The following is a 57,671-nucleotide window of genomic DNA, read 5'->3' as shown; positions in this document are numbered from 1 at the left end:
CTACATGTCACTACCAAATGGGTGGTGTACCTTGTAACGTTAATGGTCAGGCACTTGAATTCAACCCTGCAACTGGCGAAGACAGCGTAGTCGAAGGTTTATTTGCCGTAGGTGAGATTGCTAACGTATCAGTACACGGTGCAAACCGTCTAGGTGGTAACTCACTACTTGACCTTGTTGTATTTGGTCGTGCTGCTGGTAACTTCCTTGGTAAATACCTTGCAGAGACTGAGTCAGGTCGTGATGCAAGTGATGCAAACCTTGAACAAGCACTTGCTCGTTACAACCGTTGGGAAAACTCAACTGGTGGTGAAGATCCAGTACAAATTCGTAAAGACCTACAGCAATGTATGCAGCTTAACTTCTCGGTATTCCGTGAAGGTGAAGCCATGGCTCAAGGTATGAAAGAGTTGGCTGAAATCCGTGAACGTTTACAAAACGCTCACCTTGCAGACAAGTCTTCAGAATTCAACACACAACGTATTGAGTGTTTAGAATTAGATAACTTGATGGAAACCGCATACTGTACAGCAAAAGCAGCGAATTTCCGTACCGAATCTCGTGGCGCTCACTCTCGTGAAGATTTCCTAGATCGTGATGACGAGAACTGGTTATGCCACTCTATCTACACGCCTGACAACGAAGAGATGTCTAAGCGTGACGTTAACATGAAACCTGTACACCGCGATGCTTTCCCACCGAAAGCACGTACATACTAAGGAGCATTAGGATGAAACAGAAGTTTTCGATTTATCGTTATAATCCAGACGTAGACAATGCGCCTTACATGAAAGATTATGAGCTGGAGATTACAGAAGGCTCAGACATGATGGTATTGGATGCATTAATGCTTCTAAAAGAGCAAGATCCAACGCTTTCATTCCGCCGCTCATGTCGTGAAGGTGTATGTGGTTCTGACGGTCTGAACATGAACGGTAAGAACGGCTTGGCGTGTATCACGCCATTATCAGAGCTTAAAGGTAGCAAGATCATTCTTCGTCCACTACCTGGTTTGCCAGTCGTTCGTGACCTTATCATTGATATGAGTCAGTTCTATACGCAATACGAAAAGATCAAACCATACTTGATCAACGACGGTAAAGACCAACCAGCACGTGAGCATCTTCAGTCAATTGAAGAGCGTGATAAATTGGATGGTTTATACGAATGTATTTTATGTGCATGTTGTTCTACATCATGTCCATCGTTCTGGTGGAACCCTGACAAATTTATTGGCCCAGCGGGTTTGCTACACGCATATCGTTTCCTTATCGATAGCCGTGATACGGCAACCGATGAGCGTTTAAACGACCTACAAGATGCATACAGCGTATTCCGTTGTCACGGCATCATGAACTGTGTCGATGTTTGTCCTAAGGGCTTAAACCCGACAAAAGCCATCGGTTCTATTAAATCGATGTTGTTACAACGAGCGGTATAACCAGACCACTCAAGCTGCAAGCTGAGCTTGTGGATGACGGTATATCGCCGGGCCCATGAAAATGGGCCTGGCATTTTAGTTTTACAGAGTTGACTAATAACATTTTCTTATAAAGTTATTTACGTAAGATATATGTTTCTCTCAATTCGTTTAAACAAATGGCCAATGACTAATCACTTGATTAGACGTTGGCGTTGTTGGTCGTAACCAATACATAGGATTAGGCAATGCCAGAAGGTGTAATGAAGACTTGGTTAGAGTCTTCCCATTTAAGTGGTAATAACACTGCTTATATTGAAGAGCTTTATGAAATGTATCTTGAAAACGCTCACTCGGTATCTGACGAGTGGCGCAAGATTTTCGATGAGCTTCCGAAATTAGATGGTGTTGAGGTTGAAACCAATCACTCGGTGATCCAAGACGAGTTTCGTCAATTAGCAAAACAAAACGTAAAACATGTTGCTGTTAGCTCTGAAGCTGATGCCAAGCAAGTTCGCGTATTGCAATTGATTAACTCATATCGTTTTCGTGGACACCAAAATGCGCGCTTAGACCCATTAAATATATGGGAACGTGAGCGCGTTCGTGATTTGGAACTATCGCATCACGATCTGTCAAAATCTGAATTTGAAAAAGAATTTAACGTTGGTTCTTTGGCGGTAGGTCAAGAATCAATGAAGTTGGGTGATATTTATAAAACACTAACAGAAACCTACTGTGGTTCTATTGGTGCTGAGTATATGCATATCACATCAACCACTGAGAAACGCTGGTTACAGCAACGCTTAGAGTCTGTTCGCTCTCAAGCTGATTTCTCAAAAGATTTGAAAAAAGAAATCTTAAAAGACCTTATCGCAGCCGATGGCCTTGAAAAATACTTGGGTGCAAAATTCCCAGGTGCCAAGCGCTTCTCTCTTGAAGGCGGTGACAGCTTAATTCCGATGTTGAAGCACATCGTTACCCGTGCGGGTGAACACGGTACCAAAGAAGTGGTATTGGGTATGGCGCACCGTGGTCGTTTGAATGTATTGATCAATGTTATGGGTAAAAACCCAACTAAATTATTTGATGAATTCGCTGGTAAGGTTGATCAAATTGGTTCTGGTGACGTTAAGTATCACCAAGGTTATTCATCAGATTTCGTTACCCCAGGTGGTAATGTGCACATGGCGTTAGCATTTAACCCATCGCACCTAGAAATTGTTAACCCGGTTGTCATCGGTTCGGTCCGAGCTCGCCTTGATCGTCGTGATTGCGACAAAGGTGACTTGGTGATGCCAATTACCATTCACGGTGATTCTGCTGTAGCTGGACAAGGTGTTGTTCAAGAAACCTTCAATATGTCGCAAGCGCGCGCATACAAGGTTGGTGGTACGATTCGTATCGTTGTCAACAACCAAGTTGGTTTCACTACCTCGAAACCAGAAGATACTCGTTCGACAGAATACTGTACCGATATCGCTAAAATGGTACAGGCACCAATCTTCCACGTTAATGCTGATGACCCTGAAGCGGTTATTCTTGCATCACAAATTGCCGTTGATTTCCGCAATAAGTTTAAACGTGATGTGGTTATCGACCTTGTTTGTTATCGCCGTCATGGCCACAACGAAGCTGATGAGCCAAGTGCAACACAGCCGCTGATGTATAAAACAATCAAGAAGCACCCAACGCCACGTCAGCTATATGCTGAGCAACTTGCTGGCGAAGGTGTCGTATCTGACGGCGAAAATAAAGAACTTGTGAGCTACTATCGTAAATTACTTGATGAAGGTCAGTGTACGGTAGAACAGTGGCGTCCAATGACAGAGCATTCTGTTGACTGGACACCATATTTAGGTCACGACTGGGACGATGAGTACGAGCACAATATTGATCTAGACAAATTGAAAGGTCTAGCCCATGCGATTACTGACTACCCAGAAGAGCACAAATTACAATCACGTGTTAAAAAGATTTACGACGATCGCAAGAAGATGGCGAACGGCGAAAAAATGCTTGATTGGGGTTTTGCAGAAAACCTAGCTTATGCAACCATTGTTGACCGTGGCGAACGTGTTCGTATTACCGGTCAAGACGCAGGTCGCGGTACTTTCTTCCATCGTCATGCGGTTTTGCATGGCCAAGAAGATGCCAGCACCTTTATGCCGTTGCAGCACATCCGCAAAGATCAAGGCCCGTTCGAAGTTTACGACTCGGTATTATCTGAAGTCGCAGTATTGGCATTTGAATACGGTTACGCAACCGCTGAGCCGACAGGTTTAACCATTTGGGAAGCTCAATTTGGTGACTTTGCGAATGGTGCACAAGTGGTATTTGATCAATTCTTATCGTCTGGTGAACAAAAGTGGGGTCGTTTGTGTGGCTTGACTGTGTTGTTACCGCACGGTTACGAAGGCCAGGGCCCAGAGCACTCGTCAGCGCGCCTTGAACGTTTCTTGCAGTTGTGTGCTGATCACAATATGCAAGTGTGTGTGCCATCGACACCTGCGCAAGTATTTAACATGCTGCGTCGACAAGTGGTGCGTCCTATGCGTCGTCCACTTATCGTCATGTCACCAAAATCATTACTTCGCCATCCATTGGCCGTATCTTCACTAGAAGATTTGGCGGAAGGCAGTTACCACAATGTTATCGGTGAGATTGATGAAATCAATCCGAAAGATGTTGAACGCGTTGTTATGTGTTCGGGTAAAGTTTACTACGAATTACTAGATCAACGTCGTAAGAACGAACAGAAGAATGTGGCCATTGTTCGCGTTGAACAATTATACCCATTCCCTGAAGCAGAATTAAAAGACGTTATCGCTCAATATCCAAACGTAAAAGACTTCGTTTGGTGTCAAGAAGAGCCGCAAAACCAAGGCGCATGGTACTGTTCACAGCATCATTTCCGTCATGTAATTGGTAACACTGCTCCTCTTATTTATGCCGGCCGTAAGGCTTCTGCTGCTCCGGCATGTGGTTACGCGTCTTTGCACGTAAAAGAACAGCAAGCATTAGTCCATGATGCGTTAACGCTTTAAAAAAGATTTTTGTTAAGGAATAAAAATGACAACTGAAATTAAGGTTCCAGTTTTACCAGAGTCAGTAGCAGACGCGACCGTTGCAACTTGGCATGTACAAGTAGGCGACAAAGTAGAGCGCGATCAAGTATTGGTTGATATTGAAACTGATAAAGTGGTTCTAGAAGTACCTGCACCAACGGATGGCGTTATCGCTGCCATCAACGAAGATGAAGGTACTACCGTACTGGGTGAGCAAGTTATTGGTATGTTATCAGCAGGCGACGCGGCGGCTGAAGCACCAGCAGCAAAAGCTGACGCAGCACCAGCAGCGGCGACCGCTGCTGCTAAAGTAATCGACATCATTGTTCCAGTGCTTCCTGAGTCAGTTGCAGACGCAACTATCTCAACTTGGCATGTGTCTGAAGGTGAAGCGGTTACTCGTGATCAAAACCTTGTTGATATTGAAACAGACAAAGTGGTACTTGAAGTACCTGCACAAGAAGATGGTGTCATCGGCAAAATTATTGCTGCTGAAGGCGAAACTGTTCTTGGTGAACAGGTTATTGGTCAATTAAGTGCTGGCGCCGTATCTGCACCAGTTGCTGCACCAAGTGCAAGTGAAGATGAATCAGGTGATGAAATTGCTTCACCATCTGTGCGTCGTTTACTGACCGAAAATGGTTTATCAGCGAGCCAAGTAAAAGGTTCTGGCAAAGGTGGTCGTATCACCAAAGAAGACGTTGAAGCGCATCTTGCGGCGGCGAAAGCGCCAAAAGCAGCACCAGCGAAAGCACCTGCTGCAGCAGCGACAGCACCTGTTGTTGGTGCCGGCGATCGTAGCCAGAAACGTGTACCAATGACACGTCTTCGTAAGACCATTGCTAACCGTCTATTGGAAGCGAAAAACTCAACCGCTATGTTAACGACGTTTAACGAAGTTGATATGAAGCCGGTTATGGATCTTCGTAAGCAGTATAAAGACTTGTTTGAGAAAACTCACAACACGCGTTTAGGTTTCATGTCTTTCTACGTGAAAGCGGTAACAGAAGCATTGAAGCGTTACCCATCTGTAAACGCATCTCTTGATGGTGATGACATCGTTTATCACAACTTCTTTGATATCTCTATTGCTGTATCAACACCACGTGGCTTGGTAACACCGGTACTACGTGATGCAGATACATTGAGCATGGCTGGAATTGAGAATGGCATCAGAGATCTTGCTATTAAAGGTCGTGATGGCAAGCTAACCATGGATGAAATGCAAGGTGGTAACTTCACTATCACTAACGGTGGTGTATTCGGTTCACTTATCTCTACGCCGATTTTGAACCTTCCACAAACTGCAATTCTTGGTATGCATAAGATTCAAGACCGCCCAGTTGCCATTGACGGTAAAGTTGAAATCCGTCCAATGATGTACTTAGCATTATCTTATGATCACCGCCTAATTGACGGTAAAGAGTCTGTTGGTTTCCTAGTAACGATTAAAGAGCTACTAGAAGATCCTGCACGTCTATTATTGGATGTCTAATCTAGATTAATCATCTAATTTTGAAAACGCGCTTCTGGTTAATCCGAAGCGCGTTTTTTTATGTCGTTGATTAACGTTTTATCGGCAAATTTAAATTAACGGATTAATTGCTTGTTATTTAATTGATACATTTGTAAAGTAAATGTAAGCGCTTACATTGTTGTTTGTCTCGATAACAAGTAAGTGATGACAGCATATTCTGGGGAGAGTATGAATGCTGCCGTTATTTGGCAGAGAAAAATCATCTGGGAACTAACCGTGAAAACAAAAATAACATCAAGTTTATCCGTTTTTTTGATCAGTATTATGCTGTCAGCCTGTGGCGGCAGTGGCTCATCATCTTCATCCGAGCCGCAAGAAAAAAATCAAGACACAGCCGATACGACGGCACCGGTGATCAGCATTGTTGGTAGCACCGAGGTGCAGCATGAGCAGGGCACAGACTATGTCGATTCTGGCGCCAGCGCCAGTGACACAGTCGATGGCGATGTCGAGGTTACCGTTGACGGCAGTGTTGATGATGCTGCAGGTGTCTACACCATCACCTATCACGCTAAAGATGCCGCAGGTAACGAGGCAAGTGCAACACGCACGGTAACTGTCAAAGATACCCTGGCACCGCAAATCACGTTAAACGGTGAGCAATCTTATAGCATCAATCAAGGTGAGCAATTTAATGAACCAGGTGCATCCGCTGTTGATTTGGTTGACGGTGACGTTAGCGTGCAAATAACAGGTAGCGTTGCTGCGGATATCGGTACTTATACCTTGACATATAGCGCAACCGATAGCGTCGGAAACACAGCTCAAGTAAGCCGAACAGTGAGTGTCGTAGGCGCTGCAGAAGAAAGCGATTTGATGGTGTTTTCAGATGGCGTTGTTAACAGCATTTGGGATCGCGGCATTAATGCGTTTGACGAGGCCATCGGCTGGGGTGAGTGCAGTAATGACCAAGGCGCAGGTTGCCCAAGTATTGCTTGGCAAATTGTTAATGACAGTGAGCGCGAAAATGTACTGCAAGTTACCCATGCCAATTCTGATACCTTAGCAGGATTGTTTATTGCTATTGACGGTACCATCGATTTAAGCGCTTACAGCAATGGCAGCGTAAGTTTTGATATCAAAGTTGTTAGTGGTGACAGCAATATCACCATGAAACTTGATTGTTTATATCCGTGCTCGTCTGGTGATCAACCGATTGGCAGTAAGGGCAGTGCCGGCTGGGAAACCGTTGAGGTTTCTATGGCGACATTAACCGGCGCGGGTTTGGATATTAAACAAGTAAATACCGGTATTGTGATTTGGGCAAGCCAAGCAAAAAACACCGTATTTTTGTTAGACAACATTCGCTTTACCGGTATCACCGAAGGTGAAGAGCCACCAGAAGAAGGCAACGGTTCAAACCCACCGAATGTAGAATACAATATTACCGCTTATGGTGCTGGCAGCGTATCAGACACCATAAACCCGGCAAGCTACCGTTGTGTATATGACTACGGTAATTGGATTTACAATGCCGGTGTCGTCGAGCCAGGTATTAGTGGTTGTGATACCGCAACCGGCACACCCGTTGGCCAGCCAACCAAAATGGCACCACAACTCACCGGAAGCGCAGTTAATAAACCGGTTCCAACCCATAAATGGTGGGGTTCGATTCCATTTATGGGTGAAATGACCATAGGCGATCCAAACAAAGCGTCTTATATTACCCCGGATCCAATGATTGCTCGGGTTAGCAATCGAGGTATTCGTATAATGGGGATTGGCAATGGCTTATCTGCCCATAGCACGGGGTTTGGTTACACCATCCCAGACCCATTTAGTGAAGTGTTTGATGGCATAGCGATTGCCAATTCTGACTACAGTGACCTAGATGCCTTTTTAAAAGACCACAGTGACGGCAGTGTTACCGTGCAGTGGCAAAGTGGTGCCACCGCGGTAATGGACGCGACGTTAGTACATGGCTCGCCTTATGTATATTTTAATGTCTATGAAGGCGAAGCCATCATTAAAACTAAGGCGGTAGATAGCGGCGAGAAAGGCATTTTCTATAACCAAGATAATACCCTAGGCGTTTGGACAAGCGTAGCCGGTAACCACAACAACTTTTTAATCACCGGTGATGCAGATACCAGTTTTACCAATGCCGATGGTGATGCCATCACAATAAGTAATGATGCTAATGCCTTCACTTTAACCTACTTACCGGATGTGGATGCCAGTGTCAGCAGCAGTATGATTGAATACTTTAATCAATATGCCCGCAATGTTGTTGCCAAAGTTGCAATTGATTACAGCGTTGATCGCAGTGACAACCAAGTGACGGTGACACACAAGTATTTGGATACGGCAGGTGAGAATATTGATACCATCATTGGTCTGCATCCGTTGCATTGGAAACATTCAGAGCAAACCACATCAAGTTATAAAATCAGAAGTGCTCGTGGGGTGATTAAATTCGCGCAAAGCGATAGCTTTGATTACACCTTGCCGTTTCTTGGTGTTTTGCCATCGCTACCGTCAATTGACGATACTTTTGATAAATCCACTCTCGAGCAATTAGTGAGAGACTTTACTAGCACGGATAGCTCTCAATGGAATACCCATACCGACGCCTATTGGTCTGGCAAGAATTACGGTAAGGTGGCCGAGCTGATCGCCATAGCCGACAGTATTGATATGCAAACCGAAGCCACTGCCTTGCGTGATTGGCTTAAACAAGAATTGTCAGACTGGTTTAGTGCAGAGACAAATGACTCACTCGATGAAGTGAAGTATTTTGTTTACGATGAACAGTGGACAACGTTATTGGCCTTGGAAGAATCTTTTGCCTCTCATCAGCAATTAAATGATCACCATTTTCATTATGGTTATATGATCCGCGCTGCTGCAGAAATTTGTCGCACCGATGCCAATTGGTGTAGCGCGGAACAATACGGTCCGATGATTGAATTGTTGATCCGTGACTATGCCGGTGGCAAGGATGACGATATGTTTCCATACTTGCGTAACTTTGATCCAGCCAATGGTTTTTCTTGGGCATCGGGTAATATGAATTTCGCCCGCGGTAACAACAATGAATCAACCTCGGAAGCGGCCAATGCCTATGGCGCCATCGTCTTATATGGTTTGATCACCGGTAACGATACGCTCACAGAGCGGGGTATGTACTTACATGCGTCAACGGCTGCAAGTTATTGGCAATATTGGAACAATATTGATGGTTACCGTAACACCGGCAGTGATGACAATAACTTCCCAGCAGGCTTTGATAAAATCACCACCTCAATCATTTGGGGCGAAGGCTCGGCGTTTTCGACCTGGTTTAGTGGAGCCTACGCGCACATTTTGGGTATTCAAGGCTTGCCAATCAATCCGCTTATTTTACACGTTGGTTTGCACGCTGATTACATGCAAGATTACGTTGAGTTAGGATTGACCGAATCGTCTAATGGCAAGCCGTCTGGTTTAATTGAAGACCAGTGGCGTGATATCTGGTGGAACTTGTGGGCAATGACGGATGCAGATGCCGCTATTACCGATTATAAGTCGATGAGCAATTATAATACCGAAGCCGGAGAGAGCAAAGCGCATACCTATCATTGGATTTATACTTTGCAAGAGTTAGGGCAACTTACCTCTGATGCCAATGCCATCACCGCTAATTATCCGAGTGCGATAGCCTTCAGTAACGATGGGGTGATAACTTACGTGGTTTATAACTACGGCGATACAAGTGTCACGGTGACCTTTAGTGATGGTAAAGAGGTGATTGCTGCAGCCAATAGCTTTACCTTGGTCAACTAATCTGAGATCTTGGCTAACATGTGTCGTCTTAGTTCAGTATAATTAAGCTATTCGTTTACCGTGCGCAGCAACAATGCGCCGAGAGAAAGTGCAAAGATACAATGAACCGCAAGAAGAAAATAAAGTCGACCTTGTTAGCCAAGCAAAAAAAAGCCAACGCCAAGCTGCATAAAGTCAATAAGCCGAAGTATGTTTCTAAAGCAGAGCGAGCTAGATTAGCGGAGCTTGAACAGCAGCAAAGTACAGACGATTGCTCTGATGTTGACCAATCTACAAGCGAAAAATAAACGTCTTAATGTCAAAACCTTGTTCTAGCTAAACATGTAACGCTAGACCAAGGCCGTCATTATTTGGATTCAGATTCTGGCGTTTTGGCTTGCAACTTTTCCAATTGCTGATCTATATCTCCACACTGGCTTTCTATTTCCATTTTACCAACGTTTTGATTACTGCTTTCACTATCAAATACCAATTTCATAAAACGGCTGTCGGCACGATTTAACGTTACCCGAACCTCATCTTTACCTATTAATTCGGCCATTAATGGCTTGTAACTTTCTGCTTCACCGGCTTTAAAAAAGTCGCTTTGGGCTTTTTGGTGTGCGACATAACAGCGCGCCACTTGTTCGGCCACGTCTTCTTTGCTTGGTGCAGCTTCTTTGTCTTCAGCAATAGCTTGAAAACTCAGTGAGTGCACAGACAAGGCGATAACGACAATGTTTAGCTTTTTCATTTTTTATTCCTTTTATAACCGCTATTTACGTATAAACTTGTATTAAATATTAGGCGCTCAGCCTGTAAATGCAATGGAATTGAAAATGAATATATCAAAGCTGATTGTATCGGCAATGTTACTAATCGGTCACGGTGCTATGGCAGCTAACTCAGCAATGAATAGCGACAATGATGCGGATATAAGTGTCAATGTACAGCAACATCTAGTGCAATTAGCGCACCCAACAGACGGCATAGGTGCCCGTTTTGCAGGTAGTGAAGAAGAAAACAAAGCCGCGCTTTATATCGTCAGTCAATTTGCGCAATACGGCTATAAAGCAAGCCTGCAAGGATTTACGATCACTAAAGGGGATACGTCATTTAGTTCACAAAATGTCATCGTTGATAGCAGTCCAAGCCTAAAAAAGACGCTCATTGTTGGTGCTCATTTTGACTCTGTCGATGATGGCAGCGGCTCGATGGGGGCCATTGATAATGCGTCCAGTATTGCCGTGATGCTGGAAGTTGCTCGCTTAGCAAAACTACAATCTGGCCAGTCATTTAATATTCGTTTTATTGCCTTTGGTGCAGAAGAAAACGGGTTACACGGTTCTCGTCATTATGTGGAGCAATTGTTGCAATCCGAACAAGCTACCCATGTTGTCGGCATGATAAACCTCGACACCATCGCTGGCGGTGACATCAGCTATGTACACAGCGCACATTCAACGCCGTATAAATGCAGTAAAACACTAGGCCAGCAATACAGTAAACAAACCTACATGAGAGATGCGCTATTAATGGCGTCACAAGCACAATTAAAAGACAACGCTTATCAGATCCATAAAGGTTACCCCAACAATCCTAAAGGCGAAGCGGGCGGTTGGAGTGATCATAAAGTGTTTGCTTGTGCAGGGATCGCGATCGCTTTTATTGAATCAACCAATTACCACTTAAATGGTAAACAAGGCAATGATGGTTACTCACAAACCATAAACGACGCTTTTTGGGACTGCTTTGATAAAACTAAACTCAGTGCTTGTGATCGACAAAAAGAGCGCAAGTGGGGCGAAATATGGCATACCAAGTACGATGATATCGACACCTTGCAACAGATATTCCCTGAGCGTGTTAATACCATGATGGCTCAACATGTATTAGTGCTCAGTCACTTTTTGAGTGAGGCTGAGCATTATCTTGCACAGGTAACAAAAACTGAATAAAAATTGGCCTGCACCTGAACAGGGCGATTTTTGCCTTATTTTGACACACTTTGAGTAACTTGATATCAAGAATGTCGCGTAATGCCCTATAAAATATAGGTTTTGTTGGTTGGCACAAAGTTTGAATAGTAATGGCTAGTTGTCGCAATTTTCTATTTTGTATATGAAAAACAACAATACCTTATCCATTACAAATAAATTAAAAGTGCTATTGGTAGAAACAGACCATGAAAAAGCGCAGATCCTTCAGGATGCCTTGAAGCGTGCCTATTATGAAATTGAGCGAGTCAGCATTGGTGGCATGTCACTGTTAAAGCAAGTGGAACAATCACAGCCCGATATCATTATTATCGATATGGAATCTCCCGACCGTGACATGTTGGAAAGTCTGAACCGCATTTCCCACGCCGCGCCTAAACCTGTGGTGATGTTTTCTGAGCAAGAAGATGAGTCGACCATCAATCAATTGGTCAAATCCGGTGTAAGCGCCTATGTTATCGGCGGCATTGATAAAGCTCGAGTTAAGTCCATCGTCGATATCGCTGTCGCCCGTTTTGGCGAATATCAAAACCTGCGTAACGAACTCAAAGTAACCAAGCAAAAGCTGTCGTCACAAAAGAACATTGAAAAAGCGAAATTGTGGTTGATGCAATCACGTAACATGAATGAAAACGATGCTTATCACTTTTTACGCAAAACCGCGATGGATAACAGCCAACGAGTGGAGGATGTCGCCAAAAACATGTTGGCAATGGCCTCCATGTTTAGCAAAGAGGGAGTTAGCTGATCATGAACCACGGACACTTTACGTCAATGCCAACACCACAATGCAAAATAGGCTTTATGCCGTTAACGGATTGCGCGCCATTAGTGGTTGCCAAAGAGCTCGGGTTTTTTAAAGAATTTGGCCTTGATGTCGAATTGGTAAAGCAAAACTCCTGGGCCAGTATGCGAGATAAGTTATCGGCTGGAGTCATTGATATGGGCCAGTTATTGGCACCAATGCCGTTGGCAGGGGCGTTAGGTCTTGATAAGCAATGTGAAAACTTGATTGCACCGTTTGTCCTTAGCCGCAATGGTAATGCCATTACCATCAGTCGTGATTTACATACAAAAAGCGCCATAGGTTTGAATTTTCATCAAGGCTCGGAAGCCAGTTACTTAAAACCGCTGATCCATGAGTTAAAACAAAAAGGCGAAAAGCTCACTTTTGCGACCGTCTACCCATACAGTTGTCACTATCTGCAGTTGCAAAGTTATTTTCAGCAAGCGGGTATTGCGCAGAGTGATGTCAATATCGTTATCATCTCCCCGAGTAACATGGTCAGTGCGCTACGCCAAGGTGACATCGATGGCTTTTGTGTTGGTGGACCCTACAACGCCAAAGCCGTGCGCGAAGGTATTGGCGTTACGGTGGCGACATCAATCGATATTTGGCCTGATTTACCGGAAAAAGTTTTGGCGTTTAAAAAGCATTGGTATTTGCAGCAACCGGATACCGCCTATGCGCTATTAAAAGCGGTGCAGCGCGCTTGTCGCTGGTTAGAAGTGACGGCTAATCGATTCGAAGCGGCGAGAATGCTTAGCAAGCGTGATTACCTAAATACCGCAATCGATATTATTGCCCCAAGCTTATTAGGCAGTTGTCTGACATTTCCAGGCGCGGAGCCGCGCAGCGTGCCAGCGTATAACCGCTTTACTTGTTGTCATGAACAAGGCAGTAATCGACCTGATAATCATGATATGAGTCAGCTGTATCGATACTTTAAATTAAGCTTTGCTGATCAGCTTGACCAAAAACATTTACTGCAGCTGAAGTTGGAAGATATTTACAGCACAGCGCTATACGACCGTTCAACGAATTGGCGTATGCAAAGCAACTCGGCTTTACGGTTAGTTAAGTAAGTACTGCACCAAAACGGGTAATTGCTGCTGCAATATAAAGCGAAAAGCAAAATATAAACTTTTTAAATCTTTTTAATGCCTTGTATTATAGGGGTTTTATTACTTGGCACAGTATCTGCTTAGTATTAATAGTCGGTTGATGATAAATCAATCATCAATTGGCACAACGTGGTGACCACAAACACATGGCATCACAGATTCACAATAAGAGAATCAATAAAAGTCGTTGATGACCTCAACAGCGAGGGTTGGCGACATAGCAAGTTAAACGTATAACTTGCGCATAACAATTTAACGAAACTAATTTAACTGCAACGGCGTAGTTTCCGATTAGTTTGGCATAGCGGCCTGTCAGATCCCGATTTGTGGATGTGACGGGCTTTTTGTTTTTTTAATCTGAGGAAATGTAATGAAACATTCATGGAAAAAAATACATAAGCACGTATGTCAGGCCATATTGGCGGCGTCAGTTGCTTTGACATCACTAAGTGCTATGGCTAAGGCTGATAAAATTGAACTGGGTTACCCTGAAAAGGAAGAGCTTAAGTTTGGTTTTATCAAATTGACCGATATGGCACCTATTGCCATCGCATACGAAAAAGGCTTTTTTGAAGATGAAGGCTTGTATGTCACCATCGAAGCGCAAGCGAACTGGAAAGTCTTACTTGACGGTGTCATTGACGGTCGATTAGACGGTGCCCACATGTTGGCCGGTCAACCAATAGCAGCAACTATCGGTTATGGTACTGAGGCAGAAATCATCACCCCGTTTTCGATGGACTTAAACGGTAACGGCATCACCGTATCGAATGATATTTGGCGTCAAATGAAAGTCAATATTCCAAAAATGGCTGATGGTCGTCCGGTACATCCAATAAAAGCCGATGCCTTAAAACCTGTGGTCGAGAAGTACGCAGATGAAGGTAAGCCGTTTAATATGGGCATGGTATTCCCTGTCTCGACGCACAACTATGAATTGCGTTACTGGCTTGCCGCTGGTGGTATCCACCCTGGTTATTACGCACCACATAAAGGCGACACCTCTGGTCAATTAGACGCTGAAGTGTTGCTATCTGTGACACCACCACCACAAATGCCAGCGACCATGGAAGCAGGCACGATATACGGCTATTGCGTTGGCGAACCTTGGAACCAACAAGCAGTATTTAAAGGTATTGGTGTGCCAGTGGTAACCGATTATGAAATCTGGAAAGACAACCCAGAAAAGGTATTCGGTATTACTAAACAGTTTGCTGAAAAGTACCCAAATACCACTATTCGCCTTACTCGTGCGTTGATTCGTGCCGCAAAATGGCTTGATGAAAACAACAATGCCAATCGCCCAGAAGCGGTAAAAATATTAGCTCAATCAAATTATGTTGGTGCTGATGCTGAAGTCATTGCCAATTCTATGACAGGTACCTTCGAATATGAGAAGGGTGATAAACGTGAGGTTCCAGACTTTAATGTCTTCTTCCGTTACAACGCGACCTACCCATATTATTCAGACGCTATCTGGTACTTAACGCAAATGCGTCGTTGGGGCCAAATTGACAGTGACAAGCCTGACAGCTGGTACATGGACGTCGCTAAGAAAGTCTACCGCCCAGATATCTATGAGAAAGCAGCGCAGTCATTAATTGATGAAAAATTAATGTCCAGCTCAGACTTCCCAACGTTAGCGAATGAAGACGGTTTTAGAGACCCTCAAACCCACTTTATTGATGGCATTGTCTATGACGGAACCAAACCAAACGAATACATCAATAAATTTTCAATCGGCTTAAAAGCTGGCGATAAGATTTAACACTAACTAGGCCCGGAGACGCACCAATGAGCTTATTAATCGCAAAAATCGTAAATACAAAACTGGCAGATGTTGGCTTTTTTAATCGCAACCAACAGTTCGAAATGTCAGCAAAGCTTGGCCAACAATTGACCGCCATGCTGATGCCTTTGGTTGGTGTACTTTGTTTTTTGTTTATTTGGTCATTGTCGGCCAGTCAAATTGAGACGTCTTTGGGCAAATTTCCAGGACCAGGTGCTGTCGTCACTCAGGTCGGAAACTTGTATAACGAACATGTTAGTGAACGAGGTAAAGAAGAGGCGTTTTATCAGCGCCAAGAAAAACGTAATGCCGAACGTCTGGCCAAAGACCCAAGTTATGTTGTCAAAGTAAGAGCCTATACAGGTAAAGAGACGTTTGTCGATCAAATTGCAACCAGTCTTATTACCGTATTAGCAGGCTTTTTATTGGCGGCTGTTCTCGCCATTCCACTGGGGATTGCTATCGGACTGAGCAAGGCACTGAACAGTGCTATCAACCCGATGATCCAAATCTTTAAACCTGTGTCGCCGCTGGCGTGGCTGCCTTTGGTCACTATGGTTGTGAGTGCGGTTTATGTGTCAAACGATCCGTTGTTTGCTAAGTCATTTATCAACTCCATGATCACCGTCACCTTGTGTTGTTTGTGGCCAATGATCATTCAAACCTCTGTTGGTGTTGCGTCATTAAACAGTGACTGGATCAACGTATCTAGAGTGTTACGTCTTCCGGCGTTAACTCACGTGCGCAAGATTGTTTTACCGGCGACGATACCTGCTATTTTCACCGGCATGCGTACCTCGTTAGGTATTGCTTGGATGGTATTAATTGCCGCAGAAATGCTGGCGCAAAACCCTGGCCTTGGCAAGTTTGTTTGGGATGAGTTTCAAAATGGTAGTTCCCAATCATTGTCTCGCATCATGACCGCAGTATTTGTTATCGGCTTAATCGGCTATATGTTGGACCGCGGCATGTTGCTATTACAGCGCTGGTTGTCATGGGACAAAGCAAGTGCAAGTCGTTAATCAATTTCAACCAGGCATAAAGGAGTAACAGATGAGTAGCTTTTTAGATATCAGCAAAATAGACATGGTGTTTCCTACGCCAAAAGGTGACTTTACTGCGTTGAAAGATGTCGATCTGAAAATCAATAAAGGTGAATTTATTTCCCTAATTGGTCACTCAGGCTGCGGCAAATCAACGGTATTAAATGTCGTTGCCGGTTTATATCAGGCAAGCAAAGGCGGGGTGCTGCTGAATAATCGTCATGTGCTTGAACCAGGTCCAGAACGTGCTGTTGTTTTTCAAAACCATTCATTGCTGCCTTGGTTAACGGCATATGAGAATGTCGAACTAGCGGTTAAGCAAGTGTTTAGTGACACAATGAATGCCGCACAAATGAAAGAGTGGATAGAACACAATCTGAAACTTGTGCATATGGAACATGCCATGCACAAACGACCAGACGAAATATCCGGTGGTATGAAACAACGCGTAGGTATTGCTCGTGCGTTATCTATGCAACCACAAGTTTTGTTAATGGATGAACCGTTTGGAGCTCTTGATGCGCTAACTCGTGCGCATATGCAAGACTCGTTAATGGAAATTCAAGATGAATTGAATAATACCGTGATCATGATCACACATGATGTCGATGAAGCTGTACTACTGAGCGATCGAATCGTGATGATGACCAATGGTCCTGCCGCCACTGTAGGCGAAATTCTTGAGGTAACGTTGCCTCGCCCTCGCGACCGAATCGCACTCGCTAATGATCCAGAATACAACAGACTTCGCTCTGCTGTATTGACCTTCTTGTATGAGAAACAACGCAAGGTTGAGGTCATTGCTAATAAGGCTGCAACAACGGAAGGCGATACATCAACATCGCCAAATACCGAAGTTGCCTAAGATAAACGTTATCCAAGCATCAGCTTGTCAGGGAATACATTATGAAAATTAACAATAAAAATAACCATCGATATATACCACTTCTGGCCTTGTTGTCAGGTGTCGCTGTCACGCCGGTACACGCTGAACAAGCAAGCCCTAAACCAGCTGAAGAGAACAAGGCTAAAGCTTTTGTCGATTTTCGTCTGCGTTTTGAATCGGTTGACCAAGATAATGCATTAAAAGATGCCGAAGGTCTTACCTTACGAACCCTATTGCACTATCAAACCAAACAATTTAATGGCTTTAGTGCGGTAGTTGAATTTGAAGACTCAAGAAATGCTATGGGTGTTGAAGATTACAACGACACCATAGGTAATAACACCGAATATTCGGTAATAGCCGATCCAAACACCACAGAGCTGGATCAAGGCTTTGTGCAATACAAAGGCAGAGGTTTCACTGCCAAACTTGGTCGCCAAGTAATCACTTTTGACGGCCATCGCTATGTTGGTCATGTCGGCTGGCGTCAAGATAAACAAACCTTTGATGCGGCCAGTGTTAACTATAAAAGCGACGCATTATCGCTTAGTTATGCCTACTTAGATAAGCGCAATCGTATCTTTGCTGAAGAAAAAGATATTGACTCAAAAGATCACTTACTCAATGCCAGTTATAGCACCTCGTTCGGTAAGTTTGTTGCCTATGGCTATTTATTGGAAATGGATAACGGTACTGACAATGCCCTTGATACTTATGGTGCCAGCTTTGATGGCAAGACCAAGTTGTTTTCAAAGCCAGTAAGCTATCGTGCCGAAATTGCAACGCAAACCATGGAAAGTGGCAATAGCGAATACGACGCTGAATATGCCAATGTCGAAGCCGGTATAGGCTTGGGCAAATTTACCGTTAAGTTAGGTTTTGAATCCCTTGGTAGTGATGATGGTGATTACGGCTTTAGTACACCGCTGGCGACGCTGCATAAATTTAATGGTTGGAGCGACCAATTTTTGTCAACGCCAGCACAAGGCTTAGATGATCTCTATGTCAGTGTATCCGGCAAGTTATTGTCTGGTTCGGTCATGCTTGCCTATCACGATTTCAGTGCCAATGAAGAGGCCAATGGTGTCGATGACTTAGGTGATGAAATCAATATTTCATACGCGACTAAATTCATGAAAAATTTTAATGCCGGTATCAAGTTTGCGAACTACAGCGCCGGTGACAATGAAGCCGGCAAGGTAGATACCGACAAAGTGTGGATATGGGTTGGCGCTCGATTCTAAATATCGAGCATTAAATTCAGACAGTTGTTGCTGTGCGGTAGAAAACAAATTAAGGAACAAAGATGTTAGAGAAAATGAAAATTGTCATTATTGGTAATGGTATGGTGGGGCACCACTGTGTTGAGCAGTTATTGGCTCAACAGCAGCTGGATGGTGCACCGCAATTAGAGGTGACGGTATTGTCAGCGGAACCTCGACTGGCATACGACAGGGTTCATCTATCGGAGTTTTTTAGTGGTAAAAATGCCGACGATTTGGCCATGACCACACCGCAGTCGTATCGCGATTTAGCGGTCGATTTTCGAGTTAACGCGAAAGTGACCAACATCGACAAGCAGCAACAGCGTGTCACCACCGAAACGTCGGAACAATTTAGTTATGACAAGTTGATTATAGCCACCGGTTCGTACCCATTTGTGCCACCGATTCCAGGCTATCAACAAGAGCATTGTTTGGTTTATCGCACCATTGAAGATCTGCAAGCCATCGAACGTAGCGCAAAATCGAGCAAGGTTGGTGTGGTTATCGGCGGCGGTCTTTTAGGGCTAGAAGCGGCCAATGCGTTAAAACAAATTGGCCTTGAGACCCATGTGGTTGAGTTCGCACCGCAATTGATGGCGGTGCAACTTGATGGCGGTGGCGGTCAATTATTAAAAAATAAAATTGAAGAGTTAGGCGTTAAAGTTCATACCTCTAAGGCTACCGAAAATATCGCTAAAGGAGAGCAATGCCGTTATCAATTGCAGTTCGCCGATGGCAGTGTGTTAGAAACCGATTTGGTGTTATTTTCTGCCGGTATTAGACCATATGATGAATTGGCAAAGTCCACTGAATTAGCCGTTGGCGAGCGTGGCGGTATTGTCATTAACAATCAGTGTCAAACGTCCGACGAAAATATATACGCGATTGGTGAATGTGCACTGTGGAATAACTTTATTTTTGGTTTGGTTGCGCCGGGTTACGCCATGGCTAAAGTCGCCGCGAAACATATTTGTGGTGAGCAAGACAGCTTTACCGGTGCGGATATGAGCACCAAGCTCAAGCTTATGGGCGTTGATGTTGGCTCAATTGGCGATGCGCACGGCAAAACCGCGGGCAGCATGTCGTATACCTTTGATGACCAACCTAATGGCATCTACAAAAAGCTTATCGTCAGTGCCGATAAACAGAAATTACTCGGTGCGGTGTTGGTCGGAGATTGCAGCGATTACGACAGCTTATTGCAGTACATGTTAAACGGTATTGATTTACCTGACAGCCCTGAGTCGTTGATTTTACCTGCGACCGAAGGCAGCGTTACATTAGGTGCGAGTGCGTTACCCGATACCGCGACCATCTGTTCGTGTCATAACGTCAGCAAAGGCGACATTATAAATGCGGTAGAGCAGGGGTGTGCCGAACTTGGCCAAGTGAAAAGCTGTACCAAAGCCAGTACCGGCTGTGGTGGTTGTTCAGCGCTATTAAAAGATGTTTTTGAAACCGAACTTAGCGCCCGTGGTGTTGAGGTTAAAAAAGACATTTGTGAGCATTTTGCCTATTCGCGCCGTGAACTGTTTGATTTGATCAAAGTTGAGAAAATTAAAACCTTTGATGAGCTACTAGAAAAGCATGGTAAAGGCTTGGGCTGTGAAATATGTAAGCCGACCACGGCCTCTATATTGGCATCGATTTATAACGAATATATTCTGCAAAAATTTCATCTACCGTTGCAGGACTCTAATGACAACTTCCTGGCTAACTTGCAAAAAGACGGTACCTACTCGGTTGTGCCTAGGGTTCCAGGTGGCGAAATAACCCCAGACAAATTGATTGTCATGGGCCAGGTGGCGAAAAAATACAACCTGTACACCAAGATCACCGGTGGTCAGCGTATTGACATGTTTGGTGCTCGGGTAGAGCAACTGCCACTTATTTGGCAAGAACTGATTGATGCTGGCTTTGAAACCGGTCATGCCTATGGTAAAGCGGTGCGTACCGTTAAATCATGTGTTGGTTCGACCTGGTGTCGTTTCGGTGTACAAGACTCGCTCGATATGGCGCTGTATATAGAGAATCGCTACAAAGGCATTCGCTCTCCTCACAAATTGAAATTTGCCGTATCTGGTTGTACTCGCGAGTGTGCTGAAGCACAAAGTAAAGATATCGGTGTAATCGCCACTGAGAATGGTTGGAACTTGTATGTGTGTGGTAATGGCGGTATGCGTCCTCGCCATGCGGATCTATTTGCCACCGATCTCGACGATAAAACCCTAATTCAATATATCGATCGCATTTTAATTTTTTATATCCAAACCGCTGATAGATTACAACGTACCTCAGTGTGGTTAGAGAGCTTAGAGGGTGGTCTAGATTACCTTAAACAAGTGATTATCGACGATAACCTAGGTTTGGGTGAAGACATGGAACAGCAGATGGCTGACATCGTTGGTAAGTACCAATGTGAATGGAAAACAACACTGGCCGACCCGATTGCTATGAAGCGTTTTAAGTCTTTTGTAAATACCGAACAAGCGGATGACAACATCGTGTTTGTTAATGAACGAGAGCAGATTCGCCCAGCACGGGAAGAGGAAAAGGCCGAACGTATTGCTGTGGTTGTTGAACCGTAACGTGACGCCATTGATATCGCCAAGGAGCATTTATGACTGATATAAGTATCGCCAAAGCACATGATAAAAGCTGGTATGCGGTTTGTCCGAAAACCGAGTTATTAAAAGATGCAGGGGTATGTGCCTTGCTCAAGCAACAACAAATCGCCATTTTTCATTTAGAACGACAACAGCAGTTATTTGCTGTATCCAATTACGATCCCATTGGCAAAGCCATGGTGATATACCGAGGAATCTTAGGTTCGGTTAATGATGAGCCGGTTATCGCCTCACCGTTATACAAACAACAATTTGCACTGACCGATGGTCGATGTTTGCAACAAGATGACATGCAATTGCAAACCTTTGATGTTCGCATCGAAAACGACATGGTTGAAGTTTTGTTGTAACGGAGTATTGAGCTGATATGAGTGCAAGCAACAAGGGGTTTTATGGCGAGCGAAAACAAACAACCTGTGCCTATTGTGGTGTCGGTTGTGGACTCGATATAGAACTTCACAATGGCAAAGCGGTTAAATTACAAGGCGCTGAGTCTCACCCGGCAAATGCGGGAAGAACGTGTGTCAAAGGCACGCATCTGCTCGATACATTGGGTGAACATGGTCGCTTGCTTGCGCCACAAATAAATGAGCAAACCGTAAGCTGGAATCAGGCAACCGATTATGTTGCCGAAAGATTTGCACAAACAATTGCCCAATACGGTGCCGACTCTGTGGCTTTTTATGTATCAGGGCAATTGCTGACAGAAGACTACTACGTCGCCAATAAATTAATGAAAGGCTATATTGGCAGTGCCAATATCGATACCAATTCACGTTTATGTATGTCATCGGCGGTGGCTGGTTACAAGCGCGCCTTTGGTGAAGATGTGGTGCCTTGTGATTACCGTGATCTTGAACAATGCGATGTGATTTTTCTGGTCGGCTCAAATGCCGCGTGGACCCACCCTGTATTGTTTCAACGTTTGCAGTTGGCGAAACAAAACAACCCAAATCTGACCATTGTCGTGCTTGACCCTAGAGTGACAGCTACATCCGAAATGGCTGATTTGCATTTACAGTTAGAGCCAGGCAGTGATGCAGGTTTTTATAATGGTTTGCTTGCTTATATCGCCTGCCAAGGTCTTATTAACAACCGTTTTGTCAGCGAACACACCGATGATTTTTTTGCCGCATTAGAAAAAGCCATTGCTTGGACGCCTGAAAAAGTCGCCTCATTTTGCCAATTGCCACTCGAGCAAGTGCAACAAGCGTTTCAATTATTTACCTCGACCGACAAGGTGGTCAGTTTCTATTCGATGGGCATCAACCAATCAAATTCAGGTGTCGATAAATGTAATGCCATCATCAATTGCCATTTAGCGACGGCGACTTTAGGCAAACCGGGCAGTGGTCCGTTTTCGATTACCGGACAGCCAAATGCCATGGGCGGGCGAGAGGTAGGTGGCTTAAGCAATCAGCTTACCGCACACCTTGATATTGATAATGCAGAGCACCGCTCGTTAGTGCAGAATTTTTGGCAATCACCAGTCATTGCCGATAAAGCCGGCGCCAGTGCAACAGGGATTATTGATAAAATGTTATCGGGTAAAATCAAAGCCATTTGGATTATGGCGACTAACCCTGTCGTCAGTTTGCCTGAAGGTAATAAAGTTATCCAAGCACTACAACAGTGCGATTTGGTGGTGGTGTCTGACTGCGTCGACAAAAATGACACCTTGGCATACGCCAACGTTAAGTTTCCAGCGACCGGTTGGCTTGAAAAAAATGGCACCGTGACCAATTCTGAACGCTGTATTTCTCGCCAACGGGGCATGATTGAGGCTCCCGGGCAGGCTAAGCATGATTGGCAAATTATCTGTGACGTCGCCAAAGCGATGAATTTCTCAGGCTTTGACTATCAACATCCACAGCAAATATTTGATGAGTTTTGTCGTTTGACGGGTGAGAAAAATCAAGGTCAGCGCTTGTTTGATATCAGTGCCATGCAATGTCATAGCATTGAGCAATACGACAAACTTAAACCACAACAATGGCCATTAAAGGCAGATAAAAGCGGTCAACTGCAGTCTCACAGACCGTTTAGTGATGGCCGTTTTTCAACAACAAACGGCAAAGCACATTTTATTGCCGTGACGCCAGTATTACCTGAATTGACAGCGCCTCAAGCCGCACTGCGCACTAAGGGACAGCAAGACACGCCACCTACAGCGCAAATATCATTATTGATTAATAGTGGTCGAGTGCGCGACCAATGGCACACCATGACTCGCACGGCTCGAGCTCATCAACTTAACCGCCACACCAGCAGTCCGCAATTAAGCATCCATCCAACGGATGCGGCGCGACTTAATGTTTATGACGGCCAATTTATTGCACTGACATCGCGAGCTGAACGCGTGGTGCTGTCGGCACAAATTACCTCTGACGTAAAACCGGGCCAAGGTTTTATGCCGATTCATTGGAATAGACAGTTTGCTTCTCACGCTAATGCCGCCAGTTTATATCGCACCGTAGTCGACCCGGTATCGGCTCAACCTCAGAGTAAGCAAGTATTGGCGCACGCAAGTAAAGTCTTGGTCAGTGCTCAGCTGCATATCGCCATGACGACAGAATTGGCAGAGCAATTTGATGCCAATAGATTGTCTTTTTCGCAGCGTTGTCCGCAACAAGGTTTCGTTCAATTTAGTTTATATCAAGAGCAGCAGAGCGACTGTGTTACTGAGTTGATTGACTGCTTACAAGATCAATTTAAAGCGCAACTAAAATGGTTGCGCTTGATGTCATCGGCAGATGGTCAGCAACGCTTGATTGCCATGCACGGCGACCAACTTGCAATCTACGTTGATTATCAAACGCTCGAAAATAACGCCGTTACCGCGCCACCCAATAGCCAATGGTTAAGTGAATTGTTTGCCCGTAATGAACTGCAAAATCAACATAAAACCGCACTATTGACCGGCCAAGTTGGCGACAAATTCGTTAATGGTGAGCAAGTGTGCAGTTGTTTCAATGTTTATCAAAAACACATAAGTCAGGCCATAGAGCAAGGTGCAAACACGGTGCAAGAGCTTGGCGAGAAGCTGCAATGTGGCACTGGCTGTGGCAGTTGCAAACCTGAATTAAGCCGCATGTTAGCGAGCGCCGACACAAACCTTATCGCAATGGAGAAATGCCAATGACACTTACCACGTTATTTAAAGACAACATCGATTTAGTGGCTGCGTTTCGTTCAGTAAAGCAAGCGATGACAGACAACATTAAACGCTTGTCATTGCCGCCGAAAACGGCATACCAAGATAAGTCTAGTCATGGCGCTAATGCGAAAGTGTATTTGATTGGCGCAGGGGCCGGTGATGCCGAATTGTTAACCCTTAAAGCCTATCGCATATTACAAAGTGCTGAGGTTATTTTGGTCGATTGGTTGGTAAACGAAGATATTTATCAATATTTCCCCAAACATGCTGAAGTAGTTTTTGTCGGTAAAAAGTGTGGTCAACATAGCTTAAAACAAGACCAGATTTGCCAACTTTTGTTAGCTAAAGCTCAACAAGGTAAACGTGTCGTTCGCCTAAAAGGTGGTGATCCAAGTATCTTTGGTCGTCTTGCAGAAGAAACCTTAATCTTGCAGCAGCATAATATCGATTTTGCCGTTGTTCCCGGTATTACTGCAGCCACAGCGTGTGCTGCATATTCTGGAATTCCATTAACCCATCGGGATTGCGCTCAGTCGGTTCGCTTTGTCACTGCGTCGTTAAAAAACAAAGACCAGGAAGCAAATTGGCGTTTATTGGCGCACGAACAAGACACATTAGTGTTCTATATGGGCCTTAATAAAGTCGCGACCATAAGCGACAGACTGATCGATCACGGTATGCGCGATGATATGCCCATTGCCATCATTGATAAGGGTAGTTTGAGTGAGCAACAAGTGGTGTGCTCGACGTTGAGCAATATTGCCACCGATATGAGTAAGTATTCGCTGGCAGGGCCTGCATTGATCATCGTTGGCGAGGTTGTAAACAAGCGTCAATCGGTGAACCTTGAGCTGCTTGATAGCCAAGCTATGCCCATGGAGCAAAAAAGCGCATAAGTAGTCAACGACACTCGACTTGTCTTTATCATAAAAATTTCATCCAATCACACACCTTATTTTAACTCGTCAAACCACTTGCTGAGGGTGTCATATCGCCTGATTTTGCGGGGGGTTTCGGGAAATGTGTTGTGTAATGTAATGTTTCGTTATGAAACTGTTACATGGGGCTTTAAACTGCCGTGTTTTATCTATATAATCAGCGGCAAAATTATAAACGTTTAGTGTATTTACTCAATTTCTGTTGATTTTCATACACTAAGTTCATTTCATATAGCAATTGGGAAACACCATGAATTTGCATGAGTATCAAGCGAAACAATTATTCGCTGAATATGGTTTACCAGTTTCTGAAGGTTTCGCATGCGATACCCCTCAAGAAGCTGCAGAGGCTGCTGACAAGATCGGCGGTGATATGTGGGTTGTAAAAGCTCAGGTTCACGCTGGTGGTCGCGGTAAGGCTGGCGGTGTTAAGCTAGTAAGCTCAAAAGAAGAAATCAAAGAGTTCGCACAAAACTGGTTAGGTAAAAACCTAGTTACTTATCAAACAGATGCAAATGGTCAGCCAGTTGCTAAAATCTTAGTTGAAAGCTGTACTGACATCGCTAACGAATTATACCTAGGTGCTGTTGTAGACCGTGGTTCTCGTCGCGTAGTATTCATGGCATCAACGGAAGGTGGTGTTGATATTGAAACGGTTGCAGAAGAAACTCCGCACCTAATCCATAAAGCTGCTATCGATCCACTAGTTGGTCCTCAAGCCTACCAAGCACGTGAACTAGGTTTCAAACTTGGTTTAAACCCAACTCAAATGAAGCAATTTGTTAAAATCTTCATGGGTTTAGGCAACATGTTTACTGATCACGATTTTGATCTACTAGAAATCAACCCATTAGTTGTCACAGAAGAAGGTAACCTTCACTGTTTAGACGGTAAAATCGGCGTTGACTCAAACGCGCTATACCGCCAACCAAAAATCCGTACTTTCCACGATCCATCTCAAGAAGATGAGCGTGAAGCACATGCTGCACAGTGGGAATTAAACTACGTAGCTCTAGATGGTAACGTTGGTTGTATGGTTAACGGTGCTGGTCTTGCTATGGGTACCATGGACATCGTAAACCTACACGGTGGCAAGCCTGCTAACTTCCTTGATGTTGGTGGTGGCGCAACTAAAGAACGTGTTGCAGAAGCATTCAAAATCATCCTTTCTGATGACAACGTTTCAGCTGTATTAGTAAACATCTTCGGTGGTATCGTTCGTTGTGACATGATCGCAGAAGGTATCATTGGTGCTGTTAAAGAAGTAGGCGTAAACGTTCCTGTTGTTGTACGTCTTGAAGGTACTAACGCTGAAGCTGGCCGTGAAGTATTAGCTAACTCTGATGTTGATATCATCGCTGCTGAATCATTAACCGACGCTGCTACAAAAGTAGTTGCTGCTGCGGAGGGCAAATAATGTCTGTATTAATTAACAAAGATACTAAAGTTATCTGTCAAGGTTTCACTGGTGGTCAAGGTACTTTCCACTCTGAGCAAGCAATTGCATACGGTACGCAAATGGTTGGTGGTGTATCACCAGGCAAAGGCGGGCAAGAGCACTTAGGTCTTCCAGTATTCAACACCGTACGTGAAGCGGTTGAAGCAACTGGTGCAACGGCAACAGTTATCTACGTTCCAGCGCCATTTTGTAAAGATGCAATCTTAGAAGCTATCGATGCTGGTATCGAACTAATCGTTACTATCACTGAAGGTATTCCTACGCTAGACATGCTTGACGTTAAAGTTAAGCTTGAAGAAACTGGTGTTCGCATGATCGGTCCTAACTGTCCAGGTGTTATCACTCCAGGCGAGTCAAAGATTGGTATCATGCCAGGTCACATCCACAAGCCAGGTAAAGTAGGTATCGTATCTCGTTCAGGTACGCTTACGTATGAAGCCGTTAAACAAACAACAGATGCTGGTTTCGGTCAGTCTTCATGTGTTGGTATTGGTGGTGACCCTATCCCAGGTACTAACTTTATTGACGTACTTGAGATGTTTGAAAACGACCCTCAAACTGAAGCTATCGTTATGATCGGTGAGATCGGCGGTACTGCTGAAGAAGAAGCGGCTGAGTACATTAAAGCTAATGTAACTAAGCCTGTTGTTTCTTACATTGCTGGTGTTACAGCGCCTGCTGGTAAGCGTATGGGCCATGCTGGTGCCATCATTGCTGGTGGTAAAGGTACTGCAGACGACAAATTCGCAGCGCTTGAAGCTGCTGGTGTTAAAACTGTACGCAGCCTAGCTGACATCGGTGTAGCACTTAAAGAGAAAACAGGCTGGTAATCACCTCCTGTTTTACAAGAAAAGGTCGCGTAAGCGGCCTTTTTTATGCCCACATTATTTTCAAGGGGTCAGAACACTTGAAACTTATTTTTACTTTCCAAGGTGGCAGCACACTGGTAGAGATGCCTAATCACTTAATTCGACCTTCCTCTGGGCTATTCTAGAACAATCATAAGAAGATTAAAAAGTAAGTCCGGGAGTAAATCGAGCAGCATATAATAGGATTAATCGGCACTTTCGTACAACAATAGAACATCGTTAAATAAATGTAGGTATTTTTACTACCAGTCGTAATAGCCAAAGCTCTGTCTAAAAGCTTTTCAAGAGTTCTGACCCCTTGAAAAGATATAATGGTTACGGTTTTATTTCGTTAGTTGCCTTGAAAAAACGTCCTAGGCACTTCTATATTATAAGAATACTAAAAGGAATACACAGATTATGAATCCAATTATCGCACTACTTAAACAGGAAAATATTTCAGATGAACAGATCACTGATTTGTTCCAGCAAATGACCGAGAACCCGATGGTAGCGATGGCGACGATTACCCAATTGGATATCCCTCAAGACAGGCTGCAACCGATCTTAATGCAAGTGATGAGCAACCCAGCGTTAATCAAAGACGCGGTCAGCGAACTTGGTTTAGATACCGAAGCACTCGCACAAGCGGCGCAAAAGTTAAAATATCAAAGCTAGCAGCTGATTAATTAGCCTAAGCTAGCGCATCTTCACATAACTCATATTGTTAAGTTCAAACTAAGTACGCAGTTGGCTCTGTGTTTTGATGCGTTATGATGACCTGAGATTATGCAGGTTATTTTATCCAATGACGTATGGCATTACGGCGTTCATGACATCGTTGTAACCCTGACGTTGTCTTACAGCTATCCAATCAAATCTAACCAATCATTATCCTATTCATAGAGTTAGACATTTTCTTCATTCGCATATATTCTTGGTCTTCCATTCACGATTAATGAAATAATAATGATGAAAAAATCACTGGCAATCACCGTTGCAGCAGTCCTTTTGTCTGCATGTGGCGATAAAGCCGCTGAAAAACCGGCTCCTGTAGTTACAGATACTGCTGTTGAAAAAAAAGCGAGCGAACAAGTCGCCACCAAATTGGTTTACCCTGAAACACGTCAAGGAGACGTTGTCGATGAGTATTATGGCGTTAAAGTCGCTGACCCATATCGTTGGTTAGAAGACGATCGAAGTGAAGAAACTGGTGCTTGGGTTAAAGCCCAAAACAAGGTGACGTTCGATTACTTAGAGCAAATTCCGTATCGCGCACAATTAAAGCAACGTTTGCAAGAATTATGGAACTACGAAAAAGTCGGCGTGCCGTACACAGAAGGCGAATATCAATACTTCTATAAGAATGACGGTTTACAAAACCAATACGTTTTATATCGCAAAGACGCTGACGGAAATGAAGAGGTTTTTCTCGATCCAAATACCTTTAGTGAAGACGGCACTACCTCGCTGTCACAAGTTAGCTTTTCAAAAGACGGTTCATTAGCGGCTTATTCAATTTCTGAGGGCGGTAGTGACTGGCGTAAAATCATTATTATTGATACCAAAACCGGCAAGCAATTGGGTGATACGTTAGTTGATGTCAAATTCTCTGGTATTTCTTGGTTTAATAACGAAGGCTTTTATTATTCAAGTTACGATAAACCACAAGGCAGTGAATTGTCGGCTAAGACCGATCAACACAAACTGTATTATCATCAGCTAGGCAAGCCACAATCAGAAGATGCATTAATCTTTGGTGGCACAGACGAGCAAAAACGTCGCTATGTCTCTGGTGAAGTCACAGAAGACGGTCGTTACTTATTTATTTATGGTGCGGTTTCAACATCAGGTAACGATCTTTATATGAAAGATTTAAGCAAGCCTGACAGTGAATTGGTTACCGTATTAGATCACACTGACTCGGATACATCATTGCTGCATAGTGAAGGCGATACTTTGTATTTCGTTACCAACTTAGGTGCGGCAAATAAGAAAGTCGTTATCGTTGATGCAAAGTCTCCGACCAGCGAAAACTGGAAAGATTTGATCGCTGAAACCGACAATGTATTAGCTCCATCGGTTGGTGGTGGTTTTATTTTTGCGGAATACATGGTTGATGCTATCTCAAAAGTGATGCAATACGATATGACCGGCAAATTGGTACGCGAAGTGAGCTTACCTGGTGTTGGTTCGTCAAGCAGCTTATCTGGTAAGACAGATGAAACAACCCTGTATTATTCGTTTAATAACTACACCACACCGTCAACGATTTACAGCTTTGATGTAAACAGTGGCAAGTCAGATGTCTACATGGCATCAAAAGCGAAAGTGAACAGCGATGACTTTGTCTCGAAACAAATTTTCTACACATCAAAAGACGGTACTAAGGTACCGATGATCATCAGCCACAAGAAAGGCCTAAAACTCGATGGTAGCAACCCAACCATTTTGTATGGTTACGGTGGTTTCAATATCAGCTTAACGCCGAGCTTTTCTGTCGCCAATGCGGTTTGGATGGAACAAGGCGGTATTTATGCGGTTGCCAATCTTCGCGGTGGCGGTGAATACGGTAAAAAATGGCACATAGCAGGCACTCAACTGCAAAAGCAAAACGTATTTGATGACTTCATATCTGCCGGCGAATACTTGATCAGTGAAAACTATACCTCAAGTGACTATCTGGCTATTCGCGGTGGTTCAAATGGTGGTTTATTGGTGGGTGCGGTTATGACTCAACGCCCTGACTTAGTTAAGGTTGCCTTACCTGCCGTTGGTGTATTGGATATGCTGCGCTATCACACGTTCACTGCGGGCGCTGGTTGGGCATACGATTACGGCACCTCAGAACAGAGTGAAGAGATGTTTAACTACTTGAAAGGCTACTCGCCAACTCATAATGTTAAAGACGGTGTCAGTTACCCTGCAACCATGGTAACCACAGCGGATCACGATGATCGTGTTGTGCCAGCTCACTCATTTAAATTTGCGGCGGAATTACAAGCCAAGCAAGCGGGCGATGCTCCAACCTTGATTCGTATTGAAACCAATGCAGGCCATGGTGCAGGTACGCCAGTGAGCAAGAGCATCGAGCAGTATGCTGATATCTTTGGCTTCACGCTTTACAATATGGGTGTTAAATCACTAAATTAATGACTAAAGCTTTAGCGTAAAAAAGGCCGCATTTGCGGCCTTTGTTTTAGCGCAGGTATAGTCTAAATACTTGATAAAAAACGCAATGATTTTATATGTAGGGTAAAGTCACCTTGTTGTTTGCCAGCGATTAAAAAGCCTATTTGTTTAACGTCAGTGAGTTTTAATTGACGATCCGATTGCAGTTTTCGTCCTCGATATTGCAAGTGAAAATCACTGGCTTCAACAGTAAAGGTTTGCCATTCACCTTTAGGGGGCGTGAACTCATGCACGAATGCCGGTCCATCAAAGCTCTCTGTGGTGCGCAATCTCAGTTGATAAGCTTTGCCATCACCGCGCAAGGTCAGTTGAATTTGACTGCTACCGGGAATGGCCGTCATGATGGTTCGGATAGAAGCAAAACCGCCATTGTTCTCGAGCGACACATGACCCTTAAAAATCAGCGTGTTTTCGTGAATATCAACTTGGCTGTGGGAAAGGCCGCCCATCACACCGTCGTTAATGACGTACCACGCTCTTTCTGTGACCGGCGAGGCCGCACTGACTGTTTGCGAAAAAATCATACCGGTCACCACGGCAGAAGAAAATAAAGGAGATAAAAAGTTCATATTGTTATTACGTCCGAACTTGGCGAAAAGATCCATTGTAAGGTCATTATAGCAGTCGCAATCACCACTAAATCGTGATGTTGAGTTAGTGTTCTGATTCTCATCACAAAATATATTTGTCTCTAAAATGTTTAGTGTTAGAGATTCAGATGTGGGTTTTGTACTGGTGTGCAAGCTTTGACATTGCTCAGCGATTCGATAATATGGTTTTGTATCTTTTCTAGTCAATGATTATGGATTGAGAACGAATAACAATAATAGGGACACCCATGAGACAGTTATCGGATAAAATTTTTCGCTCTACTGAATTTCGCTTTGGTGAAGGCGCTATCAGTGGCTATCTTGCATGCATGTTGGCAATACTATCCTTTTTTGGGGTCGTTGCGTTTCATTTTCCTCAATACCTTAGTACCCCAGAATTAAGAGCCAATTACGATGTTGAGATACTTAGGCAAGTGATGTTTTACGGCATGGTCTTATCCGGCAGTCTTGGCTTGTTAAACTTCGTTCGCAATACCAATAAGCGCTTGGGGGCTGTGGCGTGGTTATTCCTCATCATTACCATGATGCTTGGTGGTCACACGGTTGAAATAGGCGATTTTCCTGATAATACCCCTTATATTGGCCTTGATTGGTTTATTCTTGACTTGCTCGGCTCAACGTTAATTTTTATCTTTATAGAAAAATTATTACCGCATAGAAAAGAACAGCCTATTTTACGTGATGATTGGAAAACCGACTTACACCATTTTTTTGTCAATCATCTATTGGTTGGCTTTGTTTTATTGGTAACTAACCACTTTGTCCATGGCGCTTTTGGTTGGGCACAAAGCGACTCAATCAAATCGATGATTGAACAAATGCCATTGGTATTGCAGGTGCTGTTCATTATTCTCGTCGCGGATATTTTCCAATACGTAACCCATCGTTTGTATCATGAAGTGCCATTTTTTTGGCGCTTTCATGCGATACATCACAGTGCCAAAAAAATGGACTGGTTAGCTGGTTCAAGACAGCACTTTCTTGAACTCATCGTGACTCGCTGTTTAGTGTTAACACCAATCTTTATTCTTGGTTTCTCTAAGGCGGTGATCGATATTTATGTAATCATTGTTGGCATTCAGGCAGTGTTTAATCACGCTAATGTGCGCATCAAGTTTGGCTGGTTGCAATACATAATCGTCACACCGCAATTTCATCATTGGCATCATTCATCCGATAAAGCCGCCATTGATCGTAACTATGCTGCGCATTTTTCGTTTCTAGATTATCTATTGGGTACCGCCGTAAAAGATGAGAAAGAGTGGCCTGATGAATACGGTGTGGTGGGTGATTATGTGCCTGACGGTATGGTTAAACAGCAAATGTTTCCGTTTAAGTCACAGCCTAAATAAACGGATGTAACGTAAACTTGGCGTTGTCAGAATAAAGAAAGTGCGTTAACTTAGCGATTCAAATGACATCAGAATAAAGGGATTTATGAGCTGGGCACTTTTTCATTTTCATTGTCGTTATCTGCATAAGCAATTAGAGCAAGGGGCAACGAAGCAACAAGCACTAGACACACTACGTCAGTTAGACTTAAGCGAGTTGTTTAACAACAATGCGCAATTATCTGGCGCACCGAAACAACTCTTGCAACGGTTACTCACTTTACCTGACCACAATCGTTTGTTAACAGCTTTATCTGCGTATAATCAGCTCGATATAAATTCTGTTACGGTGAATGCTGTGACAGAGTCAAAATATCTGCGTTCAATAAACTACATGGTTATTTTAACGGTCATGTATCTGCTCATTGCCACCTTGTTTAAGTGGTATGTACTGCCTAGTTTTGTTGATATGTATAGCATGTTTGGTGGCCAATTATCCGCTAAGTTTTTAGCCTTTGACAGTGTCTATATGTTGTCGCTAATTGCCGCACCATTTATGATCCTATTTTGTTATTTATTGCGTCGACAAATTATCAACATTGAACAGTCTTTTGTGCAGAGGCAACGCCGCGAACGATGGTTATTTTCAGAAAACTTAAATAGGCAGTTAGATTCTTTTTCAACGTTACTGCTTTCGCCTGTTTTAACGGCAGAAAATAGTACACAAGCGACCATGAAAAAGCTGGCTAAATTGCGCTCGGCAGGTATCGATGTGGACACTGAATTACCCGCCTTGTTAAGCGAAAAAGGGCAGAGTCTAACCGTTCAATTAGAAAAGTATTTAGGACGATGCTTTAGGATTATTGAAATAAGCCTATACGTACTTATAGGTTATTTGATAAGTGTTATGTATGAACCAATATTTAATATGGGAGCGTTAATATAATGAAGTTAAAAGGATTTACATTAATTGAGTTGATGATTGTTGTCGCCATTATTGGCATCTTAGCAGCGGTCGCGCTACCGGCATATTCAACCTATACCCTAAAAGCACACATGGCAGAGCCGATGACCTATGCTGGTAATTTACGTCTGCCGATAACAGAGTATTACAGCGACAATTTGTCCTTTCCTAAAACCAACAGTGATGCCGGTTTACCTGACGCTGATAAATTGATCACCAACAAGATCAAAAGCGTGACGGTTGATAATGGCGCGTTTCATATATTACTTGGTAATGATGTGCCACAACCGTTACAGGGCAAGTATTTAACATTTAGACCAATGGTCGTTGATGGTAGCCCAACGAGTCCAATAAGTTGGTTGTGTGGCTACGATCAACCGGCGCAAGGTTTGCTTGCGGTCGGCGAAAATAAAACCAATGTAGACCCACAGTTTTTATCTGGTGATTGTCGCGGTTAACCGCAATGTCTAGCAAGGTTAATCACTAGGTTATGCACTCCTGATAAAATAACCTATACCTTAACTAATAAGTTATGTTAGCTAAGGTACAGCTATGTCGGTTAAAGCCATCCCAGAAGGATTTCATTCAATAACGCCTTACTTGGTATGCAACGGTGCTGAAAAGGCCGTTGAGTTTTATCAGCAAGCATTTAACGCGCAATTGGTATTACGCCTTGATATGCCTGACGGTCGTATTGCCCATGCTGAAATCAAAATTGGCGATTCACATATAATGCTCACCAATGAGCATCCCGAAATGGGTTTTGTGTCGCCTGAAACACTTGGCGGTGCGGGAGTCAGTTTAATGCTGTACGGTGATGATTGTGATGCCATGTTCGCACAAGCGATATCTGCTGGCGCAACTGAATTGCGACCACTGACCGACCAGTTTTATGGCGACCGAACCGCAATCGTTAAAGACCCATTTGGCCATGTATGGACAATTGGTACCCATAAAGAAGATCTTACTCAGCAGCAGCTTGAGCAACGGATGGCAGAATTTATCAGTAATTTCCGGCAACACTAATACAGATTGCCTAGTAACCGCCGTTTTTCAAGATTAAATGCTTGGAATCAGAGCCAGCATATTTTAATTTAGCGAGCAGTTGTTATAATGCGTCGTTATTCTTAATTTTCACCCATTTATTTTAGTTTTTCAGAGGTTTCCTAGATGTCGGATACACCAACCCGTCCTAGTAATTTTATTACCAATATCATCGATGCTGATCTAGAAAGCGGTAAGCACACACAGGTGCAAACGCGTTTTCCGCCAGAGCCAAACGGCTACTTGCATATCGGCCATGCTAAATCCATCTGCCTTAACTTTGGTATTGCTCAAGATTACCAGGGACAGTGTAACTTGCGTTTTGATGATACCAACCCTGAAAAAGAAGACATTGATTATGTAAATTCAATTCAGAAAGACGTGCAATGGCTTGGCTTTGAGTGGAATGGCGATGTGCGCTATTCATCGGATTATTTTGATCGTTTGCACGGTTATGCGGTTGAGCTTATTGAAAAAGGCTTGGCGTACGTTGACTTTCTGACCACAGATGAAATCCGTGAATATCGTGGTACCCTGCAAAAACCAGGTAAAAACAGCCCATATCGTGACACTACACCTGAGGAAAACCTAGCTCATTTTGTAAAAATGACAAACGGTGAGTACAAAGAGGGTGAATGTTGTTTGCGAGCTAAAGTCGATATGTCATCGAGCTTTATGTGTATGCGCGACCCTGTGTTATATCGAGTAAAATTTGCCCATCATCACCAAACCGGTGATAAGTGGTGCATTTACCCGATGTACGATTTTACTCACTGTATTTCTGATGCCATCGAAGGGATCAGTCACTCGTTGTGTACGTTGGAGTTTCAAGACAACCGCCGTATTTACGATTGGATCATCGAAAACATCTCAATTGAGTGCACACCACGTCAATATGAATTCTCTCGTTTGAATCTTGAGTATACGGTGATGAGTAAGCGCAAGCTAAACTCCCTAGTTGAAGACAAGCTAGTATCAGGCTGGGATGATCCGCGTATGCCGACCATCGCTGGTTTCCGTCGCCGTGGTTATACACCGGCATCAATTCGGGAATTTTGTAAACGTATTGGTGTGACGAAAATGGATAATACCATTGAAATGGGTGTACTTGAGTCAGCCATTCGTGAAGATCTAAACGAAGCAGCGCCTCGCGCTATGGCCGTACTTGACCCGATTAAAGTCGTGATTGAAAACTACCAAGACGGTAAAGTTGAAATCTTAAACGTCAAGAATCACCCTAATGATGAATCACAAGGCTCACGTGAAGTGCCATTTAGCGGCGAATTGTTTATTGAAGCGGAAGATTTTCGTGAAGAAGCAAACAAAAAGTACAAGCGTTTGGTACTAGGTAAAGCGGTACGTTTACGTGGTGCTTACGTGATTACGGCAGAGCGTTGTGACAAAGATGCAGATGGCAATGTCACCACGGTTTACTGTAGCTACAACCCAGACACTTTAGGTAAGAACCCTGAAGATGGTACTAAGCCAAAAGGCGTTATTCATTGGGTGAGTGCAGAGCAAAGTTTGCCAGCTGAGATTCGTTTATACGACCGCTTATTTACGGTGCCGAACCCTGGTGCTGCCGATGATTTCGAAGCAGTTATTAACGAAGACTCATTGATTACTTTAGACAAAGCACGTGTTGAACCCGCATTAGCAAACGCTGAGCCTGAAAAAGCATTCCAGTTTGAGCGTCAAGGCTACTTTTGCCTTGATAACAAAGACGCTGTTGAAGGCAAGTTGGTATTTAACCGCACCGTTGGCCTGCGTGATACATGGGCAAAAATCAACGCTTAATCGCTAAGAGTGATTGACGGTAATTGACCGTATCATTGACTAGAAAAACCTCGCTTTTGCGAGGTTTTTTATTATCTGCTTATCGCGGGTATCGGCCATTTTGGCCAATAAAAAAGGCCAGCGTTGCTGACCTTTATTGCAGATTGCCTAAGCTCGCTGGCTAGCTTTGTGATTTGCGATACTTTTCACACGCCACTTCATCTTCACACTCACCATACAGATATAAACTGTGGTTGGTTAGTTTGATTTTGTTTTTGTTGGCGATGTCGATTTGACGTTGTTCGATAACATCATCTTCAAACTCAACAACTTTACCGCATTTCAAGCAAACTAAGTGATCGTGATGCGCTTTGTGTGATAATTCGAATACTGATTTGCCGCCTTCGAAATGGTGACGCGTCACAATGCCGGCGTCATCAAATTGGTTCAATACTCGGTAAACAGTAGCCAAACCAATCTCTTCGTGTTGCTCCAAGAGGATCTTATACACGTCTTCTGCGCTGATATGTTGGTTATCTGGCTGTTGCAAAATCTCGAGGATTTTTACACGAGGCAAGGTAACTTTCAGTCCAGCTTTTTTTAGTTCTTCGTTTTGATCTGGCATTTTTGATACTTCTAAATAAATCTCTAGCAAACGATTATAGGGGCTAACAAAGCAGGTTAAAACCCCTAATTGATAATTATTTGCGATTAGCCATTGATTGCACATTAGTTAAACAATGACTTAACCTAATTGATTCAAATGAAACCGTGACTCGTTTAAAAGTAAAGTTTACTGCGCCTAAATAAAAAGGGCTGTGTGAATCTAGGCAAGTGTTAATCCAATATCTAATTTACTTTGGTCAAATTGTCATTCGTTAACGTGATTACTGCAGATATAAAAAAACGCCCAAAAGGGCGTTTTTTGCAGGATTCATTTTGTTGCTTAATCAAGCAACTCAGCTAAGCACATTTCATCCATCAATTGCGCAATCCAGGCATCAACACGTTGTTCGGTTAGCTCTGGTTGACGATCTTCATCAAGGCCTAAACCGATAAAGGTATTGTCATCGATAAGAGCTTTTGACGCTTCAAATTCATAACCGTCAGTAGACCAACCACCAACCATGATAGCGCCTTTTGATTCGGCAATGTCACGCAATGGCGCCATGGCGTCTAAGAAGTACTCAGCGTAGTCTTCTTGATCACCTAAGCCAAAAATGGCAACTAACTTGTCGGTAAAGTCGATTTCTTCCAGTTCCGGTAGGAAGTCATCCCAATCACACTGATTTTCACCGTAGTACCAAGTAGGTATGCCCAGAATTAATAAATCAAATTCTGCAATATCTTCTTTGGTACTTTTGGCAATATCTTTTACTTCGACATTCTTTTTACCCAGTTTTTTCTGGATCATTTTTGCAACAGCTTCAGTGTTGCCTGTATCGCTACCAAAAAATAGACCGACAGTTGCCATGTATTTAAAACCTTTTCTTTATTTCGTCTTTGATTCTAATGCGTCAACAAGCAGTGATTCAATAAGGTCACTGCGGCTCACGCCTTTATCTTTTGCCATTTCATCCAGTTGTTCAAACAACTGTTGATGAATCTTAAACTCAACTCGTTTGAGGCCTTTGTTTTTATCTCGTTTAACCTGGTTGCGTTTGTTTATTTTTACTTGAACTTCCCTTGGATAAGGGTTTGTTCTTGGCCGACCAGGACGTTTTTCGTCAACGAACAGATCGATTGTTGTCAAATCTGCAGCTTCTTTAGCCATAATTCTAGCCTATTCCCTTGCTTTCCCATATCACCTGAATAACACCTTTGGCGATAAAACCGGCACATCCGAGAAATAATACGAAGTAAACGATATATTTGCCTTTTTTCGGTACATCATTTTTTTTCATTACGTCATGTATCGACATGCCGATAAAAAAGAAAATGGCAACGAAAAACAAATTAAGGCCAATTGACTCGATTAATTCTAAGTGTTCGGAAAGCATACTACATCCTATAAAATTACGGCGGCACTATAGCACAACATAACAGGTAAATGTACTGTCCAACGCCGCTTTTTTTCGATCTGCGCCTATCTATTTTACGCGATAAAGCACTGCTGCGATCGCTATCGCTAACCGTTTATAAAGTCGATAACGATTTTATTAAAGGCGACTGGTTTTTCAGCGTGTAGCCAGTGACCGGCACCTTGGATGATTTTTGCACTTGCATTTGGAAATAACGCGCCTATTTGTGCACGGTGTTCCGTTAGAATGTAGTTAGAGTTTGAGCCTTTAATAAACAAAACCGCACCAAGAAACTGACCTTCGTTGAAACCAATGGCGATATCATCGTATTTTTGTTTAATGGTGTTTAGATTTACGCGCCAAAAAAAGCCGTTGTCGCCTTTCGCTAAGTTCTTTAATAAAAACTGACGGACACCGGCGTCAGCTACCGCCGCCTGTAATTGTTGATCAGCGTCTTTGCGTGATGTCACCGTGCTCATATCAATATCTTGTAAACCATTAATGATTTCATTGTGATGAGGTGGGTAATTAACTGGGGCGATATCAGCAACGATCAACTTATCAACCAACTGGGGCTGGTTAAGTGCAATTTTCATCGCTATCTTGCCGCCCATTGAGTGACCAAGAAAATGCGCTTTATCGATATTAAGCTTTGATAATAAGGCGATAACATCGTCGGCCATCGCATCATAGGTCATCGTATCACTGTGGAATGACTTGCCATGGTTACGTACATCAACGCTTATTACCTGCAACTGTTCGCTTAAAGGCTTGGCGACCATGTTTAGGTTTTCTAGACTACCGAATAGACCATGTATTAAAACAATTGGCTCACCTTGGCCAATAATTCGATAATGCAAAGATTGATTGTGTTCCATTGTTTTTGCGCTACTCACACTGATTTGTTGCCGCGTATTTTAAAGCAAATGTCAGAGAATACCAATCCTCATAACACGCAGAAATTGTTGCTTTTTTCACCGACTACAAAAAATCTTAAAAATCGCTGGTTAACAGGGTAGAGAGTTGTCGATAACGTGGTTATAATCGGAGCACTAATTTTATAATCTGCGCAAATTTAGGTATTGCCTAAGTTGGCGATATTGAATTGTCGAAATTAAACTATCGAAATTTAATTGTCCAAATTTAGCGTAGCATCTCCAGTAATGACGGCTTTTGGCGCAATCAAACGCGTGATGAATGCCACAATAATAAAATTTTCGGGATTTTCATGAAAACCATCGAAATTGATGACGAGTTGTATCAATACATCGCCAGCAACACTAAGTATATCGGTGAGAGTGCATCAGACATTCTTCGTCGTTTGTTAGAAGTATCTAAAGGCAAAGCAGAGCAGGCGAAAGCAACGGCTAAAGCCAAAAATAACAATACACCTGTCGCTGTTGTTGACAAAGCAAAAGCAGAGGTTGTAGACGCAGAAACAATCGAAATCACTGAAACCGTTCAAGATATTGAAAGCGACACAGTTGAAAAAATTTCAGTTGTCAGCCCTGAGCAAAACCTATTTGATCTGATTAACAAAGAAGAGTTAGCAATGCAGCGCGGCGCTGTTGGGCGATTTTTGTTGATCTTGTCTAACTTATACCGAGTACACAAAGGTGAGTTCGAACAAGTACTTGATATTCGTGGTCGTGACCGTTTGTATTTTGCCAAAAGCGAAGAAGAGTTAAGGGAATACGGTAGCTCTACTAAGCCAAAACTGATTCCAAACTCAAACTATTGGGTTATCACTAATTCAAACACAACCAAGAAAAAGCGCATGTTAACCGATGTAGCCATCGCTTTGGGCTACACTGGTAGCGACTCCGAACGTATTCGAGAGTTGCTATAATCAGCTTGGTTCTGTCATTAATTCAACATATTTATTGAGTATAATGATGGTACAGATAATTTTGATTGGTTTGTCGTTACAGCATAAAGGATAGTTAATGAGCGTACATGAACACGCCGGTAAGCCGGCTCGAGCCGAAGATAGAATTAATATTGCCAAATTGGTGAGTGATTATTATCAACTAAAACCGGACGTCAGCATTGCCGCGCAGCGTGTCGCCTTTGGCACATCTGGCCACCGAGGCAGTGCCACTAAGCGCAACTTTAACGAACATCATATTATCGCTATTTGTCAGGCCGTTGCTGAATATCGCAAGCAACAAGGCTTTACAGGTCCTATGTATTTGGGCAAGGACACCCATGCACTGTCTGAGCCGGCATTTATCAGCGCTATCAGCGTACTAATTGCTAACGACGTACCCGTGGTGATTCAAGCCGATGAAGGCTTTACACCGACTCCAGTCATATCTCGCTTAATCATCAATCATAATGCACATTCTGCTGATCAGGCAGATGGTCTGATCATCACCCCATCGCACAATCCTCCCAGCGATGGTGGCATTAAATACAATCCACCACATGGCGGCCCGGCAGAAGGTGAAATCACCAAGCTTATCGAACAAAGAGCCAATGAAATATTAGCGAATGAGCATGCCGACATAAAACAGCTTGATTACAGCGAAGCACTGCAATCAGCCTTGTTAAGCAAAGAAGACTTTATAGAATTTTATGTCGATGAGTTGGGCAAAGTAATCGACATGCAAGCGATCAGTAAAGCTGGTATTAAAATTGGTGTCGACCCATTAGGTGGTTCGGGTATCGATTATTGGCCTGTGATTGCGAAAAAATACAATCTTGATATTGATGTGGTTAACCCGGTTGTCGATGCCAGTTTTGCGTTTATGACATTAGATAAAGACGGCAAAATTCGTATGGATTGTTCATCACCATATGCAATGGCTGGCTTGATCGCCATGAAAGATGATTACGATATCAGCGTTGGTAATGACCCTGATTTTGACCGCCATGGTATTGTGACCAAGACCGGTGGATTGATGAATCCGAATCACTATTTGGCTGTTTCAATTAACTACTTATTTACCAATCGCAGTTGGCCTGACACGGCCAAAATAGGCAAGACCTTAGTATCAAGCTCACTCATTGACCGCCTGGCCGAAAAGCTAGACAAGCCATTAAGTGAAGTACCTGTTGGCTTTAAATGGTTCGTCGATGGTTTAAAAGACTCAAGTTATGGTTTTGGCGGTGAAGAAAGCGCCGGCGCATCATTCTTAGCGCTAGATGGCAGCTGTTGGACTACAGATAAAGATGGTTTCATCATGTGTCTATTGGCGGCTGAAATTATGGCGGTCACCGGTAAAGATCCGTATCAATGGTATTTGCAATTAGCGGATGAACTCGGTGAATCAAGCTATGGTCGTGTAGAAGCGGTTGCCACCAGCGAGCAAAAACAGGTGCTTACCTCGTTATCAAAAGACGACGTTACCCAAGATACGTTAGCCGGTGAACCTATTAAAGCCATTTTGAGTCATGCACCGGGCAACAATGCTGCCATTGGTGGGGTGAAAGTCGTTACCGAAAACGGTTGGTTTGCTGCTCGTCCATCGGGTACCGAAGAAATTTATAAAATCTACGGCGAAAGCTTTATTGATCAAGCCCATTTAGAGCGCATTTTTGATGATGCCAAGGGCTTGGTATCCAGCGCATTTAAAAATGCCGGTTTATAAACTGCAAATCGCACGTTGATGAAAGGCCCCATACGGGGCCTTTTTTATTGCTCTATTCGTGTTAATTTTTGTTTTCTAACTTTTCTTTGACTTTTCTCTTTATATCAGTAAATTAGATTCGTAAGTGGCGGTATCACATGTCCGCTTAGAGCGAATAACGGAAGTAAAGGAAAGGTCACAAAATGGAATTTTTAGAAGGACTATACGCTTTAATTAAAATAATTCTTTTTAGTAGCCAAACCGTAGTAAACAACTCTCCTATAGAAATAAATGATAACCCAATTGAAATAAAACCTGCTGAGGAAATTTCAGTATTAAACCACAGGGTACAAATACAAATTAAAGTAACCCATATTGTTGGTAGCTACGATAATGTCGTAGAACAAATTGATAAAGTTAAAGAAAAATTCCCTAAAGGTTGTCTTCTAGCAAAGGTTCATACAAAAGATGATGGCACTTTTACTTTAGATGAAACTGGAGCGGATAGTAGCGGTAATGTTATTTTTCATACCTTTCAAAAAGTACCTGTCGATGCAGAGGTTGATAAAATTGAGGTATCGTCTTGCTACCCAATTCATACAGCAACTTTAATTTGGAAAAACGGTGGAATGTAGGGCAGTTAATGGCACAAAGCTGCCGTTAGCATTTCTGGCAGGCACCTCAACAATTAACGCGAATAGAGTCTTTTTTATTACCTATTTGCTAAGCCATGCGCAAACCTTAACCAATACATTTGTGTGGTGTGTATATTTTTCGGTATAAAAAACAACCAGGTAAAGTTAGGCGTCAACAATAATTCAAATTATTTTTATAATGATATTAGTCGCTTACCATACGAATAATTATGCGCGAGTAATTTTTAGAGCTCCCTTTGCGTAATCCCCATAATGCTAACGATGTGTGTACGCCTTGCGTTAAATGGAAGTATAATAATCTTTGTTCGACGAATAATTACCTAGTGCTAATCAGTCAGACACGACAAATAGCAACGCATGGCACTCACCACCTTATCGTTGAACACTTGTGTTAATAGGGGGAGTTCACCTAAACTTAGGACACCATTCTTCTGTTATTAGGTTTTCCGTGTCTGATATCAAGCAACAATTAATGACCACAGCCGACTTTCTTAGCATCACCCGTCAAAACCCTGATTCTCTTGATCCTTTTACTGAACATTTAACGTTTGAGGATGGCCAACGGCAAGTATTAATGAGTGTTCTTGATACTGGCGTTATCTGTTTTGAGCCGGTCAATCAGGAAACCGACACCGACATCATATTGTCTTGCGCTGTACATGGTAATGAAACCGCACCGATTGAAATATGTCAGCAACTTCTTGAGCAGATTATTACCGGCAAATTGAGCCTGCAACAACGTGTGTTGTTTTTATTTGGAAATCCTGCGGCAATCAATATTGGTAAACGTTTTGTCGAAGAAAACTTAAATCGCTTATTTAGTGGCGCCCATAGCGATGGCCCTGGCTTATGCAATGATGAGCGCATACGCGCGAAAATGCTTGAAGACTTTGTCCGTGATTTCTTTGACCAAGGTGGCAGTATCGATGCTGGTCGCACTCGTTTACATTACGACTTACATACCGCTATTCGTGGCTCGAAAAATGACAAATTTGCGGTCTATCCATATTTACATGGCAAGTCTCACAACAAACAGCAACTACAAATTTTATTGGCTTGTGGCATTAATACCATCTTATTATCTAACGCACCGACCACAACCTTTAGCTATTTTTCGGTGAATGAATTTCAGGCACATGCATTTACCGTTGAGTTAGGTAAAGTGCGACCGTTTGGTGAAAATGACATGACGAATTTTGCCGCCTGTCAGAATACTTTATCTCGATTATTGTCAGGCCAAGACCTGCAACTGAAAGAGTATGACGACGCTGATTTCAATCTGTTTGAAATTTTTAAAACCATTAACCGTGACAACGAAGAGTTTATCCTGCATTTTGCCGATGATGTGCCTAACTTTACCGATTACCCATTGGATTACTTATTAGCCACTGATGGCGATAAAGAACACCGCGTCAGCGCCCATGGTGAAGCCATTATATTCCCTAACGCCAACGTTGCCTTAGGTCAAAGAGCTTTATTAACGGTGATACCGAGTACGCTTAATTAGGCCGTACTGCTATTCGCTGTGTCTTTGCTTTGCAAGCCTGTGCTATTTGTCACAGGCTTTTTTATTTTCAGAGCCTATCAAGTCGCTATTATGGCAGGGAAATTTTACATGCTAGAAGGGTATGCTTAACTTAGATTGCAGTGAACGGGCTTAGCTATATTTTTTTGTAAAGCAAAATTGCCACTCACAATGTTCACAAGACGCTAAATTTTGGCAAAAAATTGCAACAAGCCATACCTGAATGTAAAGTTCAGCCTATCAAAAATAACAGCAAAGTCGCGCCCATATAGTATGGATTAAGCGCTAAAATAGAGACTTGCATTTCAAGTTTTGATGGCTTGTTAATGTATTGTATATACATTGGCTGGCTGCAGAAAACAAAAGAGAAGCTTATGAATACCGAAAAGTATCAACAAGGCCGGGTTGTTCACCAACCTGAATACATCGATGGCCTATCTGTAGAAATTCCAATTCTAAAAATTCTTAAACAGGATGGCAGCTTGTACGAAGGTGCCGAAATGCCTGTTATAGACCAAGAACACGCATTGAGAATCTACAAGAGTCTTGCATTTCACCGCGTACTAGATGAACGTATGATTGCCTCTCAACGTCAAGGGCGTTTGAGCTTTTATATGGCTGCGCTAGGTGAAGAAGCAGCGAGTGTTGGTAGTGCAGCAGCATTAGAAGACGAAGACATGATCATGGCGCAATACCGTGAACAAGGTGCACTTATTTACCGTGGTTTTAGTTTGGAAAACTTTATGAACCAAATGTTCTCAAACGAGAAAGATTTGGGTAAAGGTCGCCAAATGCCAATTCACTACGGTTCAAGTGAATTGCATTACATGACCATCTCATCGCCATTGTGTACACAAGTACCACAAGCTGCGGGTTATGCTTATGGCCAAAAACTTAAAGGCAAAGACAACGTCACTATTTGTTATATCGGTGAAGGTGCTGCCTCAGAAGGTGACTTCCACGCCGGTTTAAATATGGCTGCCGTACATGGCGCACCTGTTATTTTCTTCTGTCGTAACAACGGCTATGCGATTTCGACACCATCAACCGAGCAATATGCCGGTAATGGTATTGCATCTCGCGGTGTAGGTTATGACATTAAAACCATTCGTGTTGACGGCAACGACATTCTAGCGGTACTTAAAGTGACCCAAGAAGCACGTAAATACGCTGTTGAAGAAGGTAAGCCAGTGCTTATTGAAGCCATGTCTTACCGTTTAGGCGCTCACTCTACGTCGGATGACCCAAGTGGTTACCGTACCAAAGAAGAAGAAGCCAAATACGCCGAGCACGACCCTATTTTACGCATGAAAAACTGGATGCTAGCGCAAAGCTGGTGGGATGAAGCACAAGATAATGCGCTAGTAGATCAATACCGAGAGCAAGTTCTTGCTGCGGTTAAAGTCGCTGAAGTCATTGCTAAACCACCTATCGAAGATTTGATCAGTGACGTTTATGACGTGCCGACACCTGCACTAGAGCAGCAACTTAGCGATTTAAAAGAGCATATCAAGAAATATCCAGAAGCGTATCCAGTGACGGCAGGGAGAATTAAATAATGGCACAAATGAATTTATTGCAGGCGATTAACAACGCCCTAGATATCGCCATGACTGAAGATGACTCTACGTTATGTTTTGGTGAAGATGTTGGTCACTTTGGTGGTGTTTTCCGTGCAACGTCAAACTTGCAAGAGAAGTACGGCAAAAGCCGTTGTTTCAATACACCATTGGTTGAGCAGGGGATCCTAGGTTTTGCTAACGGTTTGGCGGCACAAGGTTCTCGCCCAATTGCGGAAATCCAGTTTGCTGATTATATCTTCCCAGCGTTTGATCAAATCGTCAACGAGTCGGCTAAATTCCGTTACCGCTCAGGTAATGAATTTGATGTTGGTAAATTGACTATTCGCACCCCATACGGCGGTGGTATTGCTGGTGGTTTATATCACTCGCAATCACCTGAAGCGTATTTTGCCCACACACCAGGTTTGAAAATTGTTGTTCCACGTAATCCATATCAAGCAAAAGGTTTGTTACTGGCCTCAATTCGTGATGACAACCCTGTAGTGTTCTTTGAACCGAAAAAACTATATCGTGCCTCTGTTGGTGAAGTTCCTGAAGAAGATTACCAATTACCACTAGGTAAAGCCGAAGTGGTTAAATCTGGTGCAGATATCACCTTACTTGGTTGGGGGGCGCAAATTGAGACCCTAGAAAAAGCCGCAGACATGGCAGAGAAACAAGGTGTTTCTTGTGAAATTATCGATTTACGTACAATTTTGCCTTGGGATGTTGATACCGTTGCCGAATCTGTATGTAAAACCGGCCGTTTGTTGATCAACCACGAAGCACCATTAACCGGTGGTTTTGCTGGTGAAATCGCTGCGACTATTCAAGACAAGTGTTTCTTGCACCTTGAGTCGCCGATTACACGCGTATGTGGTTTGGATACTCCATTCCCACTATCTCACGAAAAAGAATACATGCCAGATGAGCTAAAAACGTTTGAAGCTATCATGGCCTCAGTAAATTACTAAGGAATTAGGCAATGAGTATCGATTTTATTCTACCGGATATTGGTGAAGGCATTGTTGAATGTGAGATCGTTGAATGGCTAGTGTCAGAAGGCGAGCACATTGAAGAAGACCAACCGGTATGTGATGTTATGACTGACAAAGCATTAGTCCAAATCCCTGCAATGCACTCAGGTGTGGTTGATAAGTTGTATTACGGTAAAGGTGATATTGCCAAGGTACATGAGCCATTGTTTGCCATGACACCACATGGCGAAGCACCTGCTGCGCAAGAGCCTGCGCCGCAAGCGAGTGCAGCTGAACAGCAAGCACCTGTTGCCGACGTGACAGCCGCTGCCACCGGTGGTGAAATAGAAGATTTTATCTTGCCAGATATTGGTGAAGGTATTGTTGAGTGTGAAATTGTTGAATGGTTGGTTGCCGAAGGCGAAATCATTGAAGAAGATCAACCGGTTGTTGATGTAATGACCGACAAAGCACTGGTACAAATTCCTGCTAAATACGCTGGTACTGTGGTTAAGCTTCATTATGGTAAAGGTGAAATTGCCAAAGTACATGAGCCATTATTTGCAATCGAAATTGCCGGTACTGTCGCCTCAGCACCAGCTGCTGCGGCACAAGCTAGCACGGTCGAAACAGTAAAAGCCGCTGCACCGACAACAGCGCCAACACCAGCGGTCGCACAACAACCTGCGTCACAAAAAGCTGGCAATGGTAAAGCGTTAGCAAGCCCAGCGGTGCGTCGTGTCGCCCGTGAACTTGGTGTTAATATTCATGACGTACCAGGTACTGGTCCAAAAGGACGTGTATTTAAAGAAGATGTACGCAGCTTTATTGAAGGCGGTAACAAGGTCGCACAACAACCAGCGCAAGCAGCTACGGAGGCGACTAGCGGTGGTACTCGTGTTGAGCCAATCCGTGGCGTGAAAGCAGCGATGGCAAAAGCTATGGTTGCTTCGGTATCTACTATCCCTCACTTCACCTATTGTGAAGAGATTGATATGACCAAACTGATTGCTTTACGCTCTGAGCTTAAAGAAGTGTATGCCAAGCAAGACATCAAATTAACCATGATGCCATTTTTCATGAAATCGATGTCACTTGCACTTAAGCAATTCCCAGTGATGAACTCAAAGCCAAATGAAGAATGCACTGAGCTTACTTACTTTGATGATCACAATATTGGTATGGCGGTAGATTCCAAAGTGGGTCTGTTGGTACCAAACGTCAAGAACGTGCAAAGCATGTCGATTGTTGATGTCGCAAAAGAAGTGACACGTTTGACCAACGATGCTCGTCAAGGTCGTGTAAGTACGCAAGACTTGAAAGGCGGCACCATCAGCATTTCTAATATCGGCGCATTAGGTGGTACGGTGGCAACACCAATCATCAATAAGCCTGAAGTTGCGATTGTTGCACTTGGTAAGCTACAAACTCTACCTCGCTTTAACGACAAAGGTGAAGTTGAAGCACGCTCTATTATGCAAGTGAGCTGGTCTGGCGATCATCGTATTATTGATGGCGGCACCATTGCGCGATTCAGTAACTTGTGGAAGTCTTTCTTAGAAGACCCTACAAACATGCTGATGCACATGGCATAATCAAATCAAACAGTAAAAAGGTGGTTTAATAACCGCCTTTTTTGATCCGATTTTATGTTATTGAAAAAGTTACGGTAATCAATAGTAGGCGTCGATGATGAAGCAGATTTTGAGTTGTTTGTTGTTTTTGTGTTTTGCCGTACAAGCAAAGCAAGTCAACATTTGCAAGATTGAAAGCCCATTGGTACAAGGTGTGCTGTATCAATCATCATGTGCAGCGGACAACAAGTATGTCATCGTCATAGGCGGCTCAGGTGGCCGAGTGAATGAAAGCTATAGTCAATTAATCGCTGAACATTGCCAAAATGTGTTGGCTATCGCATATTTTAATGCTGCAGGGTTTTCTGACACTCTCGATGATATTCCCATTGAACGTGTTAGTGACGCCATCGACTTTTTACAATCAGGTTATCAAAAAGGCGGACTCAGTAGTGATGCCAAGCTAAAAATTAGCGTTGTTGGTATTTCTCGTGGTTCAGAGTTGGCGCTTTGGAGCGCGGCAACGGATCATCGTGTTGGAGCGGTGATTGGCATCGTTCCGTCATCAGTGACCTGGCATGGTCAACGCACAGCCACCGCGTGGCGTTATCAGAATAACGCTATCGCTAGCCTTAGCTTCGCTCGACAAAGTGAAACGCCGATTTATCAACGAGCCAGTAACGCATTGCAACAACTAACGAGTGATGCCAATGAATTTATTCCTGTCGAACAAATCAAGGCGGACATATTGCTCATTTCAGCTGAAAATGACCATATATGGCCATCCAAGCTTATGTCGCAACAAATCGTAAAGCGACTGCAGGCGCATAATTTTAGCTATCAATATTTACATCTAAGCGTCGAGGATGATCATTTTTTTGATGAGCAAACCAAACAAAAACTTGCCGCTCAATTGCTGTTGCACCTGCAATAAAGCGCATTAAAAATGACCAACAGATAAAACCCAGCATAGTAAGCGGGGTTTTTATTATGTAGTTTGCTTTTGATTTGATTTGATTTGATTTGATTTGATTTGATTTGATTTGATTTGATTTAATTTTGTGCAAACAGTTCGTCAAAATGTAACAGTCGGTTGCGCCAAATGTTGTTTTCATTAAACTAACTGTAATTAAGTGTTATCGAGTATTTCCAGATATGACATTGAGACAATTAAAAACAGCGCTAAGCAGTAGCTTATTAATATTGATGACGATGAAGGCAAATGCCAATACCCAGCATGTTAAAGTGGACTTGGTTAAAGTAGACAAATCTGCTCGTACTATGTACTTGCTTGATGGTGAGACGGTTATCAAACAGTACCACATCGCCCTAGGTGATAACCCTAAAGGCCATAAAAATAAAGAAGGGGATAACAGAACCCCTGAGGGCGAATACGTTCTCGATTACAAAAAAGAAGACTCACAATATTATCGTTCGATGCACATCAGCTACCCCAATGCCAATGATGTGGCAAGCGCACAAGATCGAGGTGATAGTCCAGGCGGTTTCATTATGGTGCACGGTCAACGCAATGGTGATAATCGTGATGCTAAAATGATCCAACGCTTTAATTGGACCAATGGTTGTATTGCCTTAACCAATACCGAAATGGATGAATTTATGGACTTGGTTGATACCGGCACTCGCATAAAAATTGAGTGGTAATGTCGTGCAAAACGGCATAAATATGACGTGAATAACACAGCATAGCCAAAACATTCTTTCATAAAAATACAAGGGAGCATTGCTTTTACTTTCTAGTCAGTGAGTTCCCTTTTTAAATTAAACTAGTTACAATTCAAAACTCTACATATTAAATGGATTATATCTATGGAATGGATATTCATATCTCTGCTTTGTAATCAAAATACATTAGAAGTCCTTGTCGCGATAGAGCTCGACGATAGGTCGCATAATTCCGTTAAAACAAAAGCGCGAGATAAACTCGTAAATTTTGCTTGCGAAACTGTGGGGTTACCACTGTTACGTTTTTCTGCAAAAAGAAGCTATGTGATATCTGATATTGCAAAACAAATAAGCCAAGCTAACGAGATTGAAAATTTAGCTGGTGCAATAAAATACTCGAAGACAAGCTAGTCTTTAGACATTTAAAAATCAGGCGTAAAGATGAAAAAATATGGAAAATTAGTCCGTTGGAATAACGAAAAAGGCTTTGGTTTTATCAATTGTGATCAAATTAACTCTGATGTGTTTATTCACATATCAGAATTAAAACACATGAGTCGAGAACCCAAGTCTGGAGATTTCATCTATTTTGACATAGCGCTAAAAGATGGCAAAAAACGAGCTGTGTCAGCGAGAATTGAAGGCGTTAAATCCAAACAAGTGAACTCATCAAAAAGAGCTAAAACTAGCGAATCAAGTTCCATCGTCGGTTCCATCTTTACAGTTATGCTGTTGTGCACAGTCGGTTATTTTATTTATTCAGAAGTCTCCGGTTACATCAACCGCGTTAATCTTGCAAAACAACCAATAGCTTCAAGTGAAAACGCTCAAGCGCTGAATACGTCTAATTTCCCAAAGAATCCAGTTAAATTAAAGCCTATTAATGTTTCAAAATCACTTTATAGTTGTGATGGTCGTCAGTATTGTAGTCAAATGACATCCTACGAAGAAGCGGTGTTTTTTATTAATAACTGTCCAGCGACAAAAATGGATGGCGATAATGATGGTGATCCATGCGAAAGCCAATTTTAGTCGTATATTCTCATGTACATTAAGTCTATTGATGATATGCACTACTTGTCGACAGACAAGAAAATAGTTTTAACGCTAATCGATATGATTACTAAGGATGATGCTACTTACGTGTTGATTGGTAATGGTGAACGCCAGTAGGTCGTAACTTTCAATAGAGCAGTAATAGATGACTTTATCTTTGTTTGACTTATCAGGCGCGCCGAGCTCTTCTTGCAAACGCTTTTTACTGATGCCTATTAGGTTGCTGGTTGCGGCAATCTGAAATGCCGGTGTAAATATGGCGAATTCTAAAAAACTTTTATCGGCGTTGGGGACTTGATAAATGCTCACCACACCGTCTTTATAATGTAGTTGTACTCTTTGGTTTATATAGCTTTTATCATGTGGGCTAACATCTTGTTTTTGTGAAGACCTGTCCGGCATGCCAAACCGACTGGTTACGGCTTCCACATTGTCACCTACTGTACTTTCAATGCTGTGGCAGAGTTTAATAACTTCTTGGCTTGGCATGGTTTTTTGATGAGTTTGTTTGGCCTGGGCAATTACGGCAAAACCAACAACGGCGCACAAGCTTAGCCGTTTAAGCAAGATTGTGGGTTGAGTTATATGGGCAAAGCCGTTTCTCATAATTACCAATGTTCGAGTGCCGTTGTATTCAAACATAATGGTTATATGACCTGCGGTCAATTTTTGCGCAAATTATATCTGGGCAATAAAAAGGGCAGCCTGAGCTGCCCTTAGTGTTTTTTAAATCAACTACTTGCTGATTACATTACGCGCATACCAGGCTGAGCACCGTCATCAGGGTTAAGAATAAAGATGTCTTTTCCACCAGGACCTGCGGCAATGATCATACCTTCTGACATACCAAAGCGCATTTTACGAGGTGCAAGATTAGCCACCACAACGGTTAATTTACCCACCAAATCTTCCGGCTGATAGGCCGATTTTATGCCAGCGAAAATCTGACGTTTCTCGCCACCTAGGTCAACTTCGATACGTAGCAACTTATCGGCTTTTTCGACATGCTCAGCGGTAACAATTTTCGCCACTCGTAAATCTACTTTGGCAAAATCGTCAAAGCTTATCTCTTTGGCAATAGGATCATCAGCCAATGGACCACTTACTGGCGCCGTTTGTGCTGCTGCTAAGTTTTCTTTTGAATCGTCAACCATGGCGTTTACTTTATCCATATCAACGCGCTGCATTAGCGCTTTAAATTTATTGATTTTGTGGCCGGTCAATAACTGTGTATGACCTTGCCAGTTCAATTCGTCATTAAGGAACGCTTGAGATTTTTGTGCCAACTCAGGCAGCACTGGCTTAAGGTAGATCATCAAGATACGGAATAAATTGATGCCCATAGAGCAGACGTCTTGAACGTCTTGCTCTTTACCTTCTTGCTTAGCCAATACCCAAGGTTCTTTAACAGCAATGTATTCGTTTACTTTGTCCGCTAATGCCATGATTTCACGCATCGCTCGACCAAATTCACGGTTCTCGTAGCATGCCGCGATTGAGTCGCCCGCTGCCATAACGTCATCCGCTAAGGCTTGGTCATCAACGGTTTCAGATAGCATGCCATCGAATTTCTTGGTAATGAAGCCAGCACAACGTGATGCAATGTTAACTACCTTACCAACCAAGTCAGAGTTTACACGCTGGGCAAAGTCTTCAAGGTTCAGATCTAAATCATCAATGCGATTGGTTAGCTTAGCCGCGAAGTAATAACGCAAGAATTCTGGGTTTAAGTGCTCAAGGTAAGTACGACCTTTAATAAAGGTACCTTTTGACTTACTCATTTTGGTGCCATTAACGGTAACAAAACCATGGGCATAAACCGACGTTGGTTGTCTATAACCGGCGCCTTTTAGCATGGCAGGCCAAAATAGTGAGTGGAAGTAAATGATGTCTTTACCAATAAAGTGGTAAAGCTCAGCTTCCGAGTCTAACTGCCAAAACTCATCAAAATTGATGCCTTTCTTGTCACATAGGTTTTGGAAACTGCCCATGTAACCGATTGGGGCATCAAGCCAAACGTAGAAAAATTTGCCAGGTGCATTTGGAATTTCAAAACCAAAATATGGCGCATCACGACTGATGTCCCATTGCTGAAGGCCTGACTCAAACCATTCGTTTAGCTTGTTCGCCATTTCTTCTTGCAATGAACCTGACTTGGTCCAGTCTTTAAGCATTTGCTCAAACGCAGGTAAGTCAAAGAAGAAATGCTCTGAATCTTTCATAACCGGCGTCGCACCAGAAACCACTGACTTAGGGTTTACCAGGTCGGTTGGTGAGTATGTTGCGCCACAATTATCACAGTTATCGCCGTTTTGATCTTCGCTACCACATTTAGGGCAGGTACCCTTTACAAAGCGATCTGGTAAAAACATTTGTTTTTCAGGATCAAACAGTTGCGAAATAGTGCGGCGTTTAATATAACCGTTATTATCTAAACGATTATAAATAAGCTCGGCATAGTGACGGTTTTCATCACTGTGTGTTGAGTGATAATTATCAAACTCGATGTGGAAGTCAGCGAAATCAGCCATATGCTCTTCGCGAACTTGAGCGATCATTTGCTCTGGCGTAATGCCTAATTGTTGAGCTTTAAGCATGATAGGCGTGCCGTGAGCGTCATCGGCACAAACGTAATATGTTTCGTGACCACGCATTTTCTGGAAACGAACCCAGATATCGGTTTGAATATACTCAAGAAGGTGACCTAGGTGAATAGGGCCATTGGCGTATGGCAGGGCACTGGTCACCAAAATTTTGCGATTTTTATCACTCATTTGACTATTTGCCTGATTATTAAATTATTTAATAGAAATATGGCCACGGATAGTACAAAATTTAAGGCATATTTTCATTACAATTCTCATAAATTATAAGAAAAACTGTCGACTATGTTTAAAAAGTTGTTTTCTTCATCAAAAAAGGATGTCCAATTGCTCAATCAAGTTACTGAATTTATCAAGAACTACCGTACAGCACCGTTTGGTTTTGGTGTAGACGCTGCAATGAAAGATTGGCAAGCGAGGATAGAAAACGACAGTATTATCTTGTCATTTACGCCATTGTTTGCCTGCCAATTAGGCCTGGAACAATTGGCTAAAGATCTTGTAACTGAGTTTAATGTTAACGTTGAAGTCGAACTTGAATACGACATAGCGCCGGTGCGTACCCATCAAGTTAAAGGTGTTCGCAACATCATCGCTATTGCCTCAGGTAAAGGTGGTGTTGGAAAATCGACAACCACGGTAAATTTAGCGTATGCCTTGTCACAGCAGGGCGCCAATGTGGCGATTCTTGATGCGGACATTTATGGTCCCTCGATTCCAACCATGCTAGGTATTGAAAACCAACGTCCGGTGTCGGTTGATGGGAAAACTATGATGCCTATTTTTACCAACGGTATCACCGCAATGTCGATTGGCTTTTTAGTGTCTGATAAAGACGCGACGATTTGGCGTGGCCCTATGGCAAGTTCTGCGTTCTCACAAATGTTAAATGAAACCGACTGGCAGACTGAGCAAGGCGAAGACATCGATTATTTGCTGATTGATATGCCACCAGGTACCGGCGATATTCAGTTAACCCTTGCGCAAAAAGTGCCTGTGGCAGCGGCAGTGGTAGTGACTACACCGCAAGATATTGCTTTAAAAGATGCCATTAAAGGGATTGCTATGTTCGATAAGGTACAGGTACCTGTGTTGGGCATTGTTGAGAACATGAGTTATCACGTTTGCGAAAACTGTGATCATCACTCCCATCTGTTTGGTCAAGGTGGCGCAGAACGTTTGGCTAATGATCACAACGTCGAGGTATTAGGGCAGTTACCATTGCATGTTGATATCCGCGAATACAGTGATAATGGTCAAAATTTAATAAATGAAAATTCTGCTAGCGATGTAGGGGCAAACTACCGTAGAATAGCTGGCAATGTAGCGGCCAATCTGTTTTATCAACTCGATGCGAAAAGCCCACAAACACCGCAAATAACCGTTATCAATGAATAACTAAGCAACAAGTAATAGAAGAACAATCATGAGACTGTCTGACCACGATATAATTGAATTACTCAATCAAGAAAAAATTAGAATTAGCCCGCGTCCTGACGAATCGATGATTTCCGGTGTCAGTGTTGATATTTGTTTGGGTCATAAGTTTCGTGTCTTTCAGGATCATAATGCCCCGTATATTGACTTGAGTGGCCCTAAAGACGAAGTTCAAAAAGCCATGAATACGGTAATGAGCGACGAGATCCATATTGATGATGGTGATGCGTTTTTCTTGCACCCTGGTGAATTGGCGTTAGGCGTGACGCATGAATCTGTTACCTTGCCAGCAGACATCGTCGGTTGGTTAGATGGTCGTTCATCACTTGCTCGCCTTGGTTTAATGGTTCATGTAACCGCGCACCGTATCGATCCAGGTTGGTCAGGACAAATCGTTTTGGAGTTTTATAACTCCGGTAAGCTACCGTTGGCATTGCGTCCACGCATGAAGATTGCAGCATTGAACTTTGAAACCATGTCAGGTGAAGCATTGCGCCCATACAATAAGCGCCAAGATGCGAAATACAAAGGTCAACAGGGTGCTGTTGCCAGTCGCATTAGTGAAGATGATAAAACCGAAGCGTAACTAATTATTGCTAAAAAAAGCCCGCATAATGATGCGGGCTTTTTTGTGTCTATTGTAAGTTAGCTGTTAACGACTTTATCGGTAACTGTCACCGAACTTAGCCCTTGTGCTTTTTGTTGCTCTAACAAGCGCACCGTTTGTTCTAACGCGTCTACCAACTTAACCTTATCGTGGAAATACTCAACTTGTTCACTTGCTAATGATTGTTTAATCAATTGCACTGAATTTGATTGCTCTTTCAGGTTTTCGGTAATTACCGCATCAATTGGCTGACAGCCGAGATTAAAGGCAAGCCATTCTAGTTTTTGGTCGATGGTTAATTCACCTGCTGGTGAATGCTCTTTGGCGATATTATCGATAAACACGCAATGCGCCTTACTGTTTTTCACCGCCTTAGTGATATCGCGAACCAGCAAAGGTGGCACAATTGATGTTAAAAAGCTGCCCGGACCAATAATAATAAGGTCTGCGTTTTCAATCGCTTCTATGGTTTCCGGTAGTGCTTTTACCAGCGGCGCCAACATCATATTCTCTGGCATTGTCGCCATATCATCAACGGATAACTCGCCAACCTTACAGCGTCCTTCAGCATAAAACGCCATTAAATCAGTAGGCGTTTCTGACATAGGATGAACGCGGGTCTTAACACGTAACATGTTACGTATCAGGGTAATTGAATCAAGAGGGCGAGTATGAATGTCATTTAGCGCATATAAAATTAGGTTTCCCAGGTTATGGCCGCTTAATTCATCTTTACCATCGAATCGGAAATTTAATAATTTACTGCCCACAGAATCGTCATCTGTTAATTGGGTAAGACAGTTTCTTAGGTCACCCCAAGCTATAGTACTGGTACGTTTTCGTAATTTTCCGGTAGAACCACCGTTATCTGTAGTAGCAACCACGCCGGTGAGCTGGTCACCTAAGAATGAAAGTGTCGAAAGAACTCGACCCAAGCCATGACCGCCGCCAATGGCAACCACGTTGAGAGATTGTAATCGCATCCAATATAATCCTGTTATTAGTTGGCTTACGCCAAAGCCCCTTATTTTTATTAGTAGCGAGTAGGGCACTGTTTATTTTTCGTTTTCAGTATTTAATAGTGTAGACAATTGTCCATTATTTTCCGAACAATTCAAATGAATACCTATGGAACGTGAGAAAATAGTTATATAAAACCAAAAATTAACGGATTTCAAAAACCTGCATTTGTGCGTCAATTTTGGCAAAAAATAGGCGTCAGAATATAAAAATTAACCAATACGATCGTTTAATGAGCGAACGAACAGTTTTTTACGTTTTATTTTGAAAAAGATGTTGACAGTTTTTCTAGGACTCCATACAATGCGCCTCGTTTTCAACGACAGTCCAAGGCCAACGTTGAAGGTAAGAAGAGGGGCCATAGCTCAGCTGGGAGAGCGCTTCGCTGGCAGCGAAGAGGTCTGCGGTTCGATCCCGCATGGCTCCACCAAATTCTTACATTGTAACGTTAGAGTTGTTGATAAAGGTGCATATTGTACCTACTCAGCGTCCCGTTCGTCTAGAGGCCTAGGACACCGCCCTTTCACGGCGGTAACAGGGGTTCGAATCCCCTACGGGATGCCAATATTCGACTAAAATAAGTTGTACAAGTTCTTAGTGCCCGGCTTAAATGCCAGACACATAGCATTGCAGTGTAGGATGAATCAAATTTTACGTAGAAAAATTTGACTGCTTACACAAAAATACGAATCAACGATTCGTAAAGCGATTTCTGTGTCCCGTTCGTCTAGAGGCCTAGGACACCGCCCTTTCACGGCGGTAACAGGGGTTCGA

The 57,671-nt window shown here is 43.1% G+C and carries 49 protein-coding genes and 2 tRNA genes (1 of these 51 running past the window's edge); 41 read left to right on the top strand and 10 right to left on the bottom strand.

Features of this window, described 5'->3' with window-relative positions; genetic code table 11:
• From sdhA to HII16_RS10170, 6 genes are all read left to right on the top strand, one after another.
• On the top strand, nucleotides 1-719 hold the 3' portion of the coding sequence (gene sdhA, locus HII16_RS10195) for a succinate dehydrogenase flavoprotein subunit (RefSeq protein WP_135439905.1). 1,054 nt of this gene lie to the left of the window's left edge; 719 of the gene's 1,773 nt are visible here — the last part of the coding sequence; its start codon lies beyond the left edge, outside the window; it ends in the stop codon at nucleotides 717-719.
• An 11-nt stretch (nucleotides 720-730) separates the two neighbouring features.
• Complete coding sequence (locus HII16_RS10190) at nucleotides 731-1,441, top strand: succinate dehydrogenase iron-sulfur subunit (RefSeq protein WP_135439906.1); 711 nt, start codon at nucleotides 731-733, stop codon at nucleotides 1,439-1,441.
• 227 nt (nucleotides 1,442-1,668) lie between these two features.
• The gene (locus HII16_RS10185) at nucleotides 1,669-4,467 is read left to right on the top strand and encodes a 2-oxoglutarate dehydrogenase E1 component (RefSeq protein WP_135439907.1); all 2,799 of its coding nucleotides are present in this window, start codon (nucleotides 1,669-1,671) and stop codon (nucleotides 4,465-4,467) included.
• Nucleotides 4,468-4,492: 25 nt separating this feature from the next.
• Nucleotides 4,493-5,983 carry a 2-oxoglutarate dehydrogenase complex dihydrolipoyllysine-residue succinyltransferase gene (odhB, locus tag HII16_RS10180; RefSeq protein WP_169129884.1) on the top strand — a complete coding sequence of 497 codons (1,491 nt, stop codon included), beginning with the start codon at nucleotides 4,493-4,495 and terminating at the stop codon, nucleotides 5,981-5,983.
• 258 nt (nucleotides 5,984-6,241) lie between these two features.
• Nucleotides 6,242-9,790 (top strand): glycosyl hydrolase, encoded by a 3,549-nt coding sequence (locus HII16_RS10175; protein ID WP_348981408.1) that lies wholly within the window; start codon nucleotides 6,242-6,244, stop codon nucleotides 9,788-9,790.
• 101 nt (nucleotides 9,791-9,891) lie between these two features.
• Entirely contained in the window at nucleotides 9,892-10,077 is a 186-nt protein-coding gene (locus HII16_RS10170; RefSeq protein ID WP_169129882.1) for a DUF2986 domain-containing protein, read from the top strand.
• A 59-nt stretch (nucleotides 10,078-10,136) separates the two neighbouring features.
• Here the strand turns inward: HII16_RS10170 and HII16_RS10165 are convergent, their stop codons facing one another.
• Entirely contained in the window at nucleotides 10,137-10,523 is a 387-nt protein-coding gene (locus tag HII16_RS10165) for a hypothetical protein (RefSeq protein WP_169129880.1), read from the bottom strand.
• Between the two features lie 85 nt (nucleotides 10,524-10,608).
• On the opposite strand from HII16_RS10165, the gene HII16_RS10160 reads away from it, so the two are divergent.
• The 15 genes from HII16_RS10160 to HII16_RS10090 all read left to right on the top strand — a co-directional run bounded on the left by HII16_RS10160 (nucleotide 10,609) and on the right by HII16_RS10090 (nucleotide 30,836).
• Entirely contained in the window at nucleotides 10,609-11,727 is a 1,119-nt protein-coding gene (locus HII16_RS10160; protein WP_169129878.1) for a M20/M25/M40 family metallo-hydrolase, read from the top strand.
• 163 nt (nucleotides 11,728-11,890) lie between these two features.
• Nucleotides 11,891-12,514, top strand: a complete 624-nt coding sequence (locus tag HII16_RS10155; RefSeq protein WP_169129876.1) for an ANTAR domain-containing protein — start codon at nucleotides 11,891-11,893, stop codon at nucleotides 12,512-12,514.
• Nucleotides 12,515-12,516: 2 nt separating this feature from the next.
• Nucleotides 12,517-13,632, top strand: a complete 1,116-nt coding sequence (locus HII16_RS10150; RefSeq protein WP_169129874.1) for a CmpA/NrtA family ABC transporter substrate-binding protein — start codon at nucleotides 12,517-12,519, stop codon at nucleotides 13,630-13,632.
• 409 nt (nucleotides 13,633-14,041) lie between these two features.
• Nucleotides 14,042-15,439 (top strand): CmpA/NrtA family ABC transporter substrate-binding protein, encoded by a 1,398-nt coding sequence (locus HII16_RS10145; protein ID WP_169129872.1) that lies wholly within the window; start codon nucleotides 14,042-14,044, stop codon nucleotides 15,437-15,439.
• Nucleotides 15,440-15,543: 104 nt separating this feature from the next.
• Nucleotides 15,544-16,482 carry an ABC transporter permease gene (locus HII16_RS10140; protein ID WP_189637920.1) on the top strand — a complete coding sequence of 313 codons (939 nt, stop codon included), beginning with the start codon at nucleotides 15,544-15,546 and terminating at the stop codon, nucleotides 16,480-16,482.
• A 31-nt stretch (nucleotides 16,483-16,513) separates the two neighbouring features.
• On the top strand, nucleotides 16,514-17,368 hold the full coding sequence (locus HII16_RS10135) for an ABC transporter ATP-binding protein (RefSeq protein WP_169129870.1): 855 nt from the start codon (nucleotides 16,514-16,516) through the stop codon (nucleotides 17,366-17,368).
• 41 nt (nucleotides 17,369-17,409) lie between these two features.
• Complete coding sequence (locus HII16_RS10130) at nucleotides 17,410-18,633, top strand: alginate export family protein (protein WP_169129869.1); 1,224 nt, start codon at nucleotides 17,410-17,412, stop codon at nucleotides 18,631-18,633.
• A 62-nt stretch (nucleotides 18,634-18,695) separates the two neighbouring features.
• On the top strand, nucleotides 18,696-21,242 hold the full coding sequence (nirB, locus tag HII16_RS10125; RefSeq protein WP_248289588.1) for a nitrite reductase large subunit NirB: 2,547 nt from the start codon (nucleotides 18,696-18,698) through the stop codon (nucleotides 21,240-21,242).
• A 32-nt stretch (nucleotides 21,243-21,274) separates the two neighbouring features.
• On the top strand, nucleotides 21,275-21,631 hold the full coding sequence (gene nirD, locus HII16_RS10120) for a nitrite reductase small subunit NirD (RefSeq protein ID WP_169129867.1): 357 nt from the start codon (nucleotides 21,275-21,277) through the stop codon (nucleotides 21,629-21,631).
• Between the two features lie 17 nt (nucleotides 21,632-21,648).
• Nucleotides 21,649-24,423, top strand: coding sequence for a molybdopterin-dependent oxidoreductase (locus HII16_RS10115; protein ID WP_169129865.1), 2,775 nt, complete (start codon nucleotides 21,649-21,651; stop codon nucleotides 24,421-24,423).
• Entirely contained in the window at nucleotides 24,420-25,334 is a 915-nt protein-coding gene (gene cobA / locus HII16_RS10110) for a uroporphyrinogen-III C-methyltransferase (RefSeq protein WP_248289587.1), read from the top strand. The genes HII16_RS10115 and cobA overlap by 4 nt, the downstream gene beginning before the upstream one ends.
• 292 nt (nucleotides 25,335-25,626) lie before the next feature.
• A complete protein-coding gene (sucC, locus tag HII16_RS10105; RefSeq protein WP_135439920.1) occupies nucleotides 25,627-26,793 on the top strand; it encodes an ADP-forming succinate--CoA ligase subunit beta in 1,167 nt (388 codons plus the stop codon).
• Entirely contained in the window at nucleotides 26,793-27,665 is an 873-nt protein-coding gene (gene sucD, locus HII16_RS10100; protein WP_135439921.1) for a succinate--CoA ligase subunit alpha, read from the top strand. Before sucC ends, sucD begins: the two co-directional genes overlap by 1 nt.
• A 438-nt stretch (nucleotides 27,666-28,103) precedes the next feature.
• On the top strand, nucleotides 28,104-28,361 hold the full coding sequence (locus HII16_RS10095) for a DUF2999 family protein (RefSeq protein ID WP_135439922.1): 258 nt from the start codon (nucleotides 28,104-28,106) through the stop codon (nucleotides 28,359-28,361).
• A 291-nt stretch (nucleotides 28,362-28,652) separates the two neighbouring features.
• The gene (locus HII16_RS10090; RefSeq protein WP_211183485.1) at nucleotides 28,653-30,836 is read left to right on the top strand and encodes a prolyl oligopeptidase family serine peptidase; all 2,184 of its coding nucleotides are present in this window, start codon (nucleotides 28,653-28,655) and stop codon (nucleotides 30,834-30,836) included.
• Nucleotides 30,837-30,898: 62 nt separating this feature from the next.
• Here HII16_RS10090 and HII16_RS10085 read toward each other — a convergent pair whose 3' ends face one another.
• Nucleotides 30,899-31,480: a CIA30 family protein gene (locus HII16_RS10085; protein ID WP_169129861.1), complete on the bottom strand. Its 582-nt coding sequence runs from the start codon at nucleotides 31,478-31,480 to the stop codon at nucleotides 30,899-30,901.
• A gap of 233 nt (nucleotides 31,481-31,713) precedes the next feature.
• On the opposite strand from HII16_RS10085, the gene HII16_RS10080 reads away from it, so the two are divergent.
• The 5 genes from HII16_RS10080 to glnS all read left to right on the top strand — a co-directional run bounded on the left by HII16_RS10080 (nucleotide 31,714) and on the right by glnS (nucleotide 36,622).
• On the top strand, nucleotides 31,714-32,838 hold the full coding sequence (locus HII16_RS10080; protein ID WP_169129859.1) for a sterol desaturase family protein: 1,125 nt from the start codon (nucleotides 31,714-31,716) through the stop codon (nucleotides 32,836-32,838).
• Between the two features lie 85 nt (nucleotides 32,839-32,923).
• The gene (locus tag HII16_RS10075; RefSeq protein ID WP_169129857.1) at nucleotides 32,924-33,763 is read left to right on the top strand and encodes a hypothetical protein; all 840 of its coding nucleotides are present in this window, start codon (nucleotides 32,924-32,926) and stop codon (nucleotides 33,761-33,763) included.
• The gene (locus HII16_RS10070) at nucleotides 33,763-34,239 is read left to right on the top strand and encodes a pilin (RefSeq protein ID WP_169129855.1); all 477 of its coding nucleotides are present in this window, start codon (nucleotides 33,763-33,765) and stop codon (nucleotides 34,237-34,239) included. Before HII16_RS10075 ends, HII16_RS10070 begins: the two co-directional genes overlap by 1 nt.
• Nucleotides 34,240-34,333: 94 nt before the next feature.
• Nucleotides 34,334-34,807, top strand: coding sequence for a VOC family protein (locus HII16_RS10065; protein ID WP_169129836.1), 474 nt, complete (start codon nucleotides 34,334-34,336; stop codon nucleotides 34,805-34,807).
• A 144-nt stretch (nucleotides 34,808-34,951) separates the two neighbouring features.
• Nucleotides 34,952-36,622: a glutamine--tRNA ligase gene (gene glnS / locus HII16_RS10060; protein WP_169129834.1), complete on the top strand. Its 1,671-nt coding sequence runs from the start codon at nucleotides 34,952-34,954 to the stop codon at nucleotides 36,620-36,622.
• A 160-nt stretch (nucleotides 36,623-36,782) separates the two neighbouring features.
• Here glnS and fur read toward each other — a convergent pair whose 3' ends face one another.
• The 5 genes from fur to HII16_RS10035 form a co-directional block, all read right to left on the bottom strand.
• Nucleotides 36,783-37,226, bottom strand: a complete 444-nt coding sequence (gene fur / locus HII16_RS10055; RefSeq protein ID WP_135439929.1) for a ferric iron uptake transcriptional regulator — start codon at nucleotides 37,224-37,226, stop codon at nucleotides 36,783-36,785.
• Between the two features lie 321 nt (nucleotides 37,227-37,547).
• Nucleotides 37,548-38,075, bottom strand: coding sequence for a flavodoxin FldA (gene fldA / locus HII16_RS10050; RefSeq protein WP_135439930.1), 528 nt, complete (start codon nucleotides 38,073-38,075; stop codon nucleotides 37,548-37,550).
• Between the two features lie 18 nt (nucleotides 38,076-38,093).
• Nucleotides 38,094-38,375, bottom strand: a complete 282-nt coding sequence (gene ybfE / locus HII16_RS10045; RefSeq protein WP_169129832.1) for a LexA regulated protein — start codon at nucleotides 38,373-38,375, stop codon at nucleotides 38,094-38,096.
• A 4-nt stretch (nucleotides 38,376-38,379) separates the two neighbouring features.
• Nucleotides 38,380-38,601 carry a DUF2788 domain-containing protein gene (locus HII16_RS10040; protein ID WP_135439932.1) on the bottom strand — a complete coding sequence of 74 codons (222 nt, stop codon included), beginning with the start codon at nucleotides 38,599-38,601 and terminating at the stop codon, nucleotides 38,380-38,382.
• A 128-nt stretch (nucleotides 38,602-38,729) separates the two neighbouring features.
• On the bottom strand, nucleotides 38,730-39,500 hold the full coding sequence (locus tag HII16_RS10035) for an alpha/beta fold hydrolase (RefSeq protein ID WP_169129830.1): 771 nt from the start codon (nucleotides 39,498-39,500) through the stop codon (nucleotides 38,730-38,732).
• Nucleotides 39,501-39,850: 350 nt separating this feature from the next.
• On the opposite strand from HII16_RS10035, the gene seqA reads away from it, so the two are divergent.
• From seqA to HII16_RS09980, 11 genes are all read left to right on the top strand, one after another.
• On the top strand, nucleotides 39,851-40,471 hold the full coding sequence (gene seqA, locus HII16_RS10030) for a replication initiation negative regulator SeqA (RefSeq protein WP_169129828.1): 621 nt from the start codon (nucleotides 39,851-39,853) through the stop codon (nucleotides 40,469-40,471).
• Between the two features lie 97 nt (nucleotides 40,472-40,568).
• Complete coding sequence (gene pgm, locus HII16_RS10025) at nucleotides 40,569-42,215, top strand: phosphoglucomutase (alpha-D-glucose-1,6-bisphosphate-dependent) (protein WP_169129826.1); 1,647 nt, start codon at nucleotides 40,569-40,571, stop codon at nucleotides 42,213-42,215.
• A gap of 182 nt (nucleotides 42,216-42,397) precedes the next feature.
• Nucleotides 42,398-42,829, top strand: coding sequence for a hypothetical protein (locus HII16_RS10020; protein WP_169129824.1), 432 nt, complete (start codon nucleotides 42,398-42,400; stop codon nucleotides 42,827-42,829).
• 493 nt (nucleotides 42,830-43,322) lie between these two features.
• Nucleotides 43,323-44,357 carry a succinylglutamate desuccinylase gene (gene astE, locus HII16_RS10015; protein WP_169130132.1) on the top strand — a complete coding sequence of 345 codons (1,035 nt, stop codon included), beginning with the start codon at nucleotides 43,323-43,325 and terminating at the stop codon, nucleotides 44,355-44,357.
• A gap of 392 nt (nucleotides 44,358-44,749) precedes the next feature.
• On the top strand, nucleotides 44,750-45,934 hold the full coding sequence (locus HII16_RS10010) for a thiamine pyrophosphate-dependent dehydrogenase E1 component subunit alpha (protein WP_169129822.1): 1,185 nt from the start codon (nucleotides 44,750-44,752) through the stop codon (nucleotides 45,932-45,934).
• Nucleotides 45,934-46,911, top strand: coding sequence for an alpha-ketoacid dehydrogenase subunit beta (locus tag HII16_RS10005; protein WP_169129821.1), 978 nt, complete (start codon nucleotides 45,934-45,936; stop codon nucleotides 46,909-46,911). The genes HII16_RS10010 and HII16_RS10005 overlap by 1 nt, the downstream gene beginning before the upstream one ends.
• A gap of 11 nt (nucleotides 46,912-46,922) precedes the next feature.
• On the top strand, nucleotides 46,923-48,509 hold the full coding sequence (locus HII16_RS10000; protein ID WP_169129820.1) for a dihydrolipoyllysine-residue acetyltransferase: 1,587 nt from the start codon (nucleotides 46,923-46,925) through the stop codon (nucleotides 48,507-48,509).
• A 94-nt stretch (nucleotides 48,510-48,603) separates the two neighbouring features.
• Nucleotides 48,604-49,422 (top strand): acyl-CoA thioester hydrolase/BAAT C-terminal domain-containing protein, encoded by an 819-nt coding sequence (locus HII16_RS09995; RefSeq protein WP_169129819.1) that lies wholly within the window; start codon nucleotides 48,604-48,606, stop codon nucleotides 49,420-49,422.
• A 272-nt stretch (nucleotides 49,423-49,694) separates the two neighbouring features.
• Nucleotides 49,695-50,153, top strand: a complete 459-nt coding sequence (locus HII16_RS09990) for a L,D-transpeptidase family protein (protein ID WP_248289586.1) — start codon at nucleotides 49,695-49,697, stop codon at nucleotides 50,151-50,153.
• Between the two features lie 165 nt (nucleotides 50,154-50,318).
• The gene (locus HII16_RS09985; RefSeq protein ID WP_169129817.1) at nucleotides 50,319-50,585 is read left to right on the top strand and encodes a DUF2726 domain-containing protein; all 267 of its coding nucleotides are present in this window, start codon (nucleotides 50,319-50,321) and stop codon (nucleotides 50,583-50,585) included.
• Between the two features lie 30 nt (nucleotides 50,586-50,615).
• Nucleotides 50,616-51,206 (top strand): cold shock domain-containing protein, encoded by a 591-nt coding sequence (locus HII16_RS09980; protein ID WP_169129816.1) that lies wholly within the window; start codon nucleotides 50,616-50,618, stop codon nucleotides 51,204-51,206.
• Nucleotides 51,207-51,281: 75 nt separating this feature from the next.
• Here the strand turns inward: HII16_RS09980 and HII16_RS09975 are convergent, their stop codons facing one another.
• Both HII16_RS09975 and metG read right to left on the bottom strand, forming a co-directional pair.
• The gene (locus HII16_RS09975) at nucleotides 51,282-51,872 is read right to left on the bottom strand and encodes a hypothetical protein (RefSeq protein WP_169129807.1); all 591 of its coding nucleotides are present in this window, start codon (nucleotides 51,870-51,872) and stop codon (nucleotides 51,282-51,284) included.
• A gap of 104 nt (nucleotides 51,873-51,976) precedes the next feature.
• Entirely contained in the window at nucleotides 51,977-54,004 is a 2,028-nt protein-coding gene (metG, locus tag HII16_RS09970) for a methionine--tRNA ligase (RefSeq protein WP_169129805.1), read from the bottom strand.
• Between the two features lie 114 nt (nucleotides 54,005-54,118).
• Here metG and apbC point away from each other — a divergent pair, with 114 nt between their 5' ends.
• Together apbC and dcd are read left to right on the top strand one after the other, a co-directional pair.
• Nucleotides 54,119-55,231 (top strand): iron-sulfur cluster carrier protein ApbC, encoded by a 1,113-nt coding sequence (gene apbC / locus HII16_RS09965; protein ID WP_169129795.1) that lies wholly within the window; start codon nucleotides 54,119-54,121, stop codon nucleotides 55,229-55,231.
• A 28-nt stretch (nucleotides 55,232-55,259) separates the two neighbouring features.
• Nucleotides 55,260-55,856 (top strand): dCTP deaminase, encoded by a 597-nt coding sequence (dcd, locus tag HII16_RS09960; RefSeq protein ID WP_135439944.1) that lies wholly within the window; start codon nucleotides 55,260-55,262, stop codon nucleotides 55,854-55,856.
• Nucleotides 55,857-55,915: 59 nt separating this feature from the next.
• Here the strand turns inward: dcd and yvcK are convergent, their stop codons facing one another.
• Nucleotides 55,916-56,860 (bottom strand): uridine diphosphate-N-acetylglucosamine-binding protein YvcK, encoded by a 945-nt coding sequence (gene yvcK / locus HII16_RS09955; RefSeq protein ID WP_169129793.1) that lies wholly within the window; start codon nucleotides 56,858-56,860, stop codon nucleotides 55,916-55,918.
• Nucleotides 56,861-57,251: 391 nt separating this feature from the next.
• Between yvcK and HII16_RS09950 the strand changes: the two genes are divergently transcribed.
• Both HII16_RS09950 and HII16_RS09945 read left to right on the top strand, forming a co-directional pair.
• Nucleotides 57,252-57,327 (top strand) — tRNA-Ala (locus HII16_RS09950).
• A gap of 58 nt (nucleotides 57,328-57,385) precedes the next feature.
• Nucleotides 57,386-57,461: transfer RNA gene (locus HII16_RS09945), tRNA-Glu, on the top strand.
• Nucleotides 57,462-57,671: the final 210 nt, after the last annotated feature.

The organism is Thalassotalea sp. Y01 (assembly GCF_012932945.1).
Classification (GTDB): Bacteria; Pseudomonadota; Gammaproteobacteria; order Enterobacterales; family Alteromonadaceae; genus Thalassotalea_A.
Note: the sequence above shows the minus strand (reverse complement) of the source record. Positions and strands in the feature narration are given on the sequence as shown.

Bases quoted from the DNA above. Each gene is read 5' to 3' on its own strand.
- HII16_RS10165 (WP_169129880.1), bottom strand. From the start codon at position 10,523: ATGAAAAAGCTAAACATTGTCGTTATCGCCTTGTCTGTGCACTCACTG.
- HII16_RS10075 (WP_169129857.1), top strand. From the start codon at position 32,924: ATGAGCTGGGCACTTTTTCATTTTCATTGTCGTTATCTGCATAAGCAA.
- HII16_RS10140 (WP_189637920.1), top strand. From the start codon at position 15,544: ATGTCAGCAAAGCTTGGCCAACAATTGACCGCCATGCTGATGCCTTTG.
- HII16_RS10080 (WP_169129859.1), top strand. From the start codon at position 31,714: ATGAGACAGTTATCGGATAAAATTTTTCGCTCTACTGAATTTCGCTTT.
- HII16_RS09990 (WP_248289586.1), top strand. From the start codon at position 49,695: ATGACGATGAAGGCAAATGCCAATACCCAGCATGTTAAAGTGGACTTG.
- HII16_RS10160 (WP_169129878.1), top strand. From the start codon at position 10,609: ATGAATATATCAAAGCTGATTGTATCGGCAATGTTACTAATCGGTCAC.
- HII16_RS10035 (WP_169129830.1), bottom strand. From the start codon at position 39,500: ATGGAACACAATCAATCTTTGCATTATCGAATTATTGGCCAAGGTGAG.
- cobA (WP_248289587.1), top strand. From the start codon at position 24,420: ATGACACTTACCACGTTATTTAAAGACAACATCGATTTAGTGGCTGCG.
- sucD (WP_135439921.1), top strand. From the start codon at position 26,793: ATGTCTGTATTAATTAACAAAGATACTAAAGTTATCTGTCAAGGTTTC.
- HII16_RS10150 (WP_169129874.1), top strand. From the start codon at position 12,517: ATGAACCACGGACACTTTACGTCAATGCCAACACCACAATGCAAAATA.
- pgm (WP_169129826.1), top strand. From the start codon at position 40,569: ATGAGCGTACATGAACACGCCGGTAAGCCGGCTCGAGCCGAAGATAGA.
- HII16_RS10190 (WP_135439906.1), top strand. From the start codon at position 731: ATGAAACAGAAGTTTTCGATTTATCGTTATAATCCAGACGTAGACAAT.
- astE (WP_169130132.1), top strand. From the start codon at position 43,323: ATGACCACAGCCGACTTTCTTAGCATCACCCGTCAAAACCCTGATTCT.
- HII16_RS10155 (WP_169129876.1), top strand. From the start codon at position 11,891: ATGAAAAACAACAATACCTTATCCATTACAAATAAATTAAAAGTGCTA.
- fur (WP_135439929.1), bottom strand. From the start codon at position 37,226: ATGCCAGATCAAAACGAAGAACTAAAAAAAGCTGGACTGAAAGTTACC.
- HII16_RS10010 (WP_169129822.1), top strand. From the start codon at position 44,750: ATGAATACCGAAAAGTATCAACAAGGCCGGGTTGTTCACCAACCTGAA.
- glnS (WP_169129834.1), top strand. From the start codon at position 34,952: ATGTCGGATACACCAACCCGTCCTAGTAATTTTATTACCAATATCATC.
- HII16_RS10130 (WP_169129869.1), top strand. From the start codon at position 17,410: ATGAAAATTAACAATAAAAATAACCATCGATATATACCACTTCTGGCC.
- ybfE (WP_169129832.1), bottom strand. From the start codon at position 38,375: ATGGCTAAAGAAGCTGCAGATTTGACAACAATCGATCTGTTCGTTGAC.
- apbC (WP_169129795.1), top strand. From the start codon at position 54,119: ATGTTTAAAAAGTTGTTTTCTTCATCAAAAAAGGATGTCCAATTGCTC.
- HII16_RS10115 (WP_169129865.1), top strand. From the start codon at position 21,649: ATGAGTGCAAGCAACAAGGGGTTTTATGGCGAGCGAAAACAAACAACC.
- HII16_RS09975 (WP_169129807.1), bottom strand. From the start codon at position 51,872: ATGTTTGAATACAACGGCACTCGAACATTGGTAATTATGAGAAACGGC.
- HII16_RS10065 (WP_169129836.1), top strand. From the start codon at position 34,334: ATGTCGGTTAAAGCCATCCCAGAAGGATTTCATTCAATAACGCCTTAC.
- HII16_RS10090 (WP_211183485.1), top strand. From the start codon at position 28,653: ATGATGAAAAAATCACTGGCAATCACCGTTGCAGCAGTCCTTTTGTCT.
- HII16_RS10145 (WP_169129872.1), top strand. From the start codon at position 14,042: ATGAAACATTCATGGAAAAAAATACATAAGCACGTATGTCAGGCCATA.
- HII16_RS10135 (WP_169129870.1), top strand. From the start codon at position 16,514: ATGAGTAGCTTTTTAGATATCAGCAAAATAGACATGGTGTTTCCTACG.
- yvcK (WP_169129793.1), bottom strand. From the start codon at position 56,860: ATGCGATTACAATCTCTCAACGTGGTTGCCATTGGCGGCGGTCATGGC.
- metG (WP_169129805.1), bottom strand. From the start codon at position 54,004: ATGAGTGATAAAAATCGCAAAATTTTGGTGACCAGTGCCCTGCCATAC.
- HII16_RS09980 (WP_169129816.1), top strand. From the start codon at position 50,616: ATGAAAAAATATGGAAAATTAGTCCGTTGGAATAACGAAAAAGGCTTT.
- HII16_RS09995 (WP_169129819.1), top strand. From the start codon at position 48,604: ATGATGAAGCAGATTTTGAGTTGTTTGTTGTTTTTGTGTTTTGCCGTA.
- HII16_RS10020 (WP_169129824.1), top strand. From the start codon at position 42,398: ATGGAATTTTTAGAAGGACTATACGCTTTAATTAAAATAATTCTTTTT.
- seqA (WP_169129828.1), top strand. From the start codon at position 39,851: ATGAAAACCATCGAAATTGATGACGAGTTGTATCAATACATCGCCAGC.
- sucC (WP_135439920.1), top strand. From the start codon at position 25,627: ATGAATTTGCATGAGTATCAAGCGAAACAATTATTCGCTGAATATGGT.
- HII16_RS10185 (WP_135439907.1), top strand. From the start codon at position 1,669: ATGCCAGAAGGTGTAATGAAGACTTGGTTAGAGTCTTCCCATTTAAGT.
- HII16_RS10040 (WP_135439932.1), bottom strand. From the start codon at position 38,601: ATGCTTTCCGAACACTTAGAATTAATCGAGTCAATTGGCCTTAATTTG.
- odhB (WP_169129884.1), top strand. From the start codon at position 4,493: ATGACAACTGAAATTAAGGTTCCAGTTTTACCAGAGTCAGTAGCAGAC.
- nirB (WP_248289588.1), top strand. From the start codon at position 18,696: ATGTTAGAGAAAATGAAAATTGTCATTATTGGTAATGGTATGGTGGGG.
- nirD (WP_169129867.1), top strand. From the start codon at position 21,275: ATGACTGATATAAGTATCGCCAAAGCACATGATAAAAGCTGGTATGCG.
- HII16_RS10095 (WP_135439922.1), top strand. From the start codon at position 28,104: ATGAATCCAATTATCGCACTACTTAAACAGGAAAATATTTCAGATGAA.
- HII16_RS10000 (WP_169129820.1), top strand. From the start codon at position 46,923: ATGAGTATCGATTTTATTCTACCGGATATTGGTGAAGGCATTGTTGAA.
- HII16_RS09985 (WP_169129817.1), top strand. From the start codon at position 50,319: ATGGAATGGATATTCATATCTCTGCTTTGTAATCAAAATACATTAGAA.
- HII16_RS10085 (WP_169129861.1), bottom strand. From the start codon at position 31,480: ATGGATCTTTTCGCCAAGTTCGGACGTAATAACAATATGAACTTTTTA.
- dcd (WP_135439944.1), top strand. From the start codon at position 55,260: ATGAGACTGTCTGACCACGATATAATTGAATTACTCAATCAAGAAAAA.
- HII16_RS10005 (WP_169129821.1), top strand. From the start codon at position 45,934: ATGGCACAAATGAATTTATTGCAGGCGATTAACAACGCCCTAGATATC.
- fldA (WP_135439930.1), bottom strand. From the start codon at position 38,075: ATGGCAACTGTCGGTCTATTTTTTGGTAGCGATACAGGCAACACTGAA.
- HII16_RS10070 (WP_169129855.1), top strand. From the start codon at position 33,763: ATGAAGTTAAAAGGATTTACATTAATTGAGTTGATGATTGTTGTCGCC.
- HII16_RS10170 (WP_169129882.1), top strand. From the start codon at position 9,892: ATGAACCGCAAGAAGAAAATAAAGTCGACCTTGTTAGCCAAGCAAAAA.